General features: G+C 72.8%; 45 protein-coding genes, 1 tRNA gene and 1 pseudogene (1 of these 47 cut by a window edge). 11 read left to right on the top strand and 36 right to left on the bottom strand.

What is annotated here, in order from left to right; genetic code table 11:
* Nucleotides 1-163: the beginning of a LysM peptidoglycan-binding domain-containing protein gene (locus GGG17_RS06645; protein ID WP_195849144.1), read on the bottom strand. Its footprint begins 233 nt before the window's first position; the window shows 163 of its 396 coding nt (coding positions 1-163); the start codon lies at nt 161-163; its stop codon lies off the left edge, out of view.
* A gap of 255 nt (nt 164-418) precedes the next feature.
* On the opposite strand from GGG17_RS06645, the gene lexA reads away from it, so the two are divergent.
* The gene (gene lexA, locus GGG17_RS06640) at nt 419-1117 is read left to right on the top strand and encodes a transcriptional repressor LexA (protein ID WP_154593076.1); all 699 of its coding nucleotides are present in this window, start codon (nt 419-421) and stop codon (nt 1115-1117) included.
* On the opposite strand, the gene GGG17_RS06635 is transcribed toward lexA, so the two are convergent.
* Nucleotides 1092-1334 (bottom strand): hypothetical protein, encoded by a 243-nt coding sequence (locus GGG17_RS06635; RefSeq protein WP_154592972.1) that lies wholly within the window; start codon nt 1332-1334, stop codon nt 1092-1094. The two genes, lexA and GGG17_RS06635, sit on opposite strands and share 26 nt — an antisense overlap.
* 576 nt (nt 1335-1910) lie before the next feature.
* Nucleotides 1911-2321, bottom strand: a complete 411-nt coding sequence (locus tag GGG17_RS06630; RefSeq protein WP_311966482.1) for a MarR family winged helix-turn-helix transcriptional regulator — start codon at nt 2319-2321, stop codon at nt 1911-1913.
* A gap of 160 nt (nt 2322-2481) precedes the next feature.
* Between GGG17_RS06630 and GGG17_RS06625 the strand changes: the two genes are divergently transcribed.
* The 3 genes from GGG17_RS06625 to GGG17_RS06615 are packed head-to-tail and all read left to right on the top strand — an operon-like array spanning nt 2482 to nt 6153.
* The gene (locus GGG17_RS06625; RefSeq protein ID WP_154592970.1) at nt 2482-3462 is read left to right on the top strand and encodes a crotonase/enoyl-CoA hydratase family protein; all 981 of its coding nucleotides are present in this window, start codon (nt 2482-2484) and stop codon (nt 3460-3462) included.
* Nucleotides 3463-3496: 34 nt separating this feature from the next.
* Complete coding sequence (locus GGG17_RS06620) at nt 3497-4687, top strand: 4-hydroxybenzoate 3-monooxygenase (RefSeq protein WP_154592969.1); 1191 nt, start codon at nt 3497-3499, stop codon at nt 4685-4687.
* A gap of 8 nt (nt 4688-4695) precedes the next feature.
* The gene (locus tag GGG17_RS06615; protein ID WP_154592968.1) at nt 4696-6153 is read left to right on the top strand and encodes an aldehyde dehydrogenase family protein; all 1458 of its coding nucleotides are present in this window, start codon (nt 4696-4698) and stop codon (nt 6151-6153) included.
* Between the two features lie 97 nt (nt 6154-6250).
* Here the strand turns inward: GGG17_RS06615 and GGG17_RS06610 are convergent, their stop codons facing one another.
* Nucleotides 6251-7579, bottom strand: coding sequence for a patatin-like phospholipase family protein (locus GGG17_RS06610; protein ID WP_154592967.1), 1329 nt, complete (start codon nt 7577-7579; stop codon nt 6251-6253).
* A 76-nt stretch (nt 7580-7655) separates the two neighbouring features.
* Nucleotides 7656-8537, bottom strand: coding sequence for an NAD-dependent protein deacetylase (locus GGG17_RS06605; RefSeq protein WP_154593075.1), 882 nt, complete (start codon nt 8535-8537; stop codon nt 7656-7658).
* Nucleotides 8538-8638: 101 nt separating this feature from the next.
* Between GGG17_RS06605 and GGG17_RS06600 the strand changes: the two genes are divergently transcribed.
* On the top strand, nt 8639-9556 hold the full coding sequence (locus GGG17_RS06600; RefSeq protein ID WP_154592966.1) for a LysR family transcriptional regulator: 918 nt from the start codon (nt 8639-8641) through the stop codon (nt 9554-9556).
* 32 nt (nt 9557-9588) lie between these two features.
* On the opposite strand, the gene GGG17_RS06595 is transcribed toward GGG17_RS06600, so the two are convergent.
* The 4 genes from GGG17_RS06595 to leuS all read right to left on the bottom strand — a co-directional run bounded on the left by GGG17_RS06595 (nt 9589) and on the right by leuS (nt 17258).
* Nucleotides 9589-11754, bottom strand: a complete 2166-nt coding sequence (locus tag GGG17_RS06595; protein ID WP_311966481.1) for a ComEC/Rec2 family competence protein — start codon at nt 11752-11754, stop codon at nt 9589-9591.
* 497 nt (nt 11755-12251) lie between these two features.
* Nucleotides 12252-13259: a ComEA family DNA-binding protein gene (locus tag GGG17_RS06590; protein WP_230082765.1), complete on the bottom strand. Its 1008-nt coding sequence runs from the start codon at nt 13257-13259 to the stop codon at nt 12252-12254.
* 198 nt (nt 13260-13457) lie between these two features.
* The gene (locus tag GGG17_RS06585; RefSeq protein ID WP_154592965.1) at nt 13458-14321 is read right to left on the bottom strand and encodes a DegV family protein; all 864 of its coding nucleotides are present in this window, start codon (nt 14319-14321) and stop codon (nt 13458-13460) included.
* A 3-nt stretch (nt 14322-14324) separates the two neighbouring features.
* Complete coding sequence (gene leuS, locus GGG17_RS06580) at nt 14325-17258, bottom strand: leucine--tRNA ligase (RefSeq protein WP_154592964.1); 2934 nt, start codon at nt 17256-17258, stop codon at nt 14325-14327.
* 304 nt (nt 17259-17562) lie between these two features.
* Here leuS and GGG17_RS06575 point away from each other — a divergent pair, with 304 nt between their 5' ends.
* A complete protein-coding gene (locus tag GGG17_RS06575) occupies nt 17563-18399 on the top strand; it encodes a Cof-type HAD-IIB family hydrolase (protein WP_154592963.1) in 837 nt (278 codons plus the stop codon).
* Between the two features lie 219 nt (nt 18400-18618).
* Here the strand turns inward: GGG17_RS06575 and GGG17_RS06570 are convergent.
* The 5 genes from GGG17_RS06570 to GGG17_RS06550 all read right to left on the bottom strand — a co-directional run bounded on the left by GGG17_RS06570 (nt 18619) and on the right by GGG17_RS06550 (nt 20866).
* A tRNA-Ala gene (locus GGG17_RS06570) sits at nt 18619-18691 on the bottom strand.
* A 129-nt stretch (nt 18692-18820) separates the two neighbouring features.
* Nucleotides 18821-19471, bottom strand: coding sequence for a histidine phosphatase family protein (locus GGG17_RS06565; protein ID WP_154592962.1), 651 nt, complete (start codon nt 19469-19471; stop codon nt 18821-18823).
* Between the two features lie 5 nt (nt 19472-19476).
* On the bottom strand, nt 19477-19917 hold the full coding sequence (rsfS, locus tag GGG17_RS06560; RefSeq protein ID WP_311966480.1) for a ribosome silencing factor: 441 nt from the start codon (nt 19915-19917) through the stop codon (nt 19477-19479).
* A complete protein-coding gene (gene nadD, locus GGG17_RS06555; protein WP_154592961.1) occupies nt 19914-20627 on the bottom strand; it encodes a nicotinate-nucleotide adenylyltransferase in 714 nt (237 codons plus the stop codon). Before nadD ends, rsfS begins: the two co-directional genes overlap by 4 nt.
* Before the next feature lie 17 nt (nt 20628-20644).
* The gene (locus GGG17_RS06550) at nt 20645-20866 is read right to left on the bottom strand and encodes a hypothetical protein (protein WP_154592960.1); all 222 of its coding nucleotides are present in this window, start codon (nt 20864-20866) and stop codon (nt 20645-20647) included.
* 123 nt (nt 20867-20989) lie between these two features.
* On the opposite strand from GGG17_RS06550, the gene GGG17_RS06545 reads away from it, so the two are divergent.
* Nucleotides 20990-22135, top strand: a complete 1146-nt coding sequence (locus GGG17_RS06545) for a glycosyltransferase family 2 protein (protein WP_154592959.1) — start codon at nt 20990-20992, stop codon at nt 22133-22135.
* Between the two features lie 169 nt (nt 22136-22304).
* Here GGG17_RS06545 and GGG17_RS06540 read toward each other — a convergent pair whose 3' ends face one another.
* The 8 genes from GGG17_RS06540 to GGG17_RS06505 all read right to left on the bottom strand — a co-directional run bounded on the left by GGG17_RS06540 (nt 22305) and on the right by GGG17_RS06505 (nt 33220).
* Nucleotides 22305-23006, bottom strand: a complete 702-nt coding sequence (locus tag GGG17_RS06540) for a class I SAM-dependent methyltransferase (protein WP_289033564.1) — start codon at nt 23004-23006, stop codon at nt 22305-22307.
* Between the two features lie 66 nt (nt 23007-23072).
* Nucleotides 23073-24371, bottom strand: a complete 1299-nt coding sequence (locus GGG17_RS06535) for a glutamate-5-semialdehyde dehydrogenase (protein WP_154592958.1) — start codon at nt 24369-24371, stop codon at nt 23073-23075.
* A gap of 202 nt (nt 24372-24573) precedes the next feature.
* The gene (gene proB, locus GGG17_RS06530; protein WP_311966479.1) at nt 24574-25716 is read right to left on the bottom strand and encodes a glutamate 5-kinase; all 1143 of its coding nucleotides are present in this window, start codon (nt 25714-25716) and stop codon (nt 24574-24576) included.
* 6 nt (nt 25717-25722) lie between these two features.
* Nucleotides 25723-27246, bottom strand: a complete 1524-nt coding sequence (obgE, locus tag GGG17_RS06525) for a GTPase ObgE (RefSeq protein WP_154592957.1) — start codon at nt 27244-27246, stop codon at nt 25723-25725.
* A gap of 102 nt (nt 27247-27348) precedes the next feature.
* Nucleotides 27349-27603 carry a 50S ribosomal protein L27 gene (gene rpmA, locus GGG17_RS06520; protein ID WP_019284283.1) on the bottom strand — a complete coding sequence of 85 codons (255 nt, stop codon included), beginning with the start codon at nt 27601-27603 and terminating at the stop codon, nt 27349-27351.
* Between the two features lie 47 nt (nt 27604-27650).
* On the bottom strand, nt 27651-27959 hold the full coding sequence (gene rplU / locus GGG17_RS06515) for a 50S ribosomal protein L21 (RefSeq protein ID WP_288800096.1): 309 nt from the start codon (nt 27957-27959) through the stop codon (nt 27651-27653).
* Between the two features lie 220 nt (nt 27960-28179).
* Nucleotides 28180-32055, bottom strand: coding sequence for an Rne/Rng family ribonuclease (locus GGG17_RS06510; protein WP_195849143.1), 3876 nt, complete (start codon nt 32053-32055; stop codon nt 28180-28182).
* 397 nt (nt 32056-32452) lie between these two features.
* Nucleotides 32453-33220, bottom strand: coding sequence for a TIGR03936 family radical SAM-associated protein (locus tag GGG17_RS06505; protein ID WP_154592956.1), 768 nt, complete (start codon nt 33218-33220; stop codon nt 32453-32455).
* A gap of 288 nt (nt 33221-33508) precedes the next feature.
* Between GGG17_RS06505 and GGG17_RS16370 the strand changes: the two genes are divergently transcribed.
* On the top strand, nt 33509-34426 hold the full coding sequence (locus GGG17_RS16370) for a sulfite exporter TauE/SafE family protein (protein ID WP_230082773.1): 918 nt from the start codon (nt 33509-33511) through the stop codon (nt 34424-34426).
* Between the two features lie 447 nt (nt 34427-34873).
* Here the strand turns inward: GGG17_RS16370 and GGG17_RS17115 are convergent.
* A pseudogene (locus GGG17_RS17115) lies at nt 34874-37216 on the bottom strand (FAD-binding and (Fe-S)-binding domain-containing protein); the annotation flags it as partial.
* A gap of 153 nt (nt 37217-37369) precedes the next feature.
* On the opposite strand from GGG17_RS17115, the gene GGG17_RS06495 reads away from it, so the two are divergent.
* The gene (locus GGG17_RS06495; RefSeq protein WP_154592954.1) at nt 37370-37906 is read left to right on the top strand and encodes a YbaK/EbsC family protein; all 537 of its coding nucleotides are present in this window, start codon (nt 37370-37372) and stop codon (nt 37904-37906) included.
* A gap of 272 nt (nt 37907-38178) precedes the next feature.
* Here GGG17_RS06495 and GGG17_RS06490 read toward each other — a convergent pair whose 3' ends face one another.
* Complete coding sequence (locus tag GGG17_RS06490) at nt 38179-40275, bottom strand: TIGR03960 family B12-binding radical SAM protein (protein WP_154592953.1); 2097 nt, start codon at nt 40273-40275, stop codon at nt 38179-38181.
* A 94-nt stretch (nt 40276-40369) separates the two neighbouring features.
* On the opposite strand from GGG17_RS06490, the gene GGG17_RS06485 reads away from it, so the two are divergent.
* Both GGG17_RS06485 and GGG17_RS06480 read left to right on the top strand, forming a co-directional pair.
* Nucleotides 40370-41590 (top strand): toxic anion resistance protein, encoded by a 1221-nt coding sequence (locus GGG17_RS06485; protein WP_154592952.1) that lies wholly within the window; start codon nt 40370-40372, stop codon nt 41588-41590.
* Nucleotides 41587-43179: an AAA family ATPase gene (locus GGG17_RS06480; RefSeq protein ID WP_311966478.1), complete on the top strand. Its 1593-nt coding sequence runs from the start codon at nt 41587-41589 to the stop codon at nt 43177-43179. The genes GGG17_RS06485 and GGG17_RS06480 overlap by 4 nt, the downstream gene beginning before the upstream one ends.
* Before the next feature lie 324 nt (nt 43180-43503).
* On the opposite strand, the gene GGG17_RS06475 is transcribed toward GGG17_RS06480, so the two are convergent.
* The 12 genes from GGG17_RS06475 to infB form a co-directional block, all read right to left on the bottom strand.
* Nucleotides 43504-44022 (bottom strand): DUF4442 domain-containing protein, encoded by a 519-nt coding sequence (locus GGG17_RS06475; protein WP_230082764.1) that lies wholly within the window; start codon nt 44020-44022, stop codon nt 43504-43506.
* 80 nt (nt 44023-44102) lie between these two features.
* The gene (locus GGG17_RS06470) at nt 44103-45059 is read right to left on the bottom strand and encodes a bifunctional riboflavin kinase/FAD synthetase (protein ID WP_288800190.1); all 957 of its coding nucleotides are present in this window, start codon (nt 45057-45059) and stop codon (nt 44103-44105) included.
* Nucleotides 45060-45297: 238 nt separating this feature from the next.
* Nucleotides 45298-47142 carry an AMP-dependent synthetase/ligase gene (locus tag GGG17_RS06465; RefSeq protein ID WP_154592951.1) on the bottom strand — a complete coding sequence of 615 codons (1845 nt, stop codon included), beginning with the start codon at nt 47140-47142 and terminating at the stop codon, nt 45298-45300.
* 371 nt (nt 47143-47513) lie between these two features.
* A complete protein-coding gene (locus GGG17_RS06460) occupies nt 47514-48326 on the bottom strand; it encodes an ABC transporter permease (RefSeq protein ID WP_154592950.1) in 813 nt (270 codons plus the stop codon).
* The gene (locus GGG17_RS06455; RefSeq protein ID WP_154592949.1) at nt 48323-49519 is read right to left on the bottom strand and encodes an ABC transporter substrate-binding protein; all 1197 of its coding nucleotides are present in this window, start codon (nt 49517-49519) and stop codon (nt 48323-48325) included. The genes GGG17_RS06460 and GGG17_RS06455 overlap by 4 nt, the downstream gene beginning before the upstream one ends.
* Nucleotides 49512-50291, bottom strand: a complete 780-nt coding sequence (locus GGG17_RS16365; RefSeq protein ID WP_311966477.1) for an ABC transporter ATP-binding protein — start codon at nt 50289-50291, stop codon at nt 49512-49514. Before GGG17_RS16365 ends, GGG17_RS06455 begins: the two co-directional genes overlap by 8 nt.
* The gene (locus tag GGG17_RS16360; RefSeq protein ID WP_230082763.1) at nt 50267-51340 is read right to left on the bottom strand and encodes an acyl-CoA dehydrogenase family protein; all 1074 of its coding nucleotides are present in this window, start codon (nt 51338-51340) and stop codon (nt 50267-50269) included. The genes GGG17_RS16365 and GGG17_RS16360 overlap by 25 nt, the downstream gene beginning before the upstream one ends.
* 10 nt (nt 51341-51350) lie before the next feature.
* A complete protein-coding gene (locus GGG17_RS06445; protein ID WP_154592947.1) occupies nt 51351-51872 on the bottom strand; it encodes a DUF4242 domain-containing protein in 522 nt (173 codons plus the stop codon).
* 127 nt (nt 51873-51999) lie between these two features.
* The gene (gene truB / locus GGG17_RS06440) at nt 52000-52980 is read right to left on the bottom strand and encodes a tRNA pseudouridine(55) synthase TruB (RefSeq protein ID WP_154592946.1); all 981 of its coding nucleotides are present in this window, start codon (nt 52978-52980) and stop codon (nt 52000-52002) included.
* Nucleotides 52973-53608: a 30S ribosome-binding factor RbfA gene (rbfA, locus tag GGG17_RS06435; protein WP_154592945.1), complete on the bottom strand. Its 636-nt coding sequence runs from the start codon at nt 53606-53608 to the stop codon at nt 52973-52975. Before rbfA ends, truB begins: the two co-directional genes overlap by 8 nt.
* A 68-nt stretch (nt 53609-53676) precedes the next feature.
* On the bottom strand, nt 53677-54699 hold the full coding sequence (locus GGG17_RS17110; protein ID WP_288799206.1) for a TRM11 family SAM-dependent methyltransferase: 1023 nt from the start codon (nt 54697-54699) through the stop codon (nt 53677-53679).
* Nucleotides 54700-54894: 195 nt separating this feature from the next.
* Nucleotides 54895-57457: translation initiation factor IF-2 (infB, locus tag GGG17_RS06425; protein ID WP_154592944.1), on the bottom strand; the 2563-nt coding region annotated here is incomplete at its 5' end.

Below are 57457 nucleotides of genomic sequence, written 5' to 3'. Positions count from 1 at the left end.
CAGCCACGGTGATGGTCATCGCGAGCCGGCCGCGACGCGTGAAGCGGAGACGACGGGGCGCTCGGGCCGGGACGGCGTCACCGGTCGGCACCAGGTGCAGTCGGGGACGTCCGGGCACACGTGCCGGTGCGGTGGTGTCGCCCCACGCAACAGCTGCACTCATAGGGTCCTCCTTGTCGGCGAACCGAGGTGGCTCGCTCATCCGTTCGATAGAACGCTTGTACGAAAGTACAGCATCCCTGGGGTCGATGTGAAGACTCGCGTCGAACGAGTGTTTGAAACACGCCTTCGACCCCGGTAGCCTGGGTGGCCACGGGAGACACTCAACCAGCGACCACTGACATACCCCCGCCCCCGAGGGTCTCCGACCGACATCAGCGCAGGTCAGAGGCCTGCAGCCACCGAGGGAGCGAGCATGATGGCCAAGGTCACCTCCTTGCCCGAGCGCGACGGCGGGCAGCGGCTCACCGTCCGCCAGCGCAAGATCCTGGAGTTCATCCGCGACACGGTCGAGCGCCGCGGCTATCCCCCGAGCATCCGCGAGATCGGCGACGCCGTGGGTCTCGCCAGCGTGAGCAGCGTCTCGCACCAGCTGCAGACCCTCGAGCGCAAGGGCATGCTGCGACGCGACCCCAACCGCCCGCGCGCCATCGAGGTCGTCTCCCCCGACTGGGCGCCCGAGGCCTTCCACGCCGACGCCGACGACAGCACCGACGTAACGGGCGTGCGTGACCAGCGGCCCCAGGCGTCATACGTGCCGGTCCTCGGCCGCATCGCCGCCGGTGTCCCGATCACGGCCGAGGAGGTGGTGGAGGACGTATTCCCGCTCCCCCGCCAGGTCGTGGGCGAGGGCCAGCTGTTCCTGCTCAAGGTCGTCGGTGACTCCATGGTCGACGCGGCGATCTGCGACGGCGACTGGGTGGTCGTGCGCCAGCAGCCCGACGCCGACAGCGGCGACATCGTCGCGGCCATGATCGACGGCGAGGCGACGGTCAAGACCTTCAAGCGCAAGCTCGGGCACCCGTGGCTGCTCCCCCACAACCCCGCCTTCGAGCCCATCGACGGCAAGCAGGCGACGATCCTCGGCAAGGTCACGGCGGTGCTGCGCTCCGTCTGAGCGCCGCGCCGGCCGGACCTCGCCGAGGGCCAGGGCCGGGCGACCCAGGCCAGCGGCGCGGGCCGTAGGGGTCGCGGTCGGCCCGGTCGTTGACGAACGCGCCCGCCCGATAGCTCACGAACGCCGCGCCGCCGAGGTCGGCCGCGTCCGCGACCCGCTGCAGCGACTGCGGCTTCACGGCCCGGGCCCACCGTCCGGCGGCGAGTCGCTCCCGCATCGCCGGCACCGCGGCGACGTTCTCGGCAGGGGTGAACGTGCAGTGCCCCGTCCGCTGCCCGTAGGCCTGACCCAGCAGGGCGCCAGAGCCCGCCCGCTCGACCTTGACGGCGGCCGCAGGTGCTGATCGCCCCGTCGATGGCGGCGTCCCGGCGCTCCGCGAGCAGGCTGCTCACCAGTCCGCCCATCGACCGTCCCATGGCCAGGGTGCGCCGCGGCTCACCGACGCGGGCCCGGAACTCGGCGAGCACGCCGATCTGGTCGTGGACCGCGCTGCCGAGTGCCCACCCGGTCCGGGCGTATGACGACTGCGCCACGGCATACCCGCGTGCCTGCAGGGCGCAGCGGTGGGGGCGAGGCCCGCGTCCACGGTGGGGTTGGCGGGTCCGGTGCGGAAGCCGTGGCTGAACAGCACGATCTCGCCGTTCCACCCCGCGGGGACCGCGATGTCCCACGTGGAGCCGTCGGGCAACGTGCCCTGCTCGTGACGTGGCTCGGTGGTGCGGGGCGAGACGACCGGCGCCGCGGCGACGGCGGGAGCCGCCAGCGGCGGCGCCTCGGGCGCGGTGCCGCGGAATCAGTCGGCGTCGAGCGGCAGGTCACTCATGGCGCCGCGACACAGCTGCAGGGCCTCGGCAAAGCTCTCGCGCTGGTCCGGGTCGAGGTCCTTGAGCATGTGCGCCTCCAGCGCGGCGACCGGCTCCGCCTGCCGGCGCAGCAGGGCGCGCCCCTCGTCGGTGAGGCTGATCAGACGGCGACGGCGGTTGGCCGGGTCGGGGTCGCGCCGGATGAGGCCGCGCCGCTCCAGACCACCGACCAGGTCGGCCGCCGACTGGGCCCGCACGAAGGAGTGACGCGCCAGGTCGGCCGAGGTCATGCCCTCCCGGCGCTCCAGCACCGTCAGGGCGGTGTACTGCAAGGCCGTGACTCCCGACTCGCGGACGATCGCGTCAAGGTGGGCCCGCGTCACCAGCTCCAGCTGCTTCACGACGTAGAGCAATGACGGCGCCGGCGCACGATCACGGTGTGTCACTCGGCCATTCAACCTCATCGCGCAGCGCGAAATTCGCCGCCGCACCCTTGCGCACCCGGGCGCCACGGTGTCAGTATCAGGAACCCTGCCATTCGCCGAAGAACGGGGAGAGACCATGAGTTCCGGTGTCGTGCACGATGGTTGCGAGGTCCCCGAGACCCTGTCGCTGCATCGCGAGGGTGCCGTCGGCATCATCACGCTGAGCAGCCCCGCCAAGCGAAATGCATTGTCCGACATCACCATCCTTGGCCTGGAGCGCATCTTCACCGATCTGCTCCCCGAGGTCCGTGCGATCGTGCTGGACGCCGCGGGCGACCACTTCTGCGCCGGGCTGGACCTCGCCGAGATGGCGGAGCGGGACACCTTGGCGGGCGTCGCCCACTCACGCCTGTGGCACCGCGCGTTCGAGACCATCGAGGGCTCGGTCGTCCCGGTCGTGTCGGTGCTCAAGGGCGCGGTCGTCGGCGGCGGGCTCGAGCTGGCCTCGGCCACCCACGTGCGCGTCGTGGAGCGCTCCACCTTCTACGCCCTCCCCGAGGGGCAGCGCGGCCTGTTCGTGGGCGGCGGCGGCTCCGCCCGGGTCCCTCGCCTCGTCGGCGCACACCGCATGGTCGACATGATGCTGACGGGGCGCCGCTACGACGCCGTCGAGGGCCACGCGGTGGGCTTCGCGCACTACCTCGTCGACGACGGCGCCGGCCTGGACCACGCGCTGGGGCTCGCCGCACGCATCGCGGACAACGCGCCGCAGACGAACTTCGGTCCACCGATCGGCGAGTTCCAGGGCGTGGCCTTCATGCTCGCCGACATGGAGATGCGGCGGCACGCCGCGCGCCTGCTGACCTACGCCGCCGCGGAGGAGGCCGAGGCCGCCGGCCCCGACATGAGCGTCGCGGGCGCCACCGCCAAGCGCTTCGCCCCGGACGCGGCCATGTCCATCACCGTGGACGCGGTCCAGGTGCTGGGTGGAGCGGGCTACACCGCGGACTTCCCCGTCGAGCGGATGATGCGCGACGCCAAGATCACCCAGATCTACGAGGGGACCAACCAGATCCGGCGGATCGTCGTCTCGCGAGCGCTGCTCGGCGCCCGGTGACAGACTGCTCCCACGACCAGCCAGGAGGCTAGGCATGACCGTCAGCACCACGCCCGTCGCGATCGTCGGGGCCGGGCCTGCCGGGCTCATGCTCTCCCACCTGCTCGCCCGGCGAGGTGTCGAGTCGGTGGCGATCGACACCCGCACCCGCCAGGAGATCGAGACCACCCACCGCGCGGGCATCCTCGAGGCCGACAGCGCCCGGATGCTCCTCGACGGGGTCAGCGACCGGATCCTGCGCGACGGCTACGAGCACGAGGGGGTCGAGCTGCGGCTGCACGGACAGGGGCACCGGATCGACTTCCAGGAGCTGGTGGGCGCCTCGGTCTGGCTCTATCCGCAGACGGACGTCTTCATCGACCTCGCGGACGCTCGGGAGCGCGACGGCGGGGACGTGCGCTTCGGGGTCACCGAGGTGGAGGTCGACGGCGTCGAGACGGACTCTCCCACGGTGCGCTTCACGGACGCAGGCGGTGAGCGTCACGAGCTGCGGGCGACCTATGTCGTCGGGGCAGACGGGTCGCGCAGCCAGTGCCGACGGCTGGTGCCCGAGGCCCGCCGACGCATCTACGGCAAGGAGTACCCCTTCGCGTGGTTCGGGATCCTGTGCGAGGCGCCGATGAGCGCCCCCGAGCTCATCTATGCCCAGTCCGGCCGCGGCTTCGCCCTGATCAGCCAGCGCACCGACAGCGTCCAGCGCATGTACCTCCAGTGCGAGCCTGACGAGGACGTGCACGCCTGGAGCGAGGACCAGATCTGGTCGGAGCTGCAGGCGCGCGTCGCCGGGGACGGCTTCGAGCTCGAGACCGGCCCGATCTTCGAGCGGGCCCGGCTCAACTTCCGTTCCTTCGTGCAGGAGCCCATGAGTCACGGCCGGCTCGTGCTGGCCGGCGACGCCGCCCACACGGTGCCGCCCACCGGCGCCAAGGGCCTCAACCTGGCGCTCGCCGACGTCAAGGTGCTGGCGGACGTGCTCGAGCAGGCGCTCGACACCCAGGACGTCGAGGTGCTCGAGACCTACGGCCCGCGGGCCCTGGCTCGGGTGTGGCGCTCGCAGAACTTCTCCTACTGGATGACCCAGATGCTGCACACCCCGCCCGGCGCCGACGCCTTCGACGTGCGTCGGCAGATGGGCGAGCTCGAGACGGTGACGTCGACCCAGCAGGGCCGCGCCTACGTCGCCGAGTGCTACACCGGCTGGCCCAACCACCCCATCGGAGGATGACCGCAACCATGACGAGCGCGACGACGCCCTGGGAGGGCAAGGTCTGGTCCGGCGACTGGATCGACGGCTCCGGAGGTCCGGCAGACGTGACCGACAAGGCGACCGGCGAGACCCTCGGGCAGGTCGGCACTGCCACCACCGAGGACCTCGACCGCGCCGTGGAGCAGGCCCGCGACGCCCAGCGCGAGTGGGCGGCGCAGCCCTACCCCGCGCGAGCCGCCGTGATGCACAAGGCCGCTCAGCTGCTCGAAGCCGCCCCGGACCGGCTGGCGCCGTGGCTGGTCCGCGAGGCGGGGTCCGGTCAGGGCAAGGCCGCCTTCGAGGTCGGGCTGGTCGTCGCCGAGCTCCAGGAGGCCGCCGCGACCGCTGCCGCGCCCTACGGAGAGGTGCTGCGCTCGGCCAAGCCCCGCCTGTCGGTCGCGCGCTACGTCCCCTACGGCGTCGTCGGGGTCGTGTCGCCGTTCAACTTCCCGGCGATCCTGTCGATGCGCTCGGTCGCGCCGGCCCTCGCCCTCGGCAACGCCGTGGTCCTCAAGCCCGACCCGCGCACCACGGTCGCCGGCGGTATGGCGCTCGCCCAGCTCTTCGCCGACGCCGGGCTCCCGGCGGGGCTCCTGCACGTCCTGCCGGGCGGTGGCGAGCTGGGCGAGGCGATCGTGGCCCACCCGCACGTGCCGTGCCTGTCGTTCACCGGCTCCACGGCGGTCGGACGCCGCATCGGCGCGACCGCCGGCGGCCTGCTCAAGCAGGTGCACCTCGAGCTGGGCGGCAACAACGCCCTGCTGGTGCTGCCCGACGCCGACGTCGAGGCCGCTGCCTCGGCCGGGGCGTGGGGGTCCTTCCTGCACCAGGGCCAGATCTGCATGACGACCGGGCGGCACCTCGTGCCCGCCTCCCTGGCCGAGGACTATGCCCGCGCGCTCGCGACACGTGCCGAACGGCTCACCGTCGGCGACCCGACCGACCCGTCCAACGCGCTCGGCCCGATCATCGACGAGCGCCAGCGCGACCGCGTCCACGACGTGGTGACGCGCGCGGTCGACGGTGGCGCACGGCTGGACGCCGGCGGCACCTACGACGGTCTCTTCTACCGCCCCACCGTCCTGTCCGGGGTGGCGGCGCAGAGCCCGGCGTTCACCGACGAGATCTTCGGCCCGGTCGCCCCCATCACGACCTACGAGTCCGTGCACGAGGCGATCGACCTGATCAATGCCAGCGAGTACGGCCTGTCGGTGGGCGTCCTCACGGGTGACGCGCTCGCGGCATACGAGCTCTCCGACCGCATCGAGACCGGGATGCTGCACATCAACGACCAGACGGTGGACGACGAGGCGGTCATCCCCTTCGGCGGGGTCAAGGCCTCCGGCAGCGGCGGCCGCTTCGGCGGCGCCCGGGCCAACCTCGAGACCTTCTGCCACCTGCAGTGGGTGACGATGCAGAGCCGGATCGCGACCTACCCCTTCTAGACGTCCCGGGCGAGCAACGCCGAAGGGTCACGAATGCCCCGTCACGCGGCGTGTCGCGCACATTTGTGACCCCTCACAGACCCGACCCAGGCGGGGCTCAGGCCGTGCTGCGCGGGCGGCCGAGCAGCGTGCGCCGGTCGGAGCCGCGCAAGATCCGGCGCGCCACCTCGGGGTCGGCCACCTCGGGGTGGGGCGGGTCCAGTGCCGCCTCCACGGCGACCAGCTCGGGCGCGTGCTCCCGGAGCAACGCGTCGGTCACGAGGTAGCCGTGCCGCTCGAGCACCATCTGCTCCCCCTGCGAGAAGGCGTCGAGGTCGGTGCGGATGGCATTGACGAGCTCGACGACGTCGGGTGGATAGCCGACGACCTCGTCCAGCGCCCAGGTCGCGCCCGCCAGCTCGCCCGCACTCATCGAGGAGTGCAGCCAGCGCAGCCGCACCGACGTGCCGCCGTCCGAGGCGATGGACATCGTGCGCAGCATCTGGCCCAGCGGCGTGCGGGTGGTGCGGGCGCGAAAGACGTTGCCGCCGTCCGAGACCAGGACGGCGGCGTGGTCCTTCCACACGGGCTCGAGCCCGAGGTTGTCGTAGACGCCGCCGTCGGACAGCGGGATGCTGCGGCGGATGGCCTCGCGGGTCGAGGACGGCTCGCGTCCCGCGACCCCGCCGCGCAGGTCGAGCCCGCGCCCGTCGAGGCGCCACGGGCCGAAGACGGGCGGGAACGCGCAGGACGTCGCCACCACGTCGGCCACCCGCAGCCACGCCGGAGGTGGGCCGAAGCCGAGCCGGTAGTCCCCGATCCACCCGCCCGGGCGCACCGCGGTGGGGTCGTAGAACCGCCAGTCCACCCCGTAGGCCACGTCGGTGGCCCCGGTCACGGTGGCGGCTCCCACGACCCCGAGGTCGCGCAACGGCGTGGCCCACCAGCCGATCTCGCGGGCGAACCCGTCGGCCATGGCGCGCACCGCCCCGTCCTGGACCAGCCACCGGTCGGGCCGCAGGCGGCTCAGAAGCGCCGGCGTGCGGACGTTGGTCGAGGCCAGCCGCCGCGCCGGTCCGGCGACCAGCTCCTCGAAGCCCTCCAGGCGCTCACCGCCCGCGCCGTCGCGCGGCCACCCGAGCCGCGGGTCGCCGAGCAGGTTGGCGATGATCGAGCCGCCCGACACGCCCGACACGGTGCGCAGGCGCCCGAGGACCCCCAGCTCGTCCAGCCGTCGCGTGGACCCGAGGTGGAACATCGCGGCCCGGTAACCGCCGCCGGACAGGCACAGCCCCGTCCCGTGCCGCTCGACCCAGGGCACCTCGACGGGCCTGCCGAGGTCGCTGCCCGGTCGCTGGTGCTTGCCCGCGTCGAGCTGGTCCGAGGCGGCGCGGCCGGCCTGCGGTGATGGGTCGAGAGGCGTGCGCCAGGATGAGGATTCGCTCACGGGCCCACCCCATCACAGACCACCGACACAGGGTCGTCACCGGCGGTCCGGTATGCCGACCTGCGCCTGCCGGCCGTCATACCAGGCCGAGCGGCAGCCCCGTCGCGTACTCCCCGTCGACCACCGGACCCAGGTCGTCGTCGATCCCCAGGCGTCGCGCGAGCCCGGTGAGGGAGGGCCCGAGCGGCGCGTCCAGCTGCCAGGTCGCCTGGTCGTCGCCCCGGGTGCGCCCCCGGGTGATGATGCCGACCGGCAGGCCCAGCGCATCCGCCCGGCGCACGAACCGGTAGCCGCTCATCACCTGCAGGCTGGACCCCAGCACGAGCAGCGCCGAGGCGGTCTCGACCCGGCGATAGGCCTCGTCGACCCGCTCCCGCGGCACGGACTCGCCGAAGAACACGACGTCGGGCTTGAGGGCGTCCGACCCGCAGACGACGCAGTGGGCCAGGTGGAACCGCTGGACGACCCCGTCGGGCAGGGCGATGTCACCGTCCGGACGCACCTCGTCGCTGTGGACCTGGAAGTCGGGGTTGGCCTCGGCGAGACGGCGCTGCACCTCCTCGCGGGAGGTGCGGTCCTCGCACGTCAGGCAGCGCACGACCGAGAGGGTGCCGTGCAGCTCGAGCACGTCCTGGGTGCCGGCCTGCTGGTGCAGCCCGTCGACGTTCTGGGTGATCACGCCGTCCACCAGGCCGGCCCGCTGGATCGCCGCGAGGGCCCGGTGGCCGGCGTTGGGGCGGGCGCCGGTGAACCGCTCCCAGCCGACGTACGCCCGCGCCCAGTAGCGGCGCCTGGCCTCGGGGCCGCTCAGCAGCTCGGAGTACTGCATCGGCTGGACCCGCCGGCGTCCGTCCGGCCCGCGGTAGTCCGGGATCCCCGACTCGGTGCTCATGCCCGCTCCAGTGAGCGCCACGACCCCGCCGTCGTGGACGAGCCGGGCGAGCTGGTCGAGGATCATGGGCTGCACCCGTCAAGTATGCCGGGCGACGCGCGACTCGAACCATAGGCGCACGTGTCGCAATCTCGACATTCGATAACACCTTGTTATATAATCGCTGCATGATCGACGCCGCCGGACTTCGTGTCATGAAGGCCATCGCCGACGAGGGCAGCTTCACCGGGGCCGCCGCCGCTCTCGGCTACACCCAGCCCGCCATCTCGCAGATGGTGCGGCGCCTCGAGCAGCGCACCGGCACCGTCCTCATCGACCGGGTGGGCCGTCAGGTGCGCCTGACCCAGGCCGGGCAGGTGCTCGCCCGGCACGCCGGTGGCGTCCTGGCCGCGCTCGACGCCGCCGAGGAGGAGGTCGCGGCCATCGCGGGGCTGCGCGCCGGACGGGTGCGGATCATGTCCTTCCCGTCCGCGACGGCCACCATCGTGCCGCCGGCGCTCGCGGCCCTGCACCGCCAGCACCCCGACCTGACGGTGACCTTCAGCGAGAACGAGCCCCCCGAGGCCATCGCGGCGCTGCGCGAGGGCGACTGCGACCTCGTCGTCGGCTTCTCCTACGAGAACGGCTCCACGCCCGCCGACGACACCGACCTCGACCTGCTCGTGACCACGCCCCTGCTCGTCGACGAGGTGCGCCTGGCGCTGCCGTTGGACCACCCCCTCGCCGCGCAGGAGACGGTCGACATGGCCGACCTCTCCTCCGAGGCCTGGGTGGCCGGCTGCCCACGCTGCCGCGTCCACATGGTCGGGCTCGCGTCGGAGTCCGGCTTCGCACCCAACCTGGCCTTCGAGACCGAGGACTACGTCGCTCAGCTCGGCCTGGTCGGCGCCGGTCTCGGCGTGGCCCTCATCCCCGACCTCATGCTGCGCCGAGCCGTCAACCCGCACACCGCGATCCGCGACATCACGCCCTCCTCGCGCCGCCACATCATGGCGATCACCACCCCCGACCTGCAGAAGGTCCCCGCCGTCCAGGCCACCATCGACGCCCTGCAGACCAGCGCCCGCGAGTTCCAGGAGTCCTGACCCCAAGTCCTGACCCCGGGTCCTGACCCCGGTCAGCGCCCACGCCGGGCGACGCGCAGCTCAGCGCCGTGCCCGAGCACGGCGAGGTCGCCGGACCGGTCCGTCCGCTCGATGTGGAAGCCGTTGCGCTGCAACGTGGTCAGTGCCGCGGCTGCCGGCTGGCCGTAGTCATTGCCCTCCCCCACGCTGATCAGGGCCAGCGGCGCATCGAGGTCGGCGAGCAGTCGGGGGTCCTGCTTGGCCGAGCCGTGGTGCGCGACCTTGAGCACATCGAGCTGCGGGTGGATCGCCCTGCGCGCCAGTGTCGTCCGCACGTCCGCCGCGAGCTCGGGCTCCGCGTCCCCGGTGAGCAGCGCGGTCGTGCCGCCGATGTCGGCGAGCAGCACCAGGCTGGCGTTGTTGGGCACGGACCCCTCTCGGATCTCACGGGTCGGCGCGACCACCTCGGCGTGCACCTGGCCATAGGTCAGCCGGTCCCCTGCCGCCAGCACCTGCGGCCGCAGCCGATGGTCCGCCGCGAGACGCTCCACCCGGCTCGCCTGGTCGGGAGGGTCTCGGGTCGCGGTCACGAGGACGGCGCCGACGGGCCAACCGTCCAGCACCTCCTCCAGCCCGCCCACGTGGTCGTCGTGGAAGTGGGACAGGACGACGGCGTCGATGCGCTCGATCCCCAGGCGGGACAGGCACGGTCGTATGCCGGGGTCGGCCGGCCCGACGTCGACGACGACGGCTCGTCCGGGCCCGGATGCGAGCGCGATCCCGTCGCCCTGACCCACGTCGCAGACGATCATCCGCCAGTCGGCCACCGGCCATGCGGTCGACCCGACGGGCGCGACGAGCGAGAGGGCGAGGAGCACGACGGCGATCGCCGCGAGCGGGCGGGCGCGGGTCCACCACGCCAGTCGGGGACCGCTCACCATCAGGATCACGGTGACGAGGGCGAGCAGCAGGGCTCCGCGCCCGCCATCGGGCCACGGCACCGCGCCGTACGGCACGTCCGCCGCCACGCGCGCCACCCGGGCGATGAGCCAGGCCGGCAGGGCCGCCGCCCACGCCACGACGTGCGCCGCGGGGACGCTCACGACGGCGACCACCGCCGTGACGATCCCGAGGACGGTCGTCGGTCCCACGAAGGGCGCGGCCGCGAGGTTGGCGGGGACGCCGACCAGGCTGACCGACGGCTGCAGCATGATGGTCACGGGTCCGCAGGCGACCTGCGCGGCGACCGGGATCGCGAGCGCCGGCCCCCACGAACGGATCTGGCGCGGGAGCACCCTGCCGATGCGCTCGCCCCACGGTGTCGCGAACAGCAGCAGCCCGAGCGTGGCCAGCGAGGACAGCGCGAAGCCGTAGGACCGGGCGAGCCAGGGGTCGTAGCAGAGGAGGACGACGATCGCGGCGCCGAGTGCGGGCAGGGCGGCACGACGACGTGAGGTGGAGACGCCGAGCAGGCCGACAGCCCCCATGACGGCCGCCCGCACGACGCTGGGCTCGGGCCGCGCCAGCACCACGAAACCGGCCAGGCCGACCAGCGCCACGACCGGCCGCAGGCGGCGCGGCAGACCGATCAACGAGCACAGACCGAGCAGGGCGGCCAGGACGATGCTGACGTTGGACCCGGAGACGGCGCTGAGGTGGCTCATCTGCACCTCGGTCATGTCCGCCGTGAGGTCGGGCGGCGTCAGGCTCGTGTCCCCGATGACGAGCCCCGGCACGAGCCCGGCGGCGTCCTCGGGCACCCCGGTGACCGCGGCGCGCAGGGCGGCCCGCACGTGCTCGGCTCCGGTGAGCACCGCACCGGGCTGCCCCACGACACGGGGTGGCCCGCGGACGGCGACCGTGGCCAGGACGTCGTCGTCCGGCTCCGCGGGCTTGAGCCTGCCGGCCAGCTCCAGGCGCTGTCCCCAGCGCACCTGGGCCCAGCGTTCGTCACCGAAGACCAGCAGGGGTGCCGAGACCTGGCTGACGGCGCCGCGACCCTGCACGGTGAGCACGCGCAGCCGCACCATCGTCGCGGGAGCGCGTTCGGCACCACCGCCCACGACCCGCGGGTCCGACACGACCTCCGCCGTCAGGCGCACGCTGGCGCGCTGCGCCGCCAGCTCGTCGACCGTGCCCGCCCCCCGCAGCTCGCGATGCCCCACGAGTGCCGTCAGCGTCAGGGCGACCACCACGCCGGTGATCCCGACGACCGGCACCCATGACCGACGGCCGCCAAGCCCAGGACGCCCCAGCGGCACAGGGCGGCCAGGAGGCACCGGAGAGACTGGAGGCACCGGAGGGACAGGCGGCACCGGAGGGACAGGCGGCACATGACGCGCATGACGCACCGCCCACCGCGCCGACGTCACGGTGAGGACGACGCCCGCCGACGCCACCATCCCCAGCACCCAGGTTGGCCGGTCGAGCAGCGCCGCGGTCAGGGCCCACGCGACGCAGGCCGGCAGCAGCAGACGGACGTCCGAGGGCGTCTGCGGGCGGATGTCGTCGAGCCACCTCGACGGTCGCCGTCCCTGTCCCTGGGAGGGCCCGAGACCGAGGAGTCGTCGGGCCTGGTCCTGGCGCTCGTGGCGGCGGGCAGCCTGCACCTCCCGTGCACCGGCGGGCGCCGACGACTGCGGCAGCTCGCGGGCAGGGGGTGTCCCGGCCGCGCCGGCGCCGGTCGCGTGGCCCGGTTGGAGAGGGTGGGGGGTCGTCATACGCGCACCTGGGGTCGGAGCCGCTCGAGCAGCTTGGGTCCGATCCCCTGCACCTCGCCGAGCTCGTCGACGCTGCTGAACCGGCCGTGCTGGGTGCGCCACTCGATGATGCGGCCCGCGATGGCGGGACCGACCCCGGGCAGGGTGTCCAGCTGCTCGACGGTCGCCGCGTTCAGGTCGACCGGGGCACCCGGCGCCCCGCCACCCGCCACGCCGCCACCGCTGGGTGACGTGCCTCCCGCCGCCGGCACCCCGCCTGACGGTCCGGCCGGAGCCGGGACCCTCTCGCCGGGGCGCGGCACATAGACCTGCTCGCCGTCGACGAGGACCCGGGCCTGGTTGAGGCCCCCGAGATCGGCCCCCGGCAGCGCCCCACCGGCGGCCGCGAGCGCGTCCACCACGCGTGCCCCGGGAGCCAGGCGGACCACCCCGTGCCGCCGCACCTGGCCGCCGACGTCCACGATCACCCCGGTGGACGACGGGGACGGTGCGGCCGCGGGGCCGACCGCTGCGGGGGGTGCCGCGCCGCCTCGTCCGGACGACGTCGCCACTGCAGTCGCCCCGCCCCGCCTCACCCCGTCACCCGACTCGCGGTCCGCGCCCGCCGACGGGACCGGCTCGGGCTCCCCCTGGCTGCGGGCCATGGCCACGCGCACGCCGAAAGCGACGCCCGCGAGCACCAGCACCAGGAGCAGGGCGAGCACCGCCGTCCAGCGCGGCTGCCAGGTGGCGCCGACCAGCCGAGACGGCAGCGACACCACCGCTGGCGCCGGTGGACGATGCCGCCCGGAGCCCTCGGGCGGGGACGGCGACAGCCGCCCACGACGCTCCAGCGCGTCCGGGCCGTAGACGCGCTCCACGACGTTGTCGGGCAGGTGGTCCAGCGACTCGACCGCTGCCGGCCGGGGCAGCTCCATCCGCCACGCGGGGTCGCCCGCGCGCGCCTCGGTCGCGGTGATCCGCCCGAGCCGCTCCAGGTCCGGTGGTGGTGGTCGACGTGCCATGAGCGCGACGCTAGGTTCGCGCGCCCACGCCTGGGCGGGCACGCGCTTCGCCTGTGGACGGGCGTCCTCGCGTCGCGTCAGGGTGTGGACAAGTCGGCGGGCAGACGGGTTCCGCACTGAGGTGCATGGCTCGAGGTCGGACGAAGCCCCCCGGCCACCCCGACCAACCGGACCTGATCGGAGCGCCGTCCGAGTCAGTCAGGGGCGCGGCGAGACGACCACAGCCGTCGTGCCGGGCCCGACGTGGCAGGCCGCCACCGGTCCCAGGGGATAGACCTCGACGGGGGTGCCCGCGGGGCAGCGGACGCGCAGCGCCTCGACCACCTCGTCGGCGCGCAGCTCGGCGTCGAGCTGGTGGACCGCGATCTCGCAGCCACGCTCCCCGCACGCCTCGGCGGCCGCGACGGAGCGGTCGACCATCTCCTTGATCGCCCGCGTGGACGTGCGGACCTTGGCGACCGGCTCGATGTGGCCGTCGTCGATGCCGAGCAGCGGCTTGATCGACAGGGCGGTGCCGAAGAAGGCGGCGGCTCCCCCGATGCGGCCGCCCTTGCGCAGGTAGTCCAAGGACTCGACGCAGAAGGTCAAGGTGGCGTCCTCCGCCCGGCGCCGGGCCGCCACCCCCGCCTCGGCGGCGCCCGCCCCGTCCTCCACCATCTCGGCGGCGGTGAGCACGCCGAAGCCCATCGCCATACCGATGGAGCGGGAGTCCACCACCTCGACGGGGATCGGCGAGCGGGTCGCAGCGAGGACCGCGGCCTCGACCGTGCCCGACAGCTCCGAGGACAGGTGGATCGAGAGGATCTGCTCGCAGCCCCGCTCGGCAGCCCGGCGATAGGCCAGGAGGAATTCGGCGGGCGAGGGACGTGAGGTACCGAGCTTCTTGGCGCGGCGCAGGATGCCGGGCACCTGGTCCTGCGCGAGCTCACCCTCGATGTGCTGCTCCCCGTCGGCGACGAGCACGAGCGCCACGACGTCGATGCCGTGGCGGGCCACCGTCTCGGCGGGCAGGTAGCCCGTCGAGTCGGTGACCAGCCCGACGGAGGGGAACAGGGTGGTCATCGGTCAGCCGACGACGATGTTGACCAGCTTGGGGGCCCGCACGATGACTTTGCGGACCGTCTTGCCGTCGAGCAGCCCCTGGATGCGCTCGCTGGCCAGGGCCGCGGCCTCCAGGTCGGCGTCGCTGATGTCGGCGGCGACCTCGAGGCGGTCACGCACCTTGCCGAGCACCTGCACGACGCACGTCACGGTGTCCTCGACGAGCAGCGCGGGGTCGGCTGCGGGGAAGGTCTCGTGCACCACCGAGGACTCGTGGCCGAGACGGGACCACAGCTCCTCGGCGAGGTGCGGTGCGACCGGCGCGACCATGAGGATCAGCGCCTCGGCGGCGGACCGCGGCACGACGTCCAACTTGGTCAGCGCGTTGTTGAGCTCGATCAGCTTGGCGATGGCGGTGTTGAAGCGCAGCCCGTCGTAGTCCCGCGCCACCTGGTCGATCGTGCGATGCAGGAGCCGGGAGGTCGCGTCGTCCAGCGGCCCGTCACCGACCCGCACCTCCCCCGTCTGCTCGTCGACGACGTTGCGCCACACCCTCTGCAGGAAGCGCTGCGACCCGACGACCGCGCGCGTCTCCCAGGGCTTGCTGAGCTCGAGCGGTCCCATGGCCATCTCGTAGACGCGGAAGGTGTCGGCGCCGTACTCGTCATACATCTCGTCGGGGGAGACGACGTTCTTGAGGGACTTGCCGATCTTGCCGAACTCACGGTGCACGACCGAGCCCTGCCAGGTGAAGACGCCGTCGGCGCTCTCGGCCACCTCGGCGGCGGGCACCGGCTGACCCCGGTCGTCGCGGTAGGCGGCGGCCTGGATGTATCCCTGGGAGAAGTAGCGCCGGAACGGCTCCTCGGAGGTCAGGTGGCCGAGGTCGTGCAGCACCTTGACCCAGAAGCGGGCGTAGAGCAGGTGCAGCACCGCGTGCTCGACACCACCGACGTAGAGGTCCACGCCGCCAGGGTCGGCGGCCCCGGCCGGCGCCCCCGCGACCGCGGTCGCCTGCGGCCCCATCCAGTAGCGCTCGACCTCGGGGTCCACCATCGCCGTGGCGTTGGCCGGGTCCAGGTAGCGCAGGAAGTACCAGCACGAGCCGGCCCAGTTGGGCATGGTGTTGGTCTCGCGGCGGTAGCGGCGCACGCCGCGCCCGTCCCCGAGGTCCAGCTCCACCTCGACCCAGTCCCCGGCGCGGGACAGCGGCGGCTCCGGCTCGGACGAGTCGTCGTCGGGGTCGAAGGTCTTGGGCGCGTAGTCCGGGATCTCCGGCAGCTCCAGCGGCAGCATCGACTCGGGCAGCGCGTGCGCCACCCCGTCCTCGTCGAAGACGATGGGGAACGGCTCGCCCCAGTAGCGCTGCCGGCTGAACAGCCAGTCGCGCAACCGGTAGGTCACGGTCCCCTGCCCGCGGCCGGTGCGCTCCAGCCACGAGATCATCGTCGCCTTGGCCTCGTCGAGCCCCAGGCCGTCGAGGCTCACCTCGTCGTTGCTGGAATTGACGGCGACCCCAGGGGCGACATACGCCTCGCCGTTGTTGACCGAGCCGGGCCACGACGAGTCCCCTTGCGGCGCAACGACATCCATGATCGGGATCATGAACTCCGTCGCGAACTCGAAGTCGCGGGCGTCGTGCGCCGGGACCGCCATGATCGCGCCGGTGCCGTAGCCCATGAGGACGTAGTCGGCGATGAAGACCGGGATCTCGCGCCCGTCGACCGGGTTGGTCGCGTAGGCGCCGGTGAACACGCCCGTCTTGGACTTGTCGTCCATCTGGCGCTCGACGTCGCTCTTGCGGGAGGCCGCCTGCTGGTAGGACGCGACCGCCTCGCGGGGCGTGTCGGCGCCACCGGTCCAGTGCATCGGGATGTCGCTCGGCCAGGCGTCGGTGACCAGGTCGGCGACGAGCGGGTGCTCCGGCGCCAGCACCATGAAGGTCGCACCGAAAAGCGTGTCCGGCCGCGTCGTGAACACCTCGATGTCCTCGCCGCCAGGCCCGGTGAAGGTGACCCGAGCGCCGTGGGAGCGGCCGATCCAGTTGCGCTGCATGGTCTTGACCTTCTCGGGCCAGTCCACGCGGTCCAGGTCGTCGGCGAGCCGGTCGGCGTAGGCGGTGATCCGCATCTTCCACTGGCGCAGCGCCTTGCGGAAGACGGGGAAGTTGCCGCGCTCGGAGCGGCCGTCGTTGGTGACCTCCTCGTTGGACAGGACCGTGCCGAGGCCGGGGGCCCAGTTGACGGGCGCCTCGTCGGCGTAGGCCAGGCGGTGGCCGTCGATGACGGCGGCCTGCTCGGTGGCGTCGAGGTCGCTCCAGGCGCGGCCAGCCCACTCCCCCGGCAGGGGACGGGACCCGTCGGCCAGCTGCGCGATCAGCTCGGTGATCGGCCGCGCGCGGCCCAGACCCCCGTCGGGGCGGGGGGCGCTCTCGTCATACCAGCTGTTGAAGATCTGCAGGAATATCCACTGGGTCCAGCGGTAGTAGTCCGGGTCGATGGTGCGGATCGCGCGCCGGTCGTCGTGGCCGAGGCCGAGACGACGCAGCTGGCGCGCCATGATGACGATGTTGTCCTCGGTGGTCGTGCGCGGGTGCTGGCCGGTCTGGACGGCGTACTGCTCGGCGGGCAGCCCGAAGGCGTCGTAGCCGAGGCAGTGCAGGACGTTCTTGCCGGTCATGCGGTGGTAGCGCGCGTAGACGTCGGTCGCGATGTAGCCGAGCGGGTGCCCGACGTGCAGGCCCGCGCCGCTCGGGTAGGGAAACATGTCGAGGACCAGCAGCTTCTGCGCCTGGGTGAGCGGGTTGTCCGGCTCGGCCCACGGACCGGCGGGGTTGGGCGCGTGGTAGGTGCCCTGCTCCTCCCAGCGATCCTGCCAGCTGGTCTCGATCTGCCCCGCCAGCGCGGCGGTGTAGCGGTAGGGGTGCTCGTCGCGCGTCTCGGTGGCCGTGTCCGTCATCGTCTGTCTCCCTGGGTCCTCGGTGTGGCTCGCTGCTGCTGCGGACTCGCATGCCTCCAGACACACGAACGCCCCTCACGCAGAGGGGCAGCCGCGCTGATGTCCGACTCGCTCAGCGCGGCCCGACAAGGAGCTGCTGGTGGGCCACCCGCCCAGGCTACCGCAGGGTCATCGGGGCTGGACGAGCAGGCCGTATGCCGAACCGCCCGTGACGCGGGGTCGCCGTGTGATCGGGTGGGGCGTGGTGGCGGCGGGGCGCCATACGATCGGGACATCCCCGCAATCGCCCACCGAAAGGTGCCCCATGCCAGCCCGCCCCTGGACCACGATCGCCCCCGGCCCGCACGACGTGCGACTCGTGGTCGCCGACATGGACGGGACGCTGCTGGACGAGTCCGGGGCGGTGCCCGCGGACTTCTGGGGGCTGCTGACGCTGATGGGTGAGCGCGGGATCACCTTCGTGCCGGCCAGCGGTCGCCAGCTCGCCACGCTGCAGCGCGTCTTCGAGCGCGCGCCGCAGGGGCTGTCCTACGTCGCCGAGAACGGCACCCTCGTGGTCCACGACGACGAGGTCGTCTCGACGACCACCGTCTCGGCCGAGATCACGCGCTCGGTCGTCGGCACGGTCCGCGAGGCCGCCCGCGACCACGACCTGGGCCTCGTGGTGTGCGGCGTGCGCAGCGCCTACGTCGAGCGCAACGACCGGGCGTTCCTGGCCGAGTGCGACAAGTACTACGCCAGGCTGGAGGTCGTGGAGGACCTGCACGCCGTCGAGGACGACGTGCTCAAGCTCGCCGTCTACGACTTCGAGGACTCCGAGCGCCACGTCGACCCGATCTTTGGCGAGGTCGCCCGCACCCACCAGGTCGTCGTGTCCGGCAAGCACTGGCTCGACATCATGGTGCGCGGCGTCGACAAGGGCCAGGGCGTGCGGGCGCTGCAGGCCCGGCTCGGCGTGACCCCCGCCCAGACCGTGGTGCTGGGCGACTACCTCAACGACCTGCAGATGCTCGGCACCGCGGAATGGTCCTTCGCGATGGCCAACGCCCACGACGACCTGATCGAGCAGGCGGCCTATCTGGCTCCCGCCAACACCGAGGACGGTGTGGTGCGCGTCCTCACACGGCTGCTCGGGGCCTGACGGCGGCCCGTACCAACCGGCGGCTGTGCAACCAGGCGCTCGTCACCGAGGTCTACATCGACGAGGACGACGAGCTGCGCGTCGAGCACAACCGGCCCTTCGAGATGCTCCCCGACCCGCAGGTCGACGCCAACGCACTGACCTGGGCCGCAGACGTGAACAAGGCCCGAACCTCCACCAACTCTTCCGTTGGCAAGGGTTCGAGCCTTGTGCGTGGGGTGGAGCTGAGGGGACTCGAACCCCTGACCCCCTCCATGCCATGGAGGTGCGCTACCAGCTGCGCTACAGCCCCTCACGAGACGAGTCCCGCGGGTCGTCGTCGCGGGCTCACGCTCGCTGCGACTGGATCACTTTAGCCAGAGTTCACCGCTGCGACCAAATCGACGTATGCCGTGCCGGTCGCCCCTCCCGGACCTCGGCCTCAGCGCTCCGTCGGCCACGAGGCGCCCTCGTCGGCGTCCGGGGAGCCGAGGTTCCAGGTCTCGATGCGCCAGCCGCCCGAGGGCATCTGGGCGAGCTCGGCCCAGTGGCAGTTGCGCAGTCCGCTCAGGACGAGCCAGGCCTGCTTCTGCGGCAGGCCGACGAGCTCGGCGGCGAGGGCGCGGGCGGCCACCCCGTGCGACACCACGACGGCGAGGCCGTCCTGCGGCAGACGACCCACCAGGTCCTTCGCCCCGGCGAGGACGCGGGTCGCCACGTCCGCCACGGACTCCCCGTGACCACCGCGCTTGAAGTCCTCGCCGGTCAGCATGCGCTCGGCGTCGGTGGGATACTCCGCGCGCACCTCCGCACCCGTACGACCCTGCCACTCCCCCGCATGGATCTCGCGGAAGCGCTCGTCGCGCTCCACCTCGACGCCCAGCAGCTCCCCGAGCGCGTCGGCGGTGGCCGCGGCCCGCAGCAGGTCCGAGCTGACGATCAGGTCAGGACGCCGTACCGCGAGGTGCGGGGCCGCCGCAGCGGCCTGCGCGCGCCCGGTCTCGGACAGCACGATGTCGAGCTGCCCCTGCCAGATGCCCGCGGCGTTGTGGGCGGTCTCGCCGTGCCGCCACAGGATGAGTCGCCTGGCCATGCGGGTCAGTCGCGCAGTCCCGGCCACCCGGTCGTCCGGGCGGGCGCGTCGGCATACGGGTCGTCCTCGTCTTGTCGACCGGCGGGGTCCGGCAGCCCGAGGTCGACCGTAGGGCAGTCCTTCCACAGCCGTTCCAGGCTGTAGAACTCGCGCTCGTCGCTGTGCTGGACGTGCACTACGACGTCGACGAAGTCGATGAGGACCCAGCGACCGTCCTTCTCGCCCTCGCGGCGCACGGGCTTGGCGCCCAGGTCGCGCAGGCGGTCCTCGACCTCGTCCACGATCGCGCGGACCTGGCGGTCGTTGGGCGCCGACGCGAGGACGAAGATGTCGGTCAGGGCGAGCTGGTCGCTGACGTCGAGCGCGATGATGTCGCGGGCGCGCTTGTCGTCCGCCGCGAGGGCGGCGGCCTTGGCGAGCTCGATGGCACGGGGGGTGGCGGTCACGCAGGATCCTTCGGGGTGATGGTCGGTGACGGCGCGGACGCCGAGGTGGAGGCGGACGCCGCGGTGGAGGCGGACGTCGCGGGATCGGTGAGCCCGCCGTTGACCGACACCCCGGACAGGGCCGGGTCGGTCGAGACCACGGGCGCGGACGCGGCATACAGCCGGTACTTGTTGATGTGCTGCACCACCCCGTCCGGCACGAGGTACCACACGGGCTTGCCCTCGACGACGCGCTCGCGGCAGTCGGTGGAGCTGATCGCCATGGCGGGGACCTCGGTGAGGGTCACGCCGTCCGCCGGGAGCCCGGACTCCGACAGGTGGTAGCCGGGCCGGGTGACGCCGATGAAGTGCGCCAGGTCCCACAGCTCGTCGACGTCCTTCCACGACAGGATCCGCGACAAGGCATCCGCGCCGGTGATGAAGAACAGCTCTGCGTCGGGGTTGAGCCGCCGCAGGTCGCGCAGCGTGTCGATCGTGTAGGTCGGCCCGTCGCGGTCGATGTCGACGCGCGACACCGAGAACCTCGGGTTGGAGGCCGTCGCGATCACCGTCATCAGGTAGCGGTGCTCTCCCGGGGAGACGCTCGACGCGGCCTTCTGCCACGGCTGGCCGGTCGGCACGAAGACGACCTCGTCGAGGTCGAACAACGCCTGGACCTCGCTCGCGGCGACCAGGTGACCGTGATGGATGGGATCAAACGTCCCGCCCATCACGCCGATCCGCTGTCTCAGTGCCCGCTCCCGGGCGAGCTGTGCGAGCCGTGCGTCGCGTCGTTGACGCCGCCATGGCTGAGCTTGGCGGCGGTGTTGCGGAACGCGAAGGTGATGGCGAGCAGAGCCATGAACAGCGCCAGCGCGATGACCCCGAACCAGAAGTCGGCGAACGGCAGCGTCATCGCGTGCTCGGAGTGGTGCTCGCCCTCGGCGAGGATCAAGGCGGCAGAAGTCATGCGGCCATGCTACCTGCTTGGTGCGCGGCCGCCCCCGATGCCGGTCTCGAGGGCGCAACGGCACAGCCGACGCACAGCACCCGCTTCGGCCATTGCCAACGCCACGGTCCTAGGCTGGCACGCATGGTCCCTGAGCTATCCGTCGTCATCCCCATGTACAACGAGGAGCAGGTGCTCCCGCTGCTGGTGCAGCGGCTGCGCCCGGTGCTCGACGGCCTGGGCACGAGCTACGAGGTCGTCGCGGTCGACGACGGGTCCAAGGACCAGACGGCCGTGCTGCTGCAACGCTACCGCCGCGAGTGGGAGCAGCTGCGCGTGGTGCGCCTGCGCGCGAACTCCGGCCACCAGGCGGCGATCTCGGCCGGCCTGGTGTCCGCCCACGGCGACTTCGTCGTCACCTTGGACGCGGACCTGCAGGACCCGCCCGAGACGATCGCCGACATGCTGCGCGTTGCCCACGAGGAGGGCGTCGACGTCGTCTACGGGGTGCGCTCGGACCGCTCCACGGACACCTTCTTCAAGCGCGAGACGGCCAAGGCGTTCTACTCCGTCCACTCCCGCCTGACCGGGATGGAGACCGCAGGCAACGCCGGCGACTTCCGTCTCATGTCGCGCGCCACCGTCGACGCCGTCAACGCGCTCCCCGAGCACGGGCGCGTGCTGCGCTTCGTCGTGCCGGCGCTGAACTTCCCGTCGGCGAGCGTGCCCTACAAGCGTGAGGAGCGGGCGGCCGGCGAGTCGAAGTACCCGTTCATGAAGATGGTGATGCTGTCGGTCGACTCGATCATCGGCTTCAGCCTCAAGCCGCTGCGCCTCGCCACGTGGTTCGGCTTCGGGGGCTTCATCGCCTCGCTGCTGCTGATCGCGTATGCCGTGATCGGCCGCTTCACCGGTCACGCCATCGCGGGCTGGGCCTCGACCGTGGGCATGATCGCCCTGGTGGGCGGGCTGCAGCTGCTCTGCCTCGGGATCCTCGGCGAGTACCTCGGCCGGATGTACCAGCAGCTCCAGGAGCGCCCCAGCTACTTCATCGCCTACGACTCGGCGCGGGACCGTGACGACCACCGGTTCGCCATACCGCGCAGTGCTCGTATGGCGACCGGCCGCCCGACGGGCGCAACGGCGTCTCGGCCCGAGGTCGCCCTCGGCGGGGGGACCGCGGCTGCCGGGGCGAGCGCGCGAGGGGCCGACCCGACGGCGCGCGGGACAGACACGAGCGAGGGCACCCTGGACGCCCACGGCCTGGCGGGCGAACCCATCGACCGCTGACCTACCGGGGGTAGGGGCATCAGCCGGGCTTCGTCCCCCAGGCTGATGACCCCGCCGGGGGTAGGGGCATCAGCCGGGCTTCGTCCCCCAGGCTGATGATCCCACCGGGGGTAGGGGCATCGACCGGCCTTCGTCCCCCAGGCGGATGATCCCGCCGGGGGTAGGGGCATCAGCGCCGGCGCGCGACGACGAACTCGCTGACGCCAGGCAGGTCCTTGACCGGCAGGTAGCGCTCCACCGTGATGACCGCCCGCAGCGCCGCGTTGACCGCCCAGTGCGTGTCCTGCAGGTCGCTGCCCTGGCTCGTGCGGCGGCGCATGGACACGACCGGCCGCAGCAGGACGTTCCAGGCGAAGCGTCGCTCGATCTCGAAACCGTTGCGCTGCAGCAGGTCCAGGATCTCGGCGCGGTGATAGCGCCGCACGTGACCGACGGCGACGTCGTGGTCGGACCACAGCTTGGGGTCGACGGGCACGGCCACGAGGAACGGAGCACCCGGCTTGAGCACCCGGTGCACCTCCTGCACGCACGCGTCGTGCTCGACCAGGTGCTCGAGCAGGTCGAAGGCCATCACCAGGTCCAGCGACCCGGTGTCCACGGGCAGGTTCGTCGCGTCGGCCCGCATCACCGGCACCGAGCGCTCGTCGGCAGCCAGCGCGCCGTCCTGGGTGTACTCCAGCGCCACGGCCTGCCACCCGTGCTCGATCAGCACGCGGGTGTTGCCTCCCCCGGCGGCCCCGATGTCCAGGGCCCGGCCGGGCGTCATACCGGAGATCATGCGAGCGAGGATGTGCCTGCGCTCGCGGTACCACCAGTGCGCGTCCTCCAGCCTGGCCAGCTTGCGGACCTCGTGACCCTCCACGTGCGGCACGTCCTCTCGTCGTCGAACGCCACAAACCTAGAGGAACTCACCGTCCGGGGCGCGCAGATCACGCCGTCAGACGCGGACCTGTCCGTCGCCCTCGACGACCCACTTGGTGCTCGTGAGCTCCTCGAGGGCCATGGGGCCGCGGGCATGGAGCTTCTGGGTGGAGATGCCGATCTCGGCACCGAAGCCCAGCTCACCGCCGTCGGTGAACCTCGTGCTCGCGTTGACCATGACCGCTGCCGAGTCCACCTCGTCGACGAATCGCCGCGCGGCTCCACGGTCGTCGGTCACGATGGCGTCCGTGTGGCCGCTGGACCACCGGCGCACGTGCTCGATCGCGGCATCGAGCGAGGGCACCACGCGGACGGCCATGTCCAAGGAGAGGTACTCCGCCGCCCAGTCCTCGTCGGTCGCCTCCACCCAGCGCGCGCCGGCCTGCTCGGCGACGTCCTTGAGGTCCGGGTCGGCGTGGATGACGACGCCCTCGCTGCCGAGCGCCCGCAGGATCCGAGGCAGCGCCTGATCGGCGACGGCCTCGTGGACGAGCAGCGACTCGGCGGCGTTGCAGACGCTGGTGCGGTGGGTCTTGGAGTTCAGCGTGATCCGCTCGGCCATGTCCAGGTCGGCGCCGGCGTCGACATAGACGTGACAGTTGCCTACCCCCGTCTCGATCGTGGGGACGGTCGACTCGGTGACGACGGTCTGGATCAGACCCGCTCCCCCGCGCGGGATGAGGAGGTCGACCTCGCCGCGGGCCGTCATGAGGGCGCGCACCGCGTCGTGCCCGGGCGCGTCGAGCAGCTGGACGGCGTCGGGGTTGAGGTCGAGGGTGCGCAGGGTCTCGCGGAGGACCTCCACGAGCACCCGGTTGGTGTGCTCCGCGGCGCTGCCGCCGCGCAGGATGCAGGCGTTGCCGGACTTGAGGGCCAGGCCGGCGGCGTCGACGGTGACGTTGGGGCGCGCCTCGTAGATCATCCCGACCACGCCCATTGGAACGCGAACCTGCCTGACCTGCAACCCGGTCGGGGTGGTGCTGCCACGGACGACGTCACCCACCGGGTCGGGGAGCCCGGCCACGTCGCGCAGCCCCTGGGCGGTGGCGGCGACGCGCGGCTCGGTGAGGGTGAGGCGGTCCAGCAGGTTGGCCCGGGTGCCGGCGGCGGTCTCGCGCTCGACGTCGAGGTTGTTGGCCGCGACGATGCGATCGGTCGCCGCGACGAGCGCGTCGGCCATGGTCCGCAGCGCGTCATCCTTGCGGCCTCGTGGCAGCAGCGCCAGCTCGCGGGCGGCGGTGCGCGCGCGGGCGGCGAGCCCCGAGACGAGCTCGCGAGCGCCGGGATCGATGGGCTTGGCGGCCGGGGTGGTCATGCTCCCATCCAACCGCAACCGGCCGTATGACGCCCCCACCGTCTCGTGGGGCTGGGCACACGCCCGGAACCACGTCCGGCCGATGCCCCTACCCCCGGCGGGATCATCAGCCTGGCGAACGAAGGCCGGCCGATGCCCCTACCGGGGGCGGGATCATCAGCCTGGCGAACGAAGGCCGGCCGATGCCCCTACCCCCGGCGGGTCAGAGGAGGGCGAGGTCGTCGCGGTGGATGACCTCCCGGCGGTACTGCTCCCCCAGCTCGTCCCCCAGGTCGTGGGTGCTGCGACCCAGCATGGCGGGCAGCTCGGACGAGCCGTAGTTGACCAGCCCCCGCCCCACCACGAGCCCGTCCGGCGCAACCAGGTCCACCGCGTCGCCCTCGTCGAAGCGGCCGCTCACGCCCACGATCCCGGCGGGCAGCAGCGAGCGGCGGTGCGCCACGACCGCGTCGACGGCGCCGGCGTCCAGCTCGAGCCGCCCCCGCGCCGTCGAGGCGTGCCGCAGCCAGAGCAGCCGGCCGCGCGGCCGCACCGCCGGCGCCTCGAAGACGGTCCCCACGTCCTCGCCGCCCAGCGCCTCGGCGGCCAGCGCGGCCGACGTGACCAGCGCCGGGATGCCGGCGCCGGTGGCGATGCGGGCGGCCTCGATCTTGGTCGTCATCCCGCCGGTCCCGACCTTGCTGCCGGAGCCGCGCACGACCACGTCGGCCAGGTCGGCCGCGCCGCGCACCACGGGGATCCGACGCGCGCCCGGGCGCGACGGCGGTCCGTCATACAGCGCGTCGACGTCGGAGAGGAGCACCAGGGCGTCGGCCTTGACCAGGTGCGCGACCAGGGCGGCGAGCCGGTCGTTGTCCCCGAAGCGGATCTCCTGCGTGGCGACCGAGTCGTTCTCGTTGACGACGGGCACGACGCCGAGGTGCAGGAGACGCACGAGCGTGCGGCGCGCGTTGACGTAGTGCGAGCGCCGCGTGACGTCCATCTCGGTCAGCAGCACCTGCCCGACACGGGCCCCGTGACGCCCGAAGCTGGCGGTGTAGGCCGCCACCAGGGCACCCTGGCCCACGGCGGCGGCGGCCTGCTGGGTGGCAAGGTCACGGGGGCGCTTGGGCAGGGCCAGGGGGTTGAGCCCGGCGGCGATGGCGCCCGACGAGACGAGCACCACCTGCGCGCCACCGCGCCAGCGGCCGGCCAGCGCGTCGACGAGCCGACCGATGGCGAGGTCGTCCAGGTCACCGTCCCCGCCGGTCAGCGAGGACGAGCCGACCTTGACGACGATGCGCTGCGCACCGGCGATGCGCTGCCGGGTGCCCGTCCCCCCGGTGAGGTCGACCTCGTCCGTCACGGCCGGTCAGTCCTCGTCGCGCAGCGTCGCCCAGTGGCCAGAGCGGCGCTCGGCGTCAAGCTCGGCGGCGGTCTTGCGGCGGGCGGCCTTGAGGTCGGCGAGCTCCTCGCGCTTCTCGGCGCGGGTGGCGCGACGGGTGCCCTCCGCCTGCTCCAGGCGCAGGTCGGTGCCGCGACGGCCGAGCAGCTCGGCGCCGGTGGCGAGGGTCGGCTCCCAGTCAAAGACGACCGCGTCGTCCTCGGCCCCGATCACGACGGTGTCCCCGGCAACCGCCCCGACCTTGAACAGCTCCTCCTCGACGCCCAGCCGGCCCAGCCGGTCGGCGAGGTAGCCGACGGCCTCGTCGTTGCTGAAGTCGGTCTGGCGCACCCACCGGGCGGGCCGGTCGCCGACGACGCGATAGATGACCCCGTCGGAGGTGTTCTCCTTGCGGACGGTGAAGCCGGTGTCGTCGACGGCCTTGGGCCGTATGACGACGCGCGGGGTCACGACCTCCTCCAGCTCGGCGCGGGCCGCCTCGACGTGGCGCGCCAGGGAGAAGGTGAGCTCCTTGAGCCCGGTGCGGGCCACCGCGGAGACGACGTGCACCTCGAGGCCGCGGGCCTCCAGGTCGGGCTTGACGAACTCGGCGAGCTCCTCGGCCTCGGGGACGTCGGCCTTGTTGAGCACGACGATGCGGGTGCGCTCGGTGAGGGGCTTGCCACCCAGGGTCGCGTCGGGGACGTAGAGGCCGAGCTCCCGCTCGATCGCCTCGAGGTCGGACATCGGGTCGCGGTCGGGCTCCAGGGTGGCGCAGTCCACGACGTGCACCAGCACCGAGCAGCGCTCGACGTGGCGCAGGAACTCCAGGCCGAGGCCCTTGCCCTCGTGAGCGCCGGGGATCAGCCCGGGAACGTCGGCGACCGTGTAGCGCGCGGAGCCCGCCGTCACGACGCCGAGGTTGGGCACCAGCGTGGTGAAGGGGTAGTCCGCGATCTTGGGTCGGGCGCTGGAGAGCACCGACACCAGGGACGACTTGCCGGCGGAGGGGAAGCCGATCAGGGCGACGTCGGCGAGCGTCTTGAGCTCCAGCACGACGTCGTGCTCGTCGCCCGGCTCACCGAGGAGGGCGAAGCCGGGGGCCTTGCGGCGGGTGGACGCCAGCGCCTTGTTGCCGAGGCCGCCGCGACCGCCCTGGGCGACGACATACTCCCCGCCCATCTCGACGAGGTCGGCGAGCAGTCGGCCCTGCTTGTCCTTGACGACGGTCCCCTGCGGCACGCCGAGCACCAGGTCGTCGCCGTCGGCGCCGTTGCGCTCGGCGCCCTCGCCCGGCTTGCCGTTGCCGGCCTTGCGGTGCGGGGTGTGGTGGTAGTCGAGGAGCGTGGTCTTCTGCGGGTCGACGCGGAGCACGACCGACCCGCCGCGACCGCCGTTGCCCCCGTCGGGGCCGCCGAGCGGCTTGAACTTCTCGCGGTGCACGGAGGCCACGCCGTGACCACCGTTGCCCGCCTGCACGTGCAGCGTCACCCGGTCGACGAAGCTCGCCATGTCCTGGTCCTTATCTCCTCGGTGGCAAACCGCGCGAGGGTGCAGGCTCGTGGCCTGCACCCTCGCGCAAACATGTGTGCTGAGCGGAGGCTCAGCGGTGCGTCACTCGCCGGCGACGATGTTGACGACCTTGCGGCCGCGCTTGGTGCCGAACTCGACGGCACCGGCGGCGAGGGCGAACAGCGTGTCGTCCTTGCCGCGGCCGACGTTGGCGCCGGGGTGGAAGTGCGTGCCGCGCTGGCGGACGATGATCTCGCCGGCGTTCACCTCCTGGCCGCCGAAGCGCTTGACGCCGAGGCGCTGGGCGTTCGAGTCGCGACCGTTCTTGGAGCTGGATGCACCCTTCTTGTGTGCCATGACTAAGCCTGCCTTCGTCGAATCGTGAGCTGGGGGTGCGAGGAGGCTCAGGCCTCGATCGCGGTGACCTTGATCTGGGTGGTCGGCTGACGGTGACCCTGGCGCTTGCGGTAGCCCGTCTTGTTCTTGTACTTCATGATCGTGATCTTGGGGCCCTTGGTCGCCTTGACGACCTCGGCCGTGACCTTGACCTTGGCAAGCGTGGCTGCGTCACTGGTGACGGTGGAGCCGTCAACGAGCAGCAGGGGCTGGAGCTGGATGGACTCGCCGGGCTTGTCGTTCACCTTGTCGACGATGAGGACGTCGCCGACGGAGACCTTCTCCTGGCGCCCGCCTGCGCGAACAATCGCGTACACGTTGCAGACTCGCTCTCTTGATGAGGGTGTGGAACCGGCCGCCGCTTCGTGACCGGCCTCCGATCGCGCCTGGCACTTCGCCTGGGCAACGCGGGGGACGGTGGACGCACCGACTCACCAGAGTACCGGCGCGAGGGTGCTGTGACCAAATCCCCGGCCCGGCCCCTCGTGGGGTGGTGCGCACACCGATCCCGGTGCCCGGACCACCCCACGAGACCGGTCAGGCGTCGGTCGCGGGCGAGGGCTCGTATGCCGACCCGCTGGCCTCAGCGGCCTTGGGCGGTCCCGCTGGGGCGACGACACGACCGCGGCGCCGGCGGGGGCGCTGCTCGGGCTCGGGGCTGGTCTCGGCCTCGGGCCTGGGCTCGGGGCTGGTCTCGGCCTCGGGCGCGTTGTCGGTCGGGGCGACGGTCTGGTCCAGCGCCTGGTCCCGCTGCTGGGCGATCGCGGCGGCGACCACCCCGGCGGGAGCGTCGACGTCGGCCACGGAGGTGTCCGCGCCCCAGCCGGCGCCGGCCGTGGCGGCTCCGGGACGGGGCGTGCCGGACTCATCCTGCGACCCCCAGCCGAGACCGGGGTGGTCGGCGCTCGCCGCGGCTTCGGAGGCGGCGTTGGCCGCCGACTCGGCGTCGGAGCCGGGCGCGGCGTCCTCGGCAGGATCCGCATGGGGCCCTGCCTCGGCGGGCGCCGGTGCCGGTGCGGGCGCGCCGGCCGCCTTGGAAGCGCGTCCCTTGCGGGCGGAGCGGCGCCCCCGGGCGGGGCGCTCCTCCTGCGGGGCGTCGTGCGCGCCGCCGGCGTCCGTGGCCGCACCGGCCGGAGCCGACGAGGCGGCCGGCTCGTCGCCGAGCACGGAGGACATGGCGTCGTCGATGGCCCGGGCCACCTCGTCGGGCGACGCGGGCTGCTCGTCCTCGGCCACGGCCTTGGAAGCGGCCATCGCGGCGGCATGCGCGGCCGCGGCGATCTGGGCAGGGGTCGGCCCGGCGTCCTCGGCCTTGCCGGCGCCGGACCCGTTGCCGCCGTTGCCACCGTTGCCGGAGTCGCCATTGCCAGAGCCCCCGTTGCCGGAGCCGCCGTTCGAGCCGCCGTTGCCGCCCTTGCCCTTGCGGCCACGACGGCCGCCCTGCTCGTGCGAGTGGTCGACGCCGGACTCCGTGCCCGGAGCGACCGGCGTGGAGGAGACGAGGATCCCGCGGCCGTTGCAGTGCTCGCAGGTGGTGGAGAAGGACTCGATCAGTCCGGTCCCCACGCGCTTGCGGGTCATCTGGACCAGGCCCAGCGAGGTGACCTCGGCGACCTGGTGCTTGGTGCGGTCACGGCCCAGGCACTCGACGAGCCGCCGCACGACCAGGTCGCGGTTGGACTCGAGGACCATGTCGATGAAGTCGACGACGATGATGCCGCCGATGTCGCGCAGCCGCAGCTGGCGCACGATCTCCTCGGCCGCCTCGATGTTGTTCTTGGTGACGGTCTCCTCGAGGTTGCCGCCCTGGCCGACGAACTTGCCGGTGTTGACGTCGACCACGGTCATCGCCTCGGTGCGGTCGATCACCAGGGAGCCGCCGGAGGGCAGCCAGACCTTGCGGTCCATCGCCTTGGCGAGCTGCTCGTCGACGCGGTGCTCCGCGAAGACGTCCTTGTCACCGGTCCACCGCGTCAGCCGCGGGGCCAGGTCGGGAGCCACGGACTCGACATACGAGCTCACGGTCTCCCAGACCTGGGGCCCGGACACGACCAGCGAGCTGAAGTCCTCGTTGAAGACGTCGCGGATCACCCGGACCGTCAGGTCCGGCTCGCCGTGCAGCAGCGCCGGGGCGTTGGTGCCGCGCGCGCCGGCCTTGGCCTGGATGTCGTCCCACATCGAGGTGAGGCGGGCGACGTCGGCGCGCAGCTCCTGCTCGCTGGCCCCCTCGGCGGCCGTGCGGACGATCACGCCGGCGTCGGCGGGCATGACCTCCTTGAGGATCTTCTTGAGCCGGGCGCGCTCGGTGTCGGGCAGCTTGCGGCTGATCCCCGTCATCGAGCTGCCGGGGACGAAGACGAGGTAGCGGCCGGGCAGCGAGATCTGCGAGGTCAGGCGGGCGCCCTTGTGACCGATCGGGTCCTTGGTCGCCTGGACCAGGACCGTCTGCCCGGACTTGAGGGCGTTCTCGATGCGGCGCGGCTGGCCGTTCTCCAGACCCGCGGCGTCCCAGTTGACCTCGCCGGCGTAGAGCACGGCGTTGCGGCCCTTGCCGATGTCGACGAAGGCGGCCTCCATCGACGGCAGGACGTTCTGCACGCGACCGAGGTAGATGTTGCCCGCGATGCTGGTCGAGCTCGCCGACTGCTCCCGCGAGACGTAGTGCTCCACGAGGACGCCGTCCTCGAGCACGGCGATCTGGGTGCGGTCGCCGCTGTCGCGGACGACCATGGTCCGCTCGACGCTCTCGCGACGGGCGAGGAACTCGGCCTCGGTGATGATCGTGCGGCGACGCCCGGCCTCACGGCCCTCGCGGCGGCGCTGCTTCTTGGCCTCCAGGCGGGTCGATCCCTTGATGCCGGTGGCGGAGTCCGAGCGACGGGACTCACGCACCTTGGTCACGGTGCCGGGCGGGTCCTCGTCCCCACCGCCGGAGCCCGAGCGCCGGCGGCGGCGGCGACGGCGCGACGAGCTCGACGAGTCGTCGTCGTCCTCGCCCTGGTCGTCCCGGCCGTTGCGGGAGCTGCGGCCGTCGCGGCCCTCATCGGAGTCGTCCGGCTCGTCGTCGCCCTTGTCGTCGCTGCGGTCGTCGCCGTCGGAGTCCGCGCGTCCGCCGGAGCGACCACGGCCGCGGCGGCGGCGCGAGCGGCGGGAGCCCCCGGACTGCTCGCCGTCGTCGCCCTGGTCGTCGGTGTCGTCTGCGTCGTTCGTGTCGTCTGCGTCGTTCGTGTGGTCTGCGTCGTTCGTGTCGTCGTCGACCTGACGGTCGTCGCGGTCACCGGTGCGGCCGCGGCCGCCGCGGTCGGCGCTGTCGTCATCGCCGTCGGCCTGCTCGTCAGAGGCGCCCCGGTCGTCGCCGCGGTCGTCGGAGCCCGACCGGCCGCGGCGGCCCTTGCCACCACGACGACGACGGCGCGGGGCCTGGTCGTCGTCCTGCTCGTCCGCGTCATCGACGTCGGGTCCGTCGGTGCGACCGGTGCTCCCCGCGCCGCGGCTGTCGCCCTCATCGTCCTCCACGTCGCGGCCACGGGCGTCCCGGCCGCGCAGGTCCCGCTCGTCGCGTGAGCGGGAGACCCGGCCACGCGGCCGGCCCCGAGCCGGGTCGTCGAGGTCGTCGTGCTCGTCGCCCTCGGCGTCGTCGGTCTCGTCGCGCTGGATGGTGGAGGGGTCGACGCTCGGCGAGGTGGCGCGCCGCGAGCGACGGGCCACCGTGGGGTCCGGCGCCTGGAAGAGCAGGCCGAACGGCGAGACGGCCGGCGCGGCGGCGTCGCCGGCAGAACGCACGGGCAGCTCGTTGATCAGGTCGTTGAGGTGGTCCTCGTCCAGCACCGCCAGCGCGATGTCGACGACCTCCTCGTCGCTGTCGTCGGCGTCCCCGTCGGCCGCGATCTCGGGGGCGTGCTCCACGGCGTCCGCCTGCGCGGCGGCCCGCTCGGCGGCGTGGTCGGGCACCCCGGAGGTGAGGCCGGGCGCGTCATACGCATCATCGTCGGCGTCGGTGCCGGCGACGGACTCGGTCACGGAGGGGGCCGACGCCTTCGTGGTGGCGCGGCGGGTGCGCTTGGCGGCCTTCTTGGCGGGGGCGGCGGCGGTGACGGCGTCGACCGCGGCGCGGGCGTCGCCCTCCTCGGCCTCGGTGCCGGGCGTGCCGAGCAGGTCGTCAGCGTCGCTGATGCTCGGGCGGTGCGCCTCCTCGGCGGCGGGGGCCTTCTTGGCGGCCTTGCGCGGCGCCCGCTTGGTGGCGGCGGCCTTGCGGGGGCGGGTGGACTTCTTGGCAGGCGCCGTGGCCTCGGAGGTGTCGGGGGCTTCGGCGGTGTCGGGGCCCCCTGCGGTGTCGGGGGTTTCGGCGGTGCCCGTGACGTCGGAGGCGTCTGCGGCGTCGGAGGTGGGGAGGGTGTCGTTGTCGGGTGCCATCGGGGGCGTTCCCTTCTCGACCACGAGGCCACGCCCACTGCCGGCGCCAAGCGCCTCGTCGCCGCGTGGTGCGCGGTCGTCGTCGTCAGCGGAGCAGGTTGCCCCGACGACGGAAGTCGTCTGCTGCACCGCGTGGCTCGCGCCAGGCGCGTCACTCACGTGGTGCCGCCGCCATCACGTCGACGGAGCCGGTCGGCTCGGTCGTCGGGCGAGACGGGCGACCAGATCGGTCGCGACGCCGCACGTCGCCGTGATGTCGTCGGGTCAGCGGCACGAAGTGGGTCGCACCGTGACCTCCAGCAGTATCGCACAGCGCGCCGGACCCGCCCCTCGGCTCGCCGGGCCACGCGCACCCGGGCGTGGCGCTCCCGGCATGCCCGGCGGGCTCGGCGGGCGCTCAGCGCAGGGGGTCGCCGACCGTGGCGTCGGCGTCCGACCAGGGGCCTTGCACCAGCCGGGTCATCAGCGGGGTGACCTGCGGCAGGCCCTCCCCCGTCGCCGCGAGCGCCGCGATCACGTCGTCGGGACGGACCGTCGGGGTCGTATGCCGCAGCAGGACCCGCAGCAGCTGCGCGTCCGCGCTGACGGTGACCCCGCTCGCCGCGGCCCGCTCGCCGGCACCCTCCAGGTCGAGGCCGAGCACCGCCGATCGGACGTCGAAGGTGCGGTTGCCGCTCTTCGTCATACGGCTGATCTCGACCGACCCGGCCAGCAGGAAGGCCGCCACGGTCCGCTCGACCTGCGCGCGCTCGTCGTCGTCGAGCCCGCGCAGCTCGACGATCCACTCCGAGGCCTGCAGCCGGTCGGCCAGCGACCCCGGCAACGCATCCGCGGCCTCGAGGACGTCGAGGCCGTGCGGCAGCGCCTCGTCGAGGGCGGCGGCCACACGCGCCGGGTCGACCGGCTCGGTCACGGAGATCTCGAAGTACTCGGCCTCGCTCGCCGTCCCCGTCGGCGCCGCGTTGGCGTAGCTGATCTTGGGGTGCGGGTGGAAGCCCGCGGAGTAGGCCATCGGCACGCCCGCCCGGCGCAGCGCCCGCTCGAGCGCCCGCTGGAAGTCCCGCGTCGAGGAGAAGCGCAGCCGACCGCGCTTGGCGTAGCGCAGCCGGATCTTCTGCACCGCGGGCGGCGGAGGGGGGCCTTCGGGGGTGCGCTGACGAGCCATGAGGCCCAAGGTTACGGGAGCCAGGCTGGGCGGTGGCCTGCTGCCGACGGGCTCGGCGCACGGGCGGCGTCGGCATACCGCAACCCAGATCGTGAGACATAAGCCGATGTTATTGACTCCATAAGAACCGCCTCCCTACTCTCCTCGCATGCCCCCCTCCCCGAGGACAACGCCATGCACCTGATGCGCGTCGTGCGCCGGCACGTGGACCTGCAGCGCGTTGCCAGCCAGCTCTGTCGCTGACCCGCTTCCGCCCCCAACCCATCGCGTGTCCCCAGGAGCCCCCGCATGCCCTCCCTCATCATCCTTGCGATCGTCGGACTGATCGCCCAGCTCATCGACGGCAGCCTCGGCATGGCGTACGGCGTCACGTCGTCCACCCTGCTGCTCGCCGCCGGGATCAACCCCGCCTCTGCCTCCGCCACCGTGCACCTCGCCGAGATCGGCACCACCCTCGCCTCGGGCGTCAGCCACTGGAGATTCGGCAACATCGACTGGAAGGTCGTCGCCCGCATCGGCGTGCCCGGCGCGATCGGCGCCTTCCTCGGCGCGACCGTCCTGTCCTGGCTGTCCACCGAGGTCGCCGCCCCCGTCATGTCGCTGGTGCTGCTGACGCTCGGCGTCTACATCCTGGTGCGGTTCACCGTCCAGAGCGTGACGACCGAGCACCTCGGCAAGCCGCTGCGTCGACGCTTCTTGTCGCCGCTGGGCTTCGTGGCCGGCTTCGTCGACGCCACGGGCGGCGGTGGCTGGGGCCCGGTGGGCACGCCCGCCATCCTCGCCAGCGGCCGCCTCGAGCCGCGCAAGGTGATCGGGTCGATCGACGCCTCCGAGTTCTTGGTGGCGATCGCCGCGTCCGTGGGCTTCTTCGTCGGGCTCGGCGGCGGCGCCGTGGTGCCCGGCATGGCACTCGCGCTGCTGATCGGCGGCCTGATCGCGGCCCCGATCGCGGCCTGGCTGGTCCGGCACCTCCCCCCGCGCATCCTCGGCTCGGCCGTCGGCGGTCTGATCGTGCTGACCAACGTCCGCACCCTGCTGCGCAGCGACTGGATCGACGCCTCCGGCGCCGTGCAGAACCTCTCGTATGCCGTGATCGCCGCCGTCTGGGCGGGTGCCGTCGCGTGGTCGCTGCGTGCGCACCGGCGCGAGCAGCGCGAGGTCCTCGCGGCCGACCTGCGCCGGGCCGAAGCGCTCGACCCGGCCTGACCTCGGGTAGGTCGCGAGGAGGGTCGCCAGGTGCACGCCCTCGCGGTGGGCGAGGTCGTCGAGCTGGGTGCGGCAGCTGAAGCCGTCGGCGAGCACCACGGCCTGCGGCCCCGCCTCCCGCACCGCGGGCAGCAGCTGCTGCTCGGCCACCGCCACCGACACGTCGTAGTGCCCCTGCTCGACCCCGAAGTTGCCGGCCAGGCCGCAGCATCCCCCGAGCCGGACCACGTCGGCACCCGCGCGCTCCAGCAGGGCCGCGTCCGCCCCCCAGCCGAGGATCGAGGCGTGGTGGCAGTGCGGCTGCGCGACGACCTCGACCCCGGTCAGGTCCGGTGGGGTCCACCCCTCGGTGCGGTCGAGCAGCTCGGCGAGCGTCAGCACTCCCCCGGCGACGCGCCGGGCGGCGTCGGTGCCGAGCAGGTCGACGACGTCGTGCCGCAACGCCGCCGTGCAGCTGGGCTCGAGGCCGACGATCGGGATGCCTTGGACGACATACGGATCAAGCTCGCGGACCGCCTTGGTGAGGATCCGACGGGCGCTGTCCAGCTGCCCCGTGGAGATCCACGTGAGGCCGCAGCAGACCTGGCGTCCGGTCACGATCGGGGTGTAGCCGGCCGCGCGCAGCACCCGCACCGCATCGATCCCGACCTGGGGCGAGAAGTGCTCGACGAAGCTGTCGACGAAGATGACGACGGGTCGGCCGGGCGAGCCCTCGGCGGCGGCATCGGCGCCGTGCTCGGCGAACCACCCGCGGAAGGTCTGCTCCGCGAACCGCGGCAGGGATCGGCGCGGGTCGACGCCGGCGGCCTTCATGCCGACCTTGGCCACGCCGGGAGCACCCATGAGAGCGTTGGTGATCCGCGGGCTCCGGCTGGCGAGCCGCGACCACGCGGGCAGCCACCCCAGGGCGTAGTGCGACGGTGGGCGCAGCCGGCCTCGATAGCTCTGGTGGAGCACCTCGGCCTTGTAGGTCGCCATGTCGATGCCGGTCGGGCAGTCCGACGCGCACCCCTTGCACGACAGGCACAGGTCCAGGGCCTCGTGCACCTCGGGCGCCCGCCAGTCCTTGATGGCCGAGAACGGGCTCAGCATCTCCTGCAGGGCGCGGGCCCGGCCTCGGGTCGAGTCCTTCTCCTCCCGGGTCGCGAGGTATGACGGGCACATCACCGACACGGCGCCCGGGGCATGGTCGGCGCGGCACTTCCCGACGCCGGTGCAGCGGTGCACGGCCTGCGTGAAGTCCCCCGCGTCGGCGGGGTAGTGGAAGGCGAGCCGGTCGCGGCCCGTCGAGACCTGCTGCGCCACAGCGACTCTCACGTGGGCGTCCACCGGGTCCGGGTCGACGAGCACGCCCGGGTTGAGCAGGTTGTCGGGGTCCAGCGCGCGCTTGAGCCCGCGGAACAGGTCGATCGCGCCGGGCGAGTACATCCGCGGCAGCAGCTCGGAGCGGGCCCGTCCGTCACCGTGCTCGCCAGACACTGACCCGCCATAGCGCGCCACGAGATCGGCTGAGGCAAAGAGGAACTCGCGGAAGCGTTCAGTGCCGCCGCGCCTCTCGAGGTCGAAGTCCAGGCGAATGTGCAGGCACCCGTCCCCGAAGTGGCCGTACGGCAGGCCCGTGAGGTCGTGCTGCTCCAGCAAGGCGTCGAACTCGCGCAGGTAGGCGCCGAAGGACTCGGGTGGCACCGCGGCGTCCTCCCACCCTGCGTGGCCCGGGCGGTCACGCGGCGTCCGTCCCGCGAGCCCCGCCCCGTCCTCGCGGATGCGCCACAGGGCCCGGCCCTCGACCGGGTCGCCGACGACGCGGTGCGAGCGCGCCCCGACGGCGCCGACGAGATCGGCCACGCGCGTACGGAGCTCGTCGACCGACTCGGCCACCGGCTCGACGAAGAGCCAGGCGTTGCCCTCGGGCAGGTCGGGGACGGCGTTGTCGCCCAGCCGAGCCCGCACGACGTCGACGATGCGCCGGTCGATCCCCTCGGAGGCCACCGCGCCCAGCTGCTTCATCAGTGGGGCGACGTCGCCGGCGGCATAGATGTCGTCGAACCCCAGCACCACCAGGGTCTTCTCAGCGGGATCGGTGACGAGGCGCACGGTGGCCTCGGTGACGACGGCGAGGGTCCCCTCGGACCCGACGAGCGCCCGCCCCAGGTCGAATCCCCGCTCGGGGAGCAGGTGCTCGCACGCATAGCCCGACACCTGGCGACCGAACCGGCCCAGCTCGGTGCGGATCGTCGCGAGGTTGGCGCCGACGAGCGAGCGCACGGCCTCGACCTGCGCGGCGCCGCCACCGTCGCCGGTCGTCGACACGGTCGGCGCGTCACCGAGCACCCCTGTCGTCAGGCGCAGCTCGTGCCCGAGGCCCGTCAGGGCGACCATCCCGGCGACGTTGTCCGACGTGCGGCCGTAGCCCAGCGCCCGGTTGCCGCACGCGTTGTTGCCGATCATGCCGCCGACCGTGCACCGGGTGTGGCTGGACGGGTCGGGTCCGAAGCGCACCCCGTGCGGCACCGCGGCACGCTGCAGGGTCGCGTGGATCGCGCCCGGCTCGACCACGGCGGTGCGGGCCTCGGCGTCGATCGACAGGACCCGCCCCATGTGGCGCGAGAAGTCCAGGACGACCCCCGGACCGACGGCGTTGCCCGCGCAGCTCGTGCCCGCGCCCCGACTCGTGAGCGGCACCCCGGTGCGGCGGCACACGTCGAGCACGGCCGCCACCTCGGCGGCGTCGTGCGGGCAGACGACGACCTGCGGGACCACGCGATACAGCGACGCGTCGGTGGAGTACATGCCCAGCGTCAGCGCGTCCGCACGGATGTCCCGCACCCCCGCGCGCTGCAGCTCCGGCACCAGGTCAAGGGCGGTCGTCATACCGGCATCCTCCCCGATCACCAGGCGAGACGACAGCGGCGGGTCGCGCTCTGGGACGGTTAGCGTCGACCCATGCCCAGCGCCGAAGGAAACCTGACCTGGCTCCCCCTCGCCGACCGCGCAGACCTGGTTGCCCCGCCCGTGGCCGCCGCCGCGCACCTGGTCCCGGGCGCCCGCGTCGCCGAGATCGACCCGCACCTCGCGGACACCGCGACCTTCTGCGAGACGTATGACGTCGCGCCCGACGCCTCGGCCAACTGCGTCGTCGTCGCGGGCCGCCGCGGCGACGAGGTCACCTACGCCGCCGTGATGGTCCTGGCCACCGACCGCGCCGACATCAACAAGGTGGTGCGCAAGGAGCTGGGGGTGCGCAAGGTGTCCTTCGCCGACCAGGAGGACGCCGAGACGCGGACCGGGATGATCCAGGGGGGCATCACCCCGATCGGGCTGCCCGAGGACTGGCTGATCCTCGTGGACGACGGGGTGGTCGCGGCCGGCCCGGTGGTGGTGGGCGGTGGGGTGCGGGGCGCCAAGGTCCTGGTGGAGGGGTCTGCGCTCGCCTCCCTGCCCGGCGCCCGGGTCCTGCCCCTCGCCCTCCCCCGCGCCTGACCCCGCCCCCCAACCCCCAATCCCGCCGACTGGTCAGTTCCCGGGCCAGTTCCGGCATACGGCTGTCGACGAACAGCGACACCATGCCCACCGGCTCGTCCTCGCTGAACGCCGCCCAGATGCGTCGCGACTCGGCCTCGGCCGCAATCAGCCCACGACCTGGCGCCGCAGCTCGGCGAGGTCCCCCGCGCGCCCGTGGTCCGACGCCCACGACGCCCGCAGCTCGACGGTGACCATGCGCCGAGCCCAGGGTCCGTATGCCGACCCGCCCCTCAGGCGTCGGAGCCGTCGTCCGTCGAGACCCGCATCCCGGCGCCCTCTCCGCCGGCCGCCGACGGCACGCCCACCGACGCCGCGCGCAGCGCCGCCGTGCCTGGGTTGGCGACCGACAGGGGCAGGAGCTTGCGCCCCGTCGGCCCGGTCTCGATCGTCGTGCCCATCTGCGGGCACACGCCGCACTCGAAGCACGGCGTCCAGCGGCAGTCGTCGACCTCGTTGAGGTTGAGTGCGTCCTGCCAGTCGTCCCAGAGCCATTGCTTGTCGAGCCCGGAGTCGATGTGGTCCCAGGGCAGGACCTCGTCCTCGTCGCGCTCGCGCTGGGTGTACCAGCCGACGTCGACCCCGGTCCCCGCCAGCGCGACGTCGGCGCAGCGCATCCACCGGTCGTAGGAGAAGTGCTCGCTCCAGCCGTCCATCCGCCCGCCGTCGCGGTAGACCGCCTCGATCACACGCCCCACGCGCCGGTCGCCGCGGGACAGCAGGCCCTCGACCTGACCGGGCTCGCCGTCGTGGTAGCGGAAGCCGATCGAGGAGCCGAACCGCTTGTCGGAGCGGATCGACTCGCGGAGCTTGGCCAGGCGCGCGTCGGTGGCCTCGGGCGAGAGCTGCGAGGCCCACTGGAAGGGCGTGTGCGCCTTGGGCACGAACCCGCCGATCGAGACGGTGCAGCGGATGTCCTTGCGGCCCGAGACCTGGCGCCCCGTCTCGATGACGCGCTTGGCGAGCTCGGCGATCTGCAGGACGTCCTCGTCGGTCTCGGTCGGCAGCCCGCACATGAAGTAGAGCTTGACCTGCCGCCAGCCCGCGCCGTAGGCCGCGGCCACGGTCTTGATCAGGTCCTCCTCGGTCACCATCTTGTTGATGACCTTGCGGATCCGCTCGGACCCGCCCTCGGGGGCGAAGGTCAGCCCGGAGCGCCGCCCGTTGCGGGTCAGCTCGTTGGCCAGGTCGATGTTGAAGGCGTCGACGCGGGTCGAGGGCAGCGACAGCCCGGTCTGCGTCCCCTCGTAGCGGTCGGCGAGGCCGCGGGTGATGTCGCCGATCTCGGTGTGGTCGGCCGACGACAGCGACAGCAGCCCGACCTCCTCGAAGCCCGTCGCGGCCAGGCCGCGCTCGACCATCTCGCCGATGCCGGTGATGGACCGCTCGCGCACGGGGCGGGTGATCATCCCGGCCTGGCAGAACCGGCAACCACGCGTGCACCCGCGGAAGATCTCGACCGACATGCGCTCGTGCACCGACTCGGCGAGCGGCACCAGCGGCTGCTTGGGGTAGGGCCACGCGTCGAGGTCCATGACGGTGTGCTTGGACACCCGCTCGGGGACCCCGGGTGCGGTGGGCGTGACCGCCTCGATCTGCCCGTCGGGGCGATAGGTCACGGCATACAGGCTCGGGACATAGACACCGCCGGTCTGCGCGAGCCGGAGCAGTATGCCGTCGCGCCCGCCCGGTCGCCCGGCGGCCTTCCACGCGCGGACCAGCTCGGTCGCGCGCAGCACGGCCTCCTCGCCGTCACCGACGATGGCGCAGTCGACGAAGTCCGCCATCGGCTCGGGGTTGAACGACGCGTGCCCGCCCATCACGACGATGGGGTCGTCCTCGCCGCGGTCGGCGGCGTGCAGCGGGATGCCCGCGAGGTCGAGGGCCGCGAGGAGGTTGGTGTAGCCCAGCTCGGTGGAGAAGGAGATGCCGAACAGGTCGAAGTCCCGCACCGCGCGGTGCCCGTCGACGGTGAGCTGCGGCAGACCGGCGGCACGCAGCTGCTCCTCCATGTCGGCCCACACCGAGTAGGTCCGCTCGGCCAGCGCGAACGGCTGCTCGTTGAGCACCTCGTAGAGGATCATCATCCCCTGGTTGGGCACGCCGACCTCGTACGCATCGGGGTACATCAGGGCCCACCGCACGGTCAGGTCCTCGCCGGACGGCCCGTGACCGCCGCAGTGCCAGTCCTTGACGGTGGAGTTGAGCTCGCCACCGACATACTGGATGGGCTTGCTGACCCGCTCCAGCAACGGTTCGAGGGCCTCGTAGTACGAGGCGCCAGGCGTCTCGTGACGCAGGGTGCCGGGGGCGTTCTGGGTGATGGGCATGACTCCAGGGTAAGAGACGACCACGTCCACCCAGGACTCGTCGACTCGTGACAGGCTGGAGCCAGACCGCCACCGGACCGTTCGAGGAGACCCCATGACCGAGCCGCTCACGCCCCCTCCGGCGACCGCCACCGCCACCGAGCCCGCCCTGCGCCTCGAGGCCCCGCCCGCCCCGGCGCCCGTGCAGGCCACCCAGGCCCCCAAGATGGCCCCGGCGGTCGACCCGTCGGCGATGCCGGGCCTGGACGCCAAGGTCGACGACTACCTCTCGGCCCTGACCGGCGCGCAGGCCAAGTCGCCGGAGTTCGAGGCCAAGGCGGCGGACGTGCGCACGATGGGGGACGCCGAGATCCGCAAGGCCGCCGAGACCTCCAACCGCCTGCTCAAGACCCCCGTCACCGCCCTGCAGAAGGGGGGCCTGTCGCAGGAGTCGGGCGTCGGCAAGACGCTGCTGGACCTGCGCCGCACGGTCGAGGACCTCGACCCCAGCCAGGCGCGCGGCTCCAAGAAGTTCCTCGGGATGATCCCCTTCGGCGACAAGGTCACCGACTACTTCCGGCGATACGAGTCCGCGCAGGGGCACCTCGACGGGATCCTCCAGGCCCTCAAGAACGGCCAGGCCGAGCTGCAGCAGGACAACGTCGCGCTCAACCAGGAGAAGCAGCAGCTCTGGACGACGATGGGCCTGCTCAACCAGTACATCTACGTCGCGGAGCGGCTCGACGCCAAGGTCGCGGCGCAGATCGCCGAGCTCGACGTCAGCGACCCCGACAAGGCCAAGGCCCTGCGCGAGGACGTGCTCTTCTACGTCCGCCAGAAGCACCAGGACCTGCTCACCCAGCTGGCCGTGTCGATCCAGAACTACCTGGCCATCGACATCGTCATCAAGAACAACATCGAGCTCATCAAGGGCGTCGACCGTGCCTCCACCACCACGGTCTCCGCCCTGCGCACGGCCGTCATCGTGGCCCAGGCCCTCAACAACCAGAAGCTCGTCCTCGAGCAGATCACCGCGCTCAACCAGACCACCTCGACGATGATCGAGCGCACCTCCGAGCTGCTGCGCGACAACTCCGTCGAGATCCAGCGCCAGGCGGCGTCCGCGACGATCGGGCTGCCGCAGCTGCAGGCGGCCTTCCAGAACATCTACACCACCATGGACGCCATCGACAGCTTCCGCAACGAGGCCCTGGACACCATGGCCACCACGATCGGCACGCTCGAGGGCGAGGTGTCCAAGAGCCAGGAGTACCTCGCTCGCGTCCGCCAGACCGACGAGCGCCGCGCCGCCGGCTCGCTCGACCTCAGCCAGTGAGCGGGTCGGCCCCCGGCGGTCTGCGGGCGTCGGTCGACGCCCTGGTCGAGGTGGGTCGCACGGCCGGGCTCGACCCCGGGCAGGTCCGCGACGAGGGCCTGGCGATGTCGGCCGCCGTGCTCCAGACCTCGCGCCCGGGCAGCACCGTCCACGCCTCCTGGGCGGCCGAGCTCGGGCGGTCGGCGTCGGAGTTCTTCGAGCACGCGCCGCGCGGTCGTCGGTTCGCCTCGTCCCCGTCGACGCTGCTGACGGGCCTGCTTGCCGACGGCTCGTTCCACACCGCGGCCTATGCGTCCGCCCTCGCCGAGGTCGCCACGGCCGCGTGCACCGTGCCGGGTGCCGACTCCGGCGCCGTCGGTCGCGCGACGACCTCCGCCGGTGCCCAGCTGGCCGCGGCGGGTGCACCGGGCTCGCCGGGGCCCGGGGCGGGGACAGCACCACCCGGCCGTATGCCGGACGCGCCGGCCCCACCCGGGGTCACCCCCACGCCGCGGGGCGCCGCGCCGACGTCGTCCCCGTCCTCGTCGTCCGACTCCGTGCGCGAGCAGCTGCGGGCGCTCGAGGCGGCGACCCTGCAGGCGCTGCGCGGGCTGCGCCCCCCGTCCGTGGCCGATGCGCCCCACCCCGCCCCGCCGACGCCACCCGGCATACCGGCCGGTCCTCCCCCGACCGACCCGGGCGCACCCGGCGCCCCCGGGCGGCCGACCGCCCCCGGCGCCGCTGCCACCAGCCCGAGCGAGCCTGCCGAGCCGGTGGCGCCTCCCGAGCCGGAGAAGTCCGTCGACGAGCTGCTGGCCGAGCTCGATGCCCTGGTCGGGCTCGCCCGGGTCAAGCGCGAGGTGCACCGGCAGGTCGCCCTGCTGCAGATGGAGGCCAAGCGCGAGAAGGCCGGGCTGCGGTCCGCCACGCTGACCCGCCACCTCGTCTTCACCGGCAACCCGGGCACCGGCAAGACCACCGTCGCCCGCCTGGTCGGTGGGATCTATCGCGCGCTCGGTCTGCTGAGCAAGGGCCAGCTGGTCGAGGTCGACCGCTCCGAGCTGGTCGCGGGCTACCTCGGGCAGACCGCGACCAAGACCTCCGAGGTCGTCGGATCCGCGCTCGGCGGAGTCCTGTTCATCGACGAGGCCTACGCGCTCAACGGCGACCAGTACGGCAAGGAGGCCATCGACACCCTCGTCAAGGAGATGGAGGACCACCGCGCCGACCTCGTCGTCATCGTGGCCGGTTACCCCGAGCCGATGGCGGAGTTCATCCGCACCAACCCCGGGCTGCAGAGCCGGTTCAACACGGTCATCGAGTTCGAGGACTACACCGACGACGAGCTCGTGGGGATCATCAAGGACCTGTCGGCCAAGAATGACTACGACCTGTCCGAGGGCGCGATCACGCGCTTCCGCGAGATCTTGGCCGCGACGCCGCGTGGGGAGTCCTTCGGCAACGGGCGGTTCGCCCGCAACACGCTCGAGGGCGCCATCGGGCGGCACGCCTGGCGGTTGCGTGAGGAGGACGACCCCTCCGTCGAGCAGCTGCGCACCATCGAGGCCGAGGACCTGGACGATCGCGAAGGGGTCGATCTCACGGTCTGACCTCGGTCGGACCGGGTGTCCTGCCAGTGATGTCTGGTCACGCCCTCCCCCTCGGTGTGGCCGCCGCAGCCGGACCCGACGCACGCCCCGATCCACAAGGTCGTGACGTCCGGCGACTCGGTCGCCGAGAGGCCTGCGACCGGTGGCCGATCCTTCGGAGACATCGTCGGCGCGGCGGCGCTGAGCGCGGCCGTGCTGTGGGGGGGCCGGTGTGGCGGGGCTACCCCACCGAGTGGACGCGGGCCGACACGGTCCGCGCGGTCCTGTCGGTGGGCGGCGGCATCGCGCTGATCGTCAGCTCGGCGACCAACCCGTGAGCGGCGTTCAGCCGGTGACGGGACCCCGGTCGCGCTTGCGCCGGACATAGACCTGCTTGCGCACCCGGGCCACCACCGTGCCGTCGGTCCCGACGACCTCGTTGTCGAACCACACGAGGCACTTGTCGCCGCCCGCGGTCTCGTGGCGGATCTGCTCGAGATGGGCGTCGGTGAGCCGGAACTCGGTGGACACCTCGGTGCGGCCGGGCGAGACGAACTCGATCTCGGCGGCCCTGTCCCACACCACGTAGTCCGAGCCGAGGTTGCGCAGCACCAGCAGCATCCAGAAGGGGTCGGTCATGGAGTAGAGCGAGCCGCCGTACTGCGTCCCCACGTAGTTGGCCGTGAGCCGGTGCTTGCGCAGGCGCACGGCGACGTGGCGGAAGTCCTCGCTGATCGCCATGATGTGGATGCCGGAGCACAGGAACGGCGGCCAGAGGTTCATGAGTCTCCGCATGGCCTCGGCGGACCCGAGGAAGGCGGTCAGGTCGGCGTAGGTGCGGGGGAGGCGTCGGGGCAGCGGCATGAGCCGACCCTACCTACTCACCGGTAACGGAGCGAGGACGGACCACGTCGCGCCACGCCCCGGCCGCTCGAGCGGCACGGTCAGGCCGGCACGATCGAGGAGAGCACCTCGCGGCAGCGCTGCACGTCGTCTGCCATCACTTTCAGCAGCTCCTCGACGGAGTCGAACTTCAGCGTGGGACGCAGCCGCTCGACGAACTCGACCGCCACCTGCTCGCCATAGAGGTCGAGGTCGGTGCGGTCGAGGACATAGGCCTCGACGCGCCGCTGCGTGCCCTCGAAGGTCGGGTTGGTCCCCACAGAGATGGCGGCGGGCAGCACGCGTTCCTGGTCGTCGTCCAGGGCGACCCGCGTGAGCCACCCGGCATACACGCCGTCCGCCGGGATCATGCCCTCGGCGTCCTGGGTGAGGTTGGCGGTCGGGTAGCCGAGCTCGCGACCGCGGTGGTCGCCGTGCACGACGGTGCCCATCACCCGATGCGGGCGCCCCAGCACCGCTGCTGCCCCGGCCACGTCGCCGTCGCCCAGCCGTTGGCGGACCAGGCTCGAGGACCAGCGCTGCCCCTCCCCCAGGTCGGCGACGGTCAGCACCTCGAAGCCGTAGCGGGCGCCGAGCTCGCGCAGCGTCGCCGCGTCGCCGGAGTTCTTGTGGCCGAAGCGGGTGTCCTCGCCGACGACCACGGCGCACGCGTGCAACGCGTCGACGAAGACCGTGCGGGCGTAGTCCTCAGGCGACATCTGGGCGAGCTCACGGGTGAACTCCTGCACGAGGACCGCGTCGAGGCCGACGTGCTCGATGAGGTCGAGGCGGTGCTCGAGGGAGGTGACGGGGGCGGGCGCACGCTCCGGGTGCAGCACCGCGACGGGGTGGGGGTCGAAGGTCACGGCCACCGTCTGCGCACCGCGCTCGGACGCCAGCTGCAGGACCGCCTGCAGGACCGCCTTGTGCCCCCGGTGGACCCCGTCGAAGTTGCCCAGCGTCACGACCGTCGGGCCGAGGTCCGCGGGGATCTGGGACAGGTCATTCCATCGATGCACGTCCCAACTCTAGTCGCCCGGGCGACGGCGCCGGCCCACGTCGGCCAGCACCTGCGCCCGCCGCTGTGCCGCGGGCAGGGAGACCGCCTGCGTGTATGCCGCCGCCTCCTGCCTCCCCGACCCACGCAGCTCGGCGATCTCGGCCCATGCGTGACAAAGCTGCTGGGCCGACGCGCCAGCGCCACGCCCAGACCACCCACACGTGACCAAGCTGCTGGGCCGACGCGCCAGCGCCTCGTCAGGTGCTGTAGTTGCTCTCGACCTGCTCGGCGAAGCGCTCGGAGACCACCTTGCGCTTGAGCTTGAGGCTCGGGGTCAGCTCCCCGTCCTCCACGGTGAGGTCGCGAGGCAGGATCGAGAAGCGCTTGACCGTCTCCCAGCGGTTGAGCCCGCTGTTGAGCCGGTCGACATACCCCTGGATCAGCTGCTCCGCCTCGGGCGAGGCGACCACCTCGGCGTAGGTCCTGCCGGCGAGGCCGTGCTCCTCGGCCCAGGGCATGATCATGGCCTCGTCCAGCGCCACCAGAGCTGTGACGTAGTTGCGCTCGCTGCCGTAGACGATGAACTGGCTCGCGTAGGGGCACAGGCCCTTGAACTGGATCTCGATCTGCGAGGGTGCGACGTACTTGCCGGCGGAGGTCTTGAAGACGTCCTTCTTGCGGTCGGTGATGCGGACGAAGCCGCGCTCGTCGATCTCGCCGATGTCACCGGTGTGGAACCACCCGTCGGTGAAGACCTGCTCGGTCAGCTCGGGGGCGTTGTGGTAGCCGCGCATGACGCCCGGGCCCTTCATCAGGATCTCGCCGTCCTCGCCGGTCTTGAACTGGGTCCCCGGCACCGGCCACCCCACCGTGCCGAAGGTGTAGCTCCCTGGGGTCGGCCGGTTGACAGAGGACGCGGAGCTCGTCTCGGACAGGCCGTAGCCCTCGATGATGAGCAGACCACAGGAGGCGAACCAGCGCGCGATCTCGGGGTCCAGCTTGGCCGAACCGGACACCATGGACTTGATCCGACCGCCGAAGCGCGCGCGAACCTTGCTGAGCACCAGACGGTCCGCCACGCGGTGCTGCAGCCGCAGCGGGACGGGGATCGGCTCGCCCCGCTCCTTCAGCTCGGCCACCCGACGCCCCACCCCGAGGGCCCAGGTCGCGATCTTGACCTTCTGCGGCGACCCCTCCATGAGGACGGTGTTGATGCGGGCGTAGGCCTTCTCGAAGATCCTGGGCGCCGCTCCCATGAAGGTGGGCTTCACGATCTCCATGTTCTCGACGATCTTGTCGATGCGGCCGTCGATGCAGGTGGGGAACCCCACCTGGAAGGACAGCGCGAGCAGCAGCTTGCCCATGACGTGCGAGAGGGGCAGCCAGAGGTACTGCAGGTCGTCCTGGGTGACGAGCTGCACCGCGTCGACGGCGGCGCCCTCGTAGACGATGCAGTCGTGGGTAAGGATCGCGCCCTTGGGCCGGCCCGTCGTGCCGGAGGTGTAGATGAGCGTGGCCATGTGGTCGCGGGAGATCCCGTCGATGCGCCGGTCGACCAGGTCGGGGTCCTCCGCGAGCGCCGCCCGCCCGAGCTCGGCGAGCTCGTCGAGGGTGATGACCCAGTCCCCGTCCGAGGTCCCGTCGAAGGTCACGACCTTGATCACGTCGGGGAGCTGGTCGCGCTGCTCGCGGACCTTGGCGACCTGGGTGTCGTCCTCGGCGAAGACGACCCTGCTGCCCGAGTCGGCGATGATGAACGCGACCTCGCTGGCGATGGTCGTCGGGTAGACGGTGCTCGTCGCGGTGCCGCTGCACATGATGGCCAGGTCCGCCAGGGCCCACTCCAGGCGGGTGGTCGACGCCACGGCCACCCGGTCCTCGTGCTGGACGCCGAGGACGATGAGCCCGGCGGCGAGGTCGTAGGCACGCTCCTTGACCTGCCTCCAGGTCAGCGTCTGCAGCTCGTCACCGCGGAAGTGCTGGAACCCGGCTCCGTCGGGCGTCCTGGCCGCCCGGTCACGGAAGACGTGCGCGACGCTCTCCATCCGGTTGTCGATGACGGCCCAGTCGACCTTCTCGTCCTTGGCGGACAGCAACGGCATGACTTCTCCTCCACGTCGAGGGTGGGTGCGGGGGTGACCCATGGGTAGCTTTGGGGCGAGTGTGCCTGGTCGCACCGATAAAAGGAAGGATGCATCTCACACTCTCCCCTGTTCGGAGCCTCGGCGTCCCCCGAGCCTGTGAGCAAGTCCGGGGGCAGGTCCGGGAGGACCGAGCCGTCCTCCGACCAGTCCGGGGGTGCGGCGAGGACGCTGGTCGGGGCCACGTGCAGCCGGTCCGGACGTCTTCCGCGACCGGGAGGTGCTCCTGCCGCGGCCCCAGATGCTCCTCGCAGGCCGTCAGCAGCAGGTCGGCCAAGCGGCGGTGGCCGACGTGGGCCGTAGCCCCGCGCTGAGGGCGACCACGCGGATCGTCATACGAGAGCCTCCAGGGGGTCGTGGGTGGGGCGGGTGACCGAACGTCGCTCCTCGTCACGCTCCCGCCGGCTGCGCAGGGCCCGGCGCGCCACGAGGTCCACGGCGAAGCCGATCGTGCCGATGACGACGATCAGCGCGGTGACGTGGTGGTAGGCGAGCTGGTCCTTGGAGTTGAGGATCTCGTAGCCGAGCCCCGAGGTGACCCCGAGCATCTCGGCGGGCACGAGCACCACCCAGGCGATGCCGATGGCGGCGCGCAGCCCCGAGAGCACGAAGGGCTGCACCGACGGCACGACCACCGAGCGCACCGTCTCGCGGCGCGAGGCCCCGAGGGTGCGGGCCACCTCCAGGTGCCCGGCGTCCACGCGCCCGACGCCCTCGACCGTGGCCATCAGGACGGGCCAGACGGCCGTGGCCGCGACCAGCGCGATGACGGGGACGTCCCCGATGCCGATCAGCGCGATGGCGACGGGGGCCCAGGACAGGGGGGACACCATGCGCAGGAAGAGCAGCACCGGCCGGGTCGCCGCGTCGATCCACGGGACCAGCCCGACGAGCGCGCCCACGAGGACACCCACCGTGGTGGCGATCGCGAGACCGCTAGCGAGCCGGAACACGCTGATGGAGGCGTCGGTGAGCAGCCGCCCGTCGCGGGCGAGCTCGACCAGCCCCTGCCAGGTGCGCACGGGCGAGAATTGCGGGATCAGTGGCCACCGCGCGAGCAGCACGTCGGTCACGAGCCACCACACCGCGACCGCGGCGAGGAGGCCGACCACGGCGGGCAGCGCCCGGTGACGGGGATCGGTCATGGGGCGACCTCCTCGGGAGTCGTGACGGGCAGCGGCAGGTGCAGGTCGCGGGCCGCCTGCCGCACGAACCGCTCGTCGACGAGACCGGCGTGCACGGTCCCCGGGTCGATCCCGCGGAGGAATCCCCGGTCGCCGTCGACGGTCGTGGCCTGCATGAGCGAGGCCAGCTCCGCCGTGTAGCCGGGCCGGGGGTAGGCGCTGAAGCCCAGCCGCTGGCCCTGCCAGCCGGGGTGGCGGGTGATCGTGGCCGGTGGCCGCCGCCCCGTGATCACCCGGGACACGGCTGCGGCGGGCTGGGGCAGGTAGCCGCCCTCGGCCCCGAGCACAGCCGCGGCGTCGGCGCGGTGACCCTCCAGCCACTGCTGGGCCTGGACGACACCGGTCGTGAGCGCCTGGGCCGCGGCCGGGTGGGCGTCGACGAGGTCGCCGCGGACCGCGATGCCGCAGCAGGCGTGGTCGTGCCAGACGTCACCGAGGAAGCGCAGCACGCGCCCGACCCCCTTGACCTCCGCCACGGAGCAGAACGGCTCGGCCACCACGAACCCACTGACCCGCCCTGACGCCAGCGCGGGCACCATCTCCGCCGGAGACATCACGACGAGCTGCACCGTGCCGGCGCTGACGGACGGTGCCTGGCGCACCACGGCTCGCAGCCCGGAGGCCGCGAGCAGCCGCTGCAGCAGCACGTTGTGCACGCTCCACCAGTAGGGGATGGCGACCGTCGTCCCGGCGAGCTGCTCGGTGCGGGTGATGGACCGGCCCACGGTCAGGGCCGAGCCGTTGGTGTGGCCCCAGGCCAGCACGCGCACGTCGGCATGCTGGGCGAGGCGCAGCTGCAGCGCAAAGGGCATCAGCAGGTGGACCACGTCGACGTCCCCGACCAAGAACGCCTGGGCCAGCGACTCCCAGCCGCGGAAGAGCACCGGGCGTGCAGCGGGCAGCCCCGCGTCGGCGAGGAAGCCACGCTGGTGGGCGGTCAGCAGCGCCGCGGCATCGGTGATGGGCAGGTAGCCGATGCGCAGCTCCCGGCCCAGCGCACCCGCGTCGTCGCGCCAGCCGGACACGGTTGGCGCCACGGCGATCCGGGCGCCGTTGGCGGTGAGGCCGGCCAGGCCGAGCGCCGCGCCGCCCCGCGCCGTGGCCAGCAGCAGCTCGCGACGGGTCGGCGTCGGACGGGCGTGGCGCTCAGACATGGATCCGGCGCCCGTGCCGCCCGCGGTCGCTGCCGGGCTCGGGCGCGCCGTTATCGTGGGCGGGTTCGTCGTATGCCGCGCGCACCTGCGCCCGCAGCGGGTGGCTGGCCGCCGTGACGTGGTTGGTCGCGGGGGTGATCGACCAGCGCCGCGCGACCGTGCCGCCGGCCCGCAGCACGACGACGTCGTCGGCGACGAGGAGCGCCTCGTCGATGTCGTGCGTGACGACGACGCTGCTGAGCCCCCGCTCCGTGAGGTGTCGGCGCAGCCAGCCCTGCAGCTCGCCGCGGGTCGCCGGGTCCAGGGCGCTGAACGGCTCGTCGAGCAGCAGCAGGTCAGGGCGCACCGCCAGGGCGCGCCCCAGCGCGACACGTTGCGCCTGGCCGCCGGAGAGCTGATCCGGGTAGGCGTCGGCGTGCGCGGTGAGGCCGAGCAGGTCCAACAGCTCGTCGACCAGCGGGGCGTCGCGCACGTCGGCGTTGGCCGCGTAGGCGTGGCCGAGCGCGAGGTTGTCCCGCACGGTGAGCCAGGGCATCAGCCGCGCCTGCTGGAAGACCATGCCGATGCGGGGCGTGCCCGGACGGTGCACCGCGCCGGCGCTCGGGTGCAGCTCCCCCGCGAGGAGGTGCAGCAGCGTGGACTTGCCGGCCCCGCTCGGGCCGAGCAGGGCCAGCTGGCGGCCATGCTCGACATCGAGGTCGACCCGGCGCACGGCGACCCGTGATCCGTAGGTCACGGCGACGTCCGTCAGCTGGACGAGGAGAGCTCCCACCGCAGGTGTCCTTCCGAGGGCGACTGGACGGGCAGGAAGGCGGCCTCCCGCAACCGGCGCGAGGCGGTGCTGGTCGCGACGTAGCCCCCGCCGCCCGCGAGGGTCGCCGCCAGCCGCGTCGCGTCCTGGCACACGTGGCTCGCGTCGAGCCGCAGGCGCAGCAGCTCGTGCCGGGTCACGGCCGCCGGGTCGGCGACGGCCTCCTGCCAGCGCCGCTCGACCTCGTCGGCGCGGGCCTGGAGCTCGTGCACCTCGCGGTCGAGGGCGCGGGTCTCCGGGCGTGCGACCCCGGCCAGGGCGTCGGCCACGCAGCATCGGGTCAGCCCCACGCAGAAGGCACTCTGCAGGAGCAGCAGCGTCGGCCGGAAGCCGGCGGCGTAGCTCGGCACGTCCTCGGACAGCACCGCCTCGACGGGGGTGCGGACACCCTGCAGCACCACGCGGCCGGAGGCGGTGCTCTCGAGCGCGAGCAGGCCCCGGGCGGGCTGCACCTGCACGCCCGCGCTGCCGACGGTGAACCACGTGACGACCGGCGGCTCCCCTGCCAGGTCCACCGCCGTCACCACGACGGCACCGGGGACCAGGTTGGAGGCCCAGGCAATCGACCCGTCCAGGACGATCTCGTCGCCTTCGCGCCGCCCGGTGACACCGAGGTCGCCGAGCCCGGAGGCCTGCTTCATGGCCGCCGCCATCGCGGAGCACCCGACGACCCGGCCGGCGCGCAGCTCGGCGAAGGCGTCCTCGGACAGCGCCGAGCGCCGCCCCCGGGCGAAGTACTCGATGGCCATGCGGTGGCCCCAGATGCTGAACGCCGAGCTGAGGCACTCCTCCGCCACGGCCGCGATGACGTCGCCCATGGCCCGCAGCGGCACGGCGGCCTTGGGGCCGGCGGCCGCGACGGCGGCGGCGGTGTCGTCTGCGCCCAGGTCGAGCAGGCCGTCGGCCGCCAGCAGCGCGACCGCCTCGGAGGCGGCCAGCTCCCCGCGGTCCACCTGCTCGGCCCGTTGCGCGGCCCAGGTCCGGACCGGGTCCACGGTCACTGTCGTCATGGGGCGACCCTCAGGCGAGCTGGTGCAGGCGGTCGATGGGGGTCTGGACAACCTCGCGGGCCCGGACCACGGTGTCCTGGTCGGGAGCGTCGTAGAAGCACAGGCACTTGAGCATGTCCTCGCGCACGTAGGTGCGGAGGAAGGCCACCTCGGGCACCTGCGCGTAGCGCGGGGACTTGGCCTTCTTGTTGGCCAGGTAGGTGTCCATGTCGAGAGTGGCCGGCAGGTCCCACTCGACGAGGTAGCCCGCGTGCGGACGGGCAGCCTTGATGTCGGCGAGCTCGGCGCCGACGAGCCGGACCTCCGCGGGAGCGGTCACCTCGGCGGCGCCGTCGACGCTCGCGAGGGGGGCGAGGGCCTCGGCCTCGTCCGCCTCGAGCACCGCGAAGACCCGGCCGGCGTCGGCGGTCACCTGAGACTCGATGAGCTCCGCCCCGGTGCCCGTGCTCTGCGAGGCCAGGGTCTCGATGAGCGCCTGGGCGCCCTCGCGGGTGGGGTCGGCGGGGACGAGCTCGATGAGGAACAGCGACATGGGGGTCTCCTGATCGGTGGAGGATGGGTGCCCACGCCAGGACAATGGCTTTGGACACCCATAACCATCACTTATGGATGACCTGTCCCGCAGACCGTCTCGACGGGCGGACGCGAGGTCGCAGGCGTCAGGTCGCGGCCGGCGCCAGCACGACCAGGCTGCGGGCCTGCGGCCGCGTCTCGTCCAGCAGCGCCACCAGGCGCCCGTCCGGCGCGAACCCCGCCACCACGCCCTGCCCCGAGCCCGACGTCGACGCAGCCGACGCGATCCGCTGGCCGTAGCCCAGCGCCGTGGCCTCCTCGGCGCTGAGCTCGTGCGCCGGGAACTGCGCGCGCGCCGCGGTGGCCAGGTCGAGCAGCGGCAGGCTCGGCAGGTCCGCGCGGTCGAGCCGGTCCACGCCGAGGCGGGTGCGCGCGGCGTCATACGCAGCCGTCAGGTCCATGAGGTCGGCCGCCACGTCCAGGGCGTAGCCGCCCACCCGGGTGCGGCGCAGCGCGGTGAGGTGACCACCGACGCCGAGGGCCGACCCGAGGTCGCGCGCGAGGGCGCGCACATAGGTGCCGGAGCTCACCTCGACGGTCACGTCCAGGTCGTAGGCCGTCTCCCCCGCCACGCGCTGGTCGTGGATGTCGAAGCGGGACACCGTGACCGGGCGCGCAGGCAGCTCGACGTCCTCGCCCGACCGGACCCGGGCGTAGGAGCGGCGACCGTCGACCTTGATCGCGGACACGGCGCTCGGGACCTGCTCGATGGCGCCGGTCAGGCCCGCGACCGCGGCCGCTACCCGCTCGGGCGTGACCCCCTCCACCGGTGTGGCCGCCGTCAGCTCGCCCTCGGCGTCATCCGTGACCGTCGCCTGCCCCAGCCGGATCGTGGCGTCGTAGGCCTTGTCGCAGCCGACGAGATGGGTCAGGAGCCTGGTCCCTCGCCCGAGCCCGAGGACCAGGACCCCGGTGGCCATGGGGTCGAGCGTGCCGGCGTGACCGACCTTGCGCGTGCCCGCCAGCCGGCGGACCCGCCCGACGACGTCGTGGCTGGTCCAGCCGGCCGGCTTGTCGACGACGAGCAGCCCGTCGGGGCCGTCGTCGGCGCCCCGGCTCCTAGCCATCGGCGCGCCCGGTGCCCTGGGCGGCGTCCTCCTCCTGGTCGGCCAGGTCCAGCGCCGCAACGTCCTCGAGCTGGGCCGCCTCCTCGGCGTCCACACCGCCGTCCCGGACCGATGGGGGCGGTGGGACCGGGGCATAACCGTCGTCGGTGTCGACTGAGTCGTCGCTGTCGTCGGTGGCATCGGTGGCGTCGGCGGGCTCCGAGGAGGCGTCGGCAGGCTTCTTGTAGGGGTCGGCGTCGCCGGCGTAGGCGGCCTGCTCACGCCGGCGGGCAAGCTCCTCGTCCCGCTCGCGCGCCTTGCGCAGGGCGTCCTCGATCTGCGAGGACGTCTCGGGGAGGGCATCGGCGATGAACTCCAGGCTCGGGGTGAGCCGGATGCCGAGCGCCTTGCCGACGTAGGACCGGATGCGGCCGAGGTTGTCCTGCAGCGCCGCGGCAGTGCCTTCTCGCTCCTCGTCGGAGCCGAAGACGGTGTAGAAGATCGAGGCGTGCTGCAGGTCACCGGTCACGCGGACGTCCGTGAGGGTGACGAAGCCGAGACGCTCGTCCTTGAGGCGGTACTCGAGGTACTCGGCCGCGACGACCTTGATGCGGTCGGCGATCTTGCGGGCGCGTGCCGGGTCTGCCATGAGAGTGCCCCTTCGTGATGGGTCGAGTCCCGCCGGCGTGGGTGCCGACGGGCTGGTCGTACGTGTGGTCAGCCCTTGCGGGCGACCACGATGTCGCGGTCGATGGAGGCGTCGACGCGGTGACGCAGTCCACCGTAGCCACCCGCCTCGACGACGGTGAGCCCGTGCCGCGCGAGCAGGTCGGTGACGGCAGCGCGCGCAGCGACGTGGCGGTTGACGGCGAGCCCCACCGCGCCCCCGGTGCGCAGCGCCCGGACCCAGCCGGGCAGCGCCGCGTCGAGGAGGTCGAGCGGGCTGCGGGCCAGGCGGTCCCCGTGGCTGCCGTGCTGCACGCCGTACGGCGTGTCGGCGACGACCACGTTGGTCTGGCCGGCGGGCAGGAGGCCCTGGAGCCGGGTCGTGTCGACCCCGAGGTAGGTCACGTGCTGCACGCGCCCCGCCTTGTAGTCGTCCTTGTCGGCCGCCAGCTCGACGTCGAAGCGGTGACCGAGGGTCTTGCCGCTGCGGCGGACGGCCCCGGACGTCAGCCGGTGCTTGATCCGGTGCTGGCGCAGGTAGGTGCTGAGGAAGGCCTGGTAGGCCTCGCGGTCCTTGGCGTCGAGGTCGATCCCGGTGACGTCCAGACCGAGGGTGATGGCGGTGCTGAGCGTGGTGCCGCGACCGCACATGGGGTCCAGGACGGTCATGGTGCCGTCGAGGTAGCGCTCGGGCCAGGCCGTCGCCATCGCGGTCACGGTGAGCAGCAGTCGGGTGAACTGCTCGTTGGTCTTGCCCTGGTACTTGAGGATGGTGACCAGGTCGCTCGGGAACCGGTCGGGCCGGTCCAGCGCGACCGGGCGGAGCAGCTCGCCATGCTCGTCGCCCGCACGCAGATACAGGGCCTGTATGCCGGACAGCACGCTCACCGCCCGGAGCGGGTCGCCGGTCAGCGGGGCCGCCGTCTCGAAGCCCAGGTAGGCCACGCCCGCCACCTCGACCGGCGCGATGTCCCCGACGCTGCCCGGCAGGAGCGCGTCCGCCACACAACGCAGCTCGGCCGCCATGAGGGCGGGCGCCTGGTCGGCATACACCCGGTTGTGCGACGGGGACACCAACGCAAGATAGGACGACAACTCACTTGCCTTTCAGCCGCACGAGGTGAGGCGCCCGGACCCGCTGGGGGCGCCAGGGAGCGGTGGCCGGGCCGTGGTGGGCCTGGCGGGAGCCGCGAGGGACGAGCGGCGGAGGATAGGCCCGGCCGCCGCACCCGGAGCCCCCCGAAGGAGGGGCTCCGGGTCGACCGACGATCAGTCGCGCGGCTTCTCGCGCATCTCGTACGTCGCGATGAGGTCACCGACCTGCAGGTCGTTGTACGACCCGAGGTTGATGCCGCACTCGAAGCCCTCGCGCACCTCGGTGACGTCGTCCTTGAACCGCCGCAGGCCGGCGACCTCGACATTCTCGGAGACGACGACCCCGTCGCGCGTGATGCGGGCCTTGGCGCCGCGCCTGATCTCGCCGCTGCGGACGATCGATCCGGCGATGTTGCCGAACTTGCTGGAGCGGAAGATCTCGCGGATCTCGGCGGTGCCGAGCTCCACCTCCTCGAACTCAGGCTTGAGCATGCCCTTGAGGGCCGCCTCGATCTCCTCGATCGCCTGGTAGATGACCGAGTAGTAGCGGATCTCGACGCCTTCACGGTCGGCGTACTCGGCGTTCTGGCCCTCGGCGCGGACGTTGAAGCCGATGATGACCGCGTTGGAGGCGACGGCGAGGTTGATGTTGTTCATCGTGATCGCGCCGACGCCGCGGTCGATGATCCGCAGGTCGACCTCGTCGCCCACGTCGATCTGCAGGAGGGCATCCTCCAGCGCCTCGACCGAGCCGCTCGCGTCACCCTTGAGGATGAGGTTGAGCGTCTCGACCTTGCCGGCCGCAAGGGCCTCGTTGAGGTCCTCGAGCGAGATGCGCTTGCGGGCCTTGGCCAGGCTGGCCTGGCGGTCGGCGGCCTCGCGCTTCTCGGCGATCTGACGGGCCGTGCGGTCGTCGGGGGCCACCACGAAGGTGTCGCCGGCGCGGGGCACGGACGCGAGACCGAGCACCTGGACCGGACGCGACGGGGTCGCCTCCTTGACCTGCTTGCCGTGCTCGTCGAGCATCGCGCGGACGCGGCCGTGGGCCGACCCGGCGACGATGGCGTCGCCGACCCGCAGGGTGCCCTGTTGGACGAGGACGGTCGCCGTCGCGCCGCGACCACGGTCGAGGTTGGCCTCGATGGCAACGCCGCGGGCGTCGGTCTCGGGGTTGGCGCGCAGGTCGAGGGCGGCGTCCGCGGTGAGCAGGACGGCCTCGAGCAGCTGGTCGATGTTCTGACCCTGCTTGGCCGAGATGTCGACGAACATCGTGTCGCCGCCGTACTCCTCGGCGATCAGGTTGTACTCGGTCAGCTGCTGGCGCACCTTGGCCGGGTTGGCCCCGTCGACGTCGATCTTGTTGACGGCGACGACGATCGGCACGTCCGCGGCCTGGGCGTGGTTGAGCGCCTCGATGGTCTGCGGCATGACGCCGTCGTCGGCGGCCACGACGAGGATCGCGATGTCGGTGACCTTGGCGCCGCGCGCACGCATGGCCGTAAAGGCCTCGTGACCCGGGGTGTCGATGACGGTGAGTTTGCGCTCCTCGCCCTCGTGCTCGACGGCGACCTGGTAGGCACCGATGTGCTGGGTGATGCCGCCGGCCTCGGTGGCGATGACGTTGGCGTTGCGGATCGCGTCCAGCAGGCGGGTCTTGCCGTGGTCGACGTGACCCATGACCGTGACGACCGGCGGCCGGGCCTGGAGCTCCTCGTCGGCGTAGTCCTCGCCCTCGAGGTCGATGTTGAAGGACGCGAAGAGCTCCTGCTCCTCCTCCTCCGGCGACACGACCTGGATGTCGTAGCCGAGCTCCGCGCCGAGCACCTTGAAGGTGTCCTCGTCGAGGGACTGCGTGGCCGTGGCCATCTCACCGAGGTGGAAGAGCACGGTCACCAGGGACGCCGGGTTGGCGTTGATGCGGTCGGCGAAGTCCGTCAGCGACGAGCCGCGACGCACGCGCACGACGGTGGAGCCGTCGCCACGGGGCACGGTGACGCCACCGATGGACGGCGCCTGCATCTGCTCGAACTCCTGGCGCTTCGCGCGCTTGCTCTTGCGTCCGCGAGCGGGCTTGCCGCCACGACCAAAGGCACCCTGGGTGCCACCGCGACCGGCGCCGCCGCCGGGACGACCACCGCCACCGGGACGGCCGGCGAAGCCACCGCCACCACCGGGACGAGCACCGTAGCCACCACCGCCGGGGGCGCCGGGACGACCACCGCCGCCACGGGCGGGACGCTCGCCGGGACGGGGCACCGACGACCGGGTCGGCATGGCGCCGGGCGTGGGCCGCGGGCCACCGGGACGAGGTGCGGCGGGACGCGGGCCGCCCGGACGGGGCCCGGCCGCACCGGCCTGGCCGCCACCCTGACCGCCGGGACGCGGCGCCTGGGGGCGGGGCATGCCCTGCGAGGGGGCGAAGGGGTTGTTGCCCGGGCGGGCCGATCCCTGGCCGCCGCCGGGGCGGGGAGCCCCGCCGGGACGCGGCGCGCCGCCGTCGCGAGCGGGGCGGTCGGTCCGCTCCGGACGCTCGGTACGGTCGGTGCGCTCGCCGCGCTCCGGACGCTGACCCATGCCCTGGGAGGACGCGAAGGGGTTGTTGCCGGGGCGCGGGGCTCCCGGACGACCACCCTGACCACCGGAACGGCCGGGGGCCTGCTGCTGGCGCGGGCCGGGGGCGGCAGGACGCGGACCGGGCTGCGCGGGGCGCGGGCCGGGCGCCGCGGTCTCGGCCGCG

The sequence above is a fragment of the Arsenicicoccus cauae genome (genome assembly GCF_009707125.1).
GTDB classification, from domain to species: domain Bacteria; phylum Actinomycetota; class Actinomycetes; order Actinomycetales; family Dermatophilaceae; genus Arsenicicoccus; species Arsenicicoccus cauae.
Note: the sequence above shows the minus strand (reverse complement) of the source record. Positions and strands in the feature narration are given on the sequence as shown.

Bases quoted from the DNA above. Each gene is read 5' to 3' on its own strand.
- lexA (WP_154593076.1), top strand. From the start codon at position 419: ATGGCCAAGGTCACCTCCTTGCCCGAGCGCGACGGCGGGCAGCGGCTC.
- GGG17_RS06635 (WP_154592972.1), bottom strand. From the start codon at position 1,334: ATGCGGGAGCGACTCGCCGCCGGACGGTGGGCCCGGGCCGTGAAGCCG.
- GGG17_RS06625 (WP_154592970.1), top strand. From the start codon at position 2,482: ATGAGTTCCGGTGTCGTGCACGATGGTTGCGAGGTCCCCGAGACCCTG.
- GGG17_RS06620 (WP_154592969.1), top strand. From the start codon at position 3,497: ATGACCGTCAGCACCACGCCCGTCGCGATCGTCGGGGCCGGGCCTGCC.
- GGG17_RS06615 (WP_154592968.1), top strand. From the start codon at position 4,696: ATGACGAGCGCGACGACGCCCTGGGAGGGCAAGGTCTGGTCCGGCGAC.
- GGG17_RS06605 (WP_154593075.1), bottom strand. From the start codon at position 8,537: ATGATCCTCGACCAGCTCGCCCGGCTCGTCCACGACGGCGGGGTCGTG.
- GGG17_RS06600 (WP_154592966.1), top strand. From the start codon at position 8,639: ATGATCGACGCCGCCGGACTTCGTGTCATGAAGGCCATCGCCGACGAG.
- GGG17_RS06590 (WP_230082765.1), bottom strand. From the start codon at position 13,259: ATGGCACGTCGACCACCACCACCGGACCTGGAGCGGCTCGGGCGGATC.
- GGG17_RS06585 (WP_154592965.1), bottom strand. From the start codon at position 14,321: ATGACCACCCTGTTCCCCTCCGTCGGGCTGGTCACCGACTCGACGGGC.
- leuS (WP_154592964.1), bottom strand. From the start codon at position 17,258: ATGACGGACACGGCCACCGAGACGCGCGACGAGCACCCCTACCGCTAC.
- GGG17_RS06575 (WP_154592963.1), top strand. From the start codon at position 17,563: ATGCCAGCCCGCCCCTGGACCACGATCGCCCCCGGCCCGCACGACGTG.
- GGG17_RS06565 (WP_154592962.1), bottom strand. From the start codon at position 19,471: ATGGCCAGGCGACTCATCCTGTGGCGGCACGGCGAGACCGCCCACAAC.
- nadD (WP_154592961.1), bottom strand. From the start codon at position 20,627: ATGGGCGGGACGTTTGATCCCATCCATCACGGTCACCTGGTCGCCGCG.
- GGG17_RS06550 (WP_154592960.1), bottom strand. From the start codon at position 20,866: ATGACTTCTGCCGCCTTGATCCTCGCCGAGGGCGAGCACCACTCCGAG.
- GGG17_RS06545 (WP_154592959.1), top strand. From the start codon at position 20,990: ATGGTCCCTGAGCTATCCGTCGTCATCCCCATGTACAACGAGGAGCAG.
- GGG17_RS06535 (WP_154592958.1), bottom strand. From the start codon at position 24,371: ATGACCACCCCGGCCGCCAAGCCCATCGATCCCGGCGCTCGCGAGCTC.
- obgE (WP_154592957.1), bottom strand. From the start codon at position 27,246: ATGGCGAGCTTCGTCGACCGGGTGACGCTGCACGTGCAGGCGGGCAAC.
- rpmA (WP_019284283.1), bottom strand. From the start codon at position 27,603: ATGGCACACAAGAAGGGTGCATCCAGCTCCAAGAACGGTCGCGACTCG.
- GGG17_RS06510 (WP_195849143.1), bottom strand. From the start codon at position 32,055: ATGGCACCCGACAACGACACCCTCCCCACCTCCGACGCCGCAGACGCC.
- GGG17_RS06505 (WP_154592956.1), bottom strand. From the start codon at position 33,220: ATGGCTCGTCAGCGCACCCCCGAAGGCCCCCCTCCGCCGCCCGCGGTG.
- GGG17_RS16370 (WP_230082773.1), top strand. From the start codon at position 33,509: ATGCCCTCCCTCATCATCCTTGCGATCGTCGGACTGATCGCCCAGCTC.
- GGG17_RS06495 (WP_154592954.1), top strand. From the start codon at position 37,370: ATGCCCAGCGCCGAAGGAAACCTGACCTGGCTCCCCCTCGCCGACCGC.
- GGG17_RS06490 (WP_154592953.1), bottom strand. From the start codon at position 40,275: ATGCCCATCACCCAGAACGCCCCCGGCACCCTGCGTCACGAGACGCCT.
- GGG17_RS06485 (WP_154592952.1), top strand. From the start codon at position 40,370: ATGACCGAGCCGCTCACGCCCCCTCCGGCGACCGCCACCGCCACCGAG.
- GGG17_RS06475 (WP_230082764.1), bottom strand. From the start codon at position 44,022: ATGCCGCTGCCCCGACGCCTCCCCCGCACCTACGCCGACCTGACCGCC.
- GGG17_RS06465 (WP_154592951.1), bottom strand. From the start codon at position 47,142: ATGCCGTTGCTGTCCGCCAAGGACGAGAAGGTCGACTGGGCCGTCATC.
- GGG17_RS06460 (WP_154592950.1), bottom strand. From the start codon at position 48,326: ATGACCGATCCCCGTCACCGGGCGCTGCCCGCCGTGGTCGGCCTCCTC.
- GGG17_RS06455 (WP_154592949.1), bottom strand. From the start codon at position 49,519: ATGTCTGAGCGCCACGCCCGTCCGACGCCGACCCGTCGCGAGCTGCTG.
- GGG17_RS16360 (WP_230082763.1), bottom strand. From the start codon at position 51,340: ATGACGACAGTGACCGTGGACCCGGTCCGGACCTGGGCCGCGCAACGG.
- GGG17_RS06445 (WP_154592947.1), bottom strand. From the start codon at position 51,872: ATGTCGCTGTTCCTCATCGAGCTCGTCCCCGCCGACCCCACCCGCGAG.
- truB (WP_154592946.1), bottom strand. From the start codon at position 52,980: ATGGCTAGGAGCCGGGGCGCCGACGACGGCCCCGACGGGCTGCTCGTC.
- rbfA (WP_154592945.1), bottom strand. From the start codon at position 53,608: ATGGCAGACCCGGCACGCGCCCGCAAGATCGCCGACCGCATCAAGGTC.